Annotated in this window: 58 protein-coding genes and 4 pseudogenes (2 of these 62 running past the window's edge); 54 read left to right on the top strand and 8 right to left on the bottom strand. The window is 33.6% G+C overall.

The features are described 5' to 3' along the window. Positions 1-5,474, bottom strand: the 5' portion of a protein-coding gene (locus tag P5P89_RS06085; RefSeq protein ID WP_278011156.1) for an alpha-2-macroglobulin family protein. 1,003 nt of this gene lie to the left of the window's left edge; the window shows 5,474 of its 6,477 coding nt (coding positions 1-5,474); the start codon lies at positions 5,472-5,474; its stop codon lies off the left edge, out of view. 131 nt (positions 5,475-5,605) lie between these two features. Here P5P89_RS06085 and P5P89_RS06080 point away from each other — a divergent pair, with 131 nt between their 5' ends. Next, positions 5,606-6,295 carry a tetratricopeptide repeat protein gene (locus P5P89_RS06080; protein ID WP_278011155.1) on the top strand — a complete coding sequence of 230 codons (690 nt, stop codon included), beginning with the start codon at positions 5,606-5,608 and terminating at the stop codon, positions 6,293-6,295. A 65-nt stretch (positions 6,296-6,360) separates the two neighbouring features. Then, a pseudogene (locus P5P89_RS06075) lies at positions 6,361-7,715 on the top strand (UDP-N-acetylmuramate--L-alanine ligase). Between the two features lie 89 nt (positions 7,716-7,804). Here the strand turns inward: P5P89_RS06075 and P5P89_RS06070 are convergent. Beyond that, on the bottom strand, positions 7,805-8,434 hold the full coding sequence (locus P5P89_RS06070) for a DUF1287 domain-containing protein (RefSeq protein WP_278011154.1): 630 nt from the start codon (positions 8,432-8,434) through the stop codon (positions 7,805-7,807). Positions 8,435-8,690: 256 nt separating this feature from the next. On the opposite strand from P5P89_RS06070, the gene radC reads away from it, so the two are divergent. Genes radC through P5P89_RS06055 form a run of 3 tightly spaced genes read left to right on the top strand, consistent with a single transcriptional unit; the run spans position 8,691 to position 10,819 of the window. Further along, positions 8,691-9,380 (top strand): RadC family protein, encoded by a 690-nt coding sequence (gene radC, locus P5P89_RS06065; protein WP_278011153.1) that lies wholly within the window; start codon positions 8,691-8,693, stop codon positions 9,378-9,380. A gap of 3 nt (positions 9,381-9,383) precedes the next feature. Beyond that, entirely contained in the window at positions 9,384-10,070 is a 687-nt protein-coding gene (locus tag P5P89_RS06060; protein WP_278011152.1) for a YjjG family noncanonical pyrimidine nucleotidase, read from the top strand. A gap of 2 nt (positions 10,071-10,072) precedes the next feature. Beyond that, positions 10,073-10,819, top strand: a complete 747-nt coding sequence (locus P5P89_RS06055; protein ID WP_278011151.1) for a hypothetical protein — start codon at positions 10,073-10,075, stop codon at positions 10,817-10,819. Between the two features lie 13 nt (positions 10,820-10,832). Here the strand turns inward: P5P89_RS06055 and P5P89_RS06050 are convergent, their stop codons facing one another. Beyond that, positions 10,833-12,110: a replication-associated recombination protein A gene (locus P5P89_RS06050; protein ID WP_278011150.1), complete on the bottom strand. Its 1,278-nt coding sequence runs from the start codon at positions 12,108-12,110 to the stop codon at positions 10,833-10,835. 217 nt (positions 12,111-12,327) lie between these two features. Here P5P89_RS06050 and P5P89_RS06045 point away from each other — a divergent pair, with 217 nt between their 5' ends. Beyond that, complete coding sequence (locus tag P5P89_RS06045) at positions 12,328-13,089, top strand: rhomboid family intramembrane serine protease (protein ID WP_278011149.1); 762 nt, start codon at positions 12,328-12,330, stop codon at positions 13,087-13,089. Positions 13,090-13,159: 70 nt separating this feature from the next. Here the strand turns inward: P5P89_RS06045 and rlmB are convergent, their stop codons facing one another. The 4 genes from rlmB to P5P89_RS06025 form a co-directional block, all read right to left on the bottom strand. Beyond that, positions 13,160-13,894 (bottom strand): 23S rRNA (guanosine(2251)-2'-O)-methyltransferase RlmB, encoded by a 735-nt coding sequence (gene rlmB, locus P5P89_RS06040; protein WP_278011148.1) that lies wholly within the window; start codon positions 13,892-13,894, stop codon positions 13,160-13,162. A 90-nt stretch (positions 13,895-13,984) separates the two neighbouring features. Then, on the bottom strand, positions 13,985-15,394 hold the full coding sequence (locus P5P89_RS06035) for a SusD/RagB family nutrient-binding outer membrane lipoprotein (RefSeq protein WP_278011147.1): 1,410 nt from the start codon (positions 15,392-15,394) through the stop codon (positions 13,985-13,987). A gap of 16 nt (positions 15,395-15,410) precedes the next feature. Beyond that, positions 15,411-18,470: a SusC/RagA family TonB-linked outer membrane protein gene (locus P5P89_RS06030; RefSeq protein WP_278011146.1), complete on the bottom strand. Its 3,060-nt coding sequence runs from the start codon at positions 18,468-18,470 to the stop codon at positions 15,411-15,413. A gap of 82 nt (positions 18,471-18,552) precedes the next feature. Further along, on the bottom strand, positions 18,553-19,995 hold the full coding sequence (locus P5P89_RS06025; RefSeq protein WP_278011145.1) for a BamA/TamA family outer membrane protein: 1,443 nt from the start codon (positions 19,993-19,995) through the stop codon (positions 18,553-18,555). A gap of 441 nt (positions 19,996-20,436) precedes the next feature. Here P5P89_RS06025 and rpsL point away from each other — a divergent pair, with 441 nt between their 5' ends. The 37 genes and pseudogenes from rpsL to ctlX all read left to right on the top strand — a co-directional run bounded on the left by rpsL (position 20,437) and on the right by ctlX (position 44,032). Beyond that, a complete protein-coding gene (gene rpsL / locus P5P89_RS06020) occupies positions 20,437-20,895 on the top strand; it encodes a 30S ribosomal protein S12 (RefSeq protein WP_278011144.1) in 459 nt (152 codons plus the stop codon). After that, positions 20,843-21,236: pseudogene (locus tag P5P89_RS06015) on the top strand (uS7 family ribosomal protein); the annotation flags it as partial. The gene rpsL and the pseudogene P5P89_RS06015, both read left to right, overlap by 53 nt. 94 nt (positions 21,237-21,330) lie before the next feature. Continuing rightward, a complete protein-coding gene (gene fusA, locus P5P89_RS06010) occupies positions 21,331-23,487 on the top strand; it encodes an elongation factor G (RefSeq protein WP_113676540.1) in 2,157 nt (718 codons plus the stop codon). 10 nt (positions 23,488-23,497) lie between these two features. Beyond that, on the top strand, positions 23,498-23,803 hold the full coding sequence (rpsJ, locus tag P5P89_RS06005) for a 30S ribosomal protein S10 (protein WP_007803605.1): 306 nt from the start codon (positions 23,498-23,500) through the stop codon (positions 23,801-23,803). 402 nt (positions 23,804-24,205) lie between these two features. Continuing rightward, positions 24,206-24,823 (top strand): 50S ribosomal protein L3, encoded by a 618-nt coding sequence (gene rplC / locus P5P89_RS06000; protein WP_057124294.1) that lies wholly within the window; start codon positions 24,206-24,208, stop codon positions 24,821-24,823. Beyond that, positions 24,823-25,452 (top strand): 50S ribosomal protein L4, encoded by a 630-nt coding sequence (gene rplD, locus P5P89_RS05995; protein ID WP_163393987.1) that lies wholly within the window; start codon positions 24,823-24,825, stop codon positions 25,450-25,452. Before rplC ends, rplD begins: the two co-directional genes overlap by 1 nt. A 7-nt stretch (positions 25,453-25,459) precedes the next feature. Next, complete coding sequence (rplW, locus tag P5P89_RS05990) at positions 25,460-25,750, top strand: 50S ribosomal protein L23 (protein WP_012022489.1); 291 nt, start codon at positions 25,460-25,462, stop codon at positions 25,748-25,750. A gap of 9 nt (positions 25,751-25,759) precedes the next feature. Beyond that, positions 25,760-26,584: a 50S ribosomal protein L2 gene (rplB, locus tag P5P89_RS05985; protein ID WP_008464287.1), complete on the top strand. Its 825-nt coding sequence runs from the start codon at positions 25,760-25,762 to the stop codon at positions 26,582-26,584. 6 nt (positions 26,585-26,590) lie between these two features. Then, positions 26,591-26,869 (top strand): 30S ribosomal protein S19, encoded by a 279-nt coding sequence (gene rpsS, locus P5P89_RS05980; RefSeq protein WP_012022488.1) that lies wholly within the window; start codon positions 26,591-26,593, stop codon positions 26,867-26,869. 6 nt (positions 26,870-26,875) lie between these two features. Next, positions 26,876-27,289, top strand: a complete 414-nt coding sequence (rplV, locus tag P5P89_RS05975) for a 50S ribosomal protein L22 (protein WP_007803631.1) — start codon at positions 26,876-26,878, stop codon at positions 27,287-27,289. A gap of 5 nt (positions 27,290-27,294) precedes the next feature. Next, entirely contained in the window at positions 27,295-28,056 is a 762-nt protein-coding gene (gene rpsC, locus P5P89_RS05970) for a 30S ribosomal protein S3 (RefSeq protein ID WP_007803635.1), read from the top strand. A gap of 19 nt (positions 28,057-28,075) precedes the next feature. Further along, the gene (gene rplP / locus P5P89_RS05965; RefSeq protein WP_017495016.1) at positions 28,076-28,501 is read left to right on the top strand and encodes a 50S ribosomal protein L16; all 426 of its coding nucleotides are present in this window, start codon (positions 28,076-28,078) and stop codon (positions 28,499-28,501) included. Positions 28,502-28,513: 12 nt separating this feature from the next. Beyond that, complete coding sequence (gene rpmC / locus P5P89_RS05960; protein ID WP_008464297.1) at positions 28,514-28,705, top strand: 50S ribosomal protein L29; 192 nt, start codon at positions 28,514-28,516, stop codon at positions 28,703-28,705. A 17-nt stretch (positions 28,706-28,722) separates the two neighbouring features. After that, positions 28,723-28,983 carry a 30S ribosomal protein S17 gene (gene rpsQ, locus P5P89_RS05955; RefSeq protein ID WP_007803646.1) on the top strand — a complete coding sequence of 87 codons (261 nt, stop codon included), beginning with the start codon at positions 28,723-28,725 and terminating at the stop codon, positions 28,981-28,983. Between the two features lie 2 nt (positions 28,984-28,985). Continuing rightward, positions 28,986-29,354, top strand: coding sequence for a 50S ribosomal protein L14 (gene rplN / locus P5P89_RS05950; protein WP_007803649.1), 369 nt, complete (start codon positions 28,986-28,988; stop codon positions 29,352-29,354). Positions 29,355-29,365: 11 nt separating this feature from the next. Further along, on the top strand, positions 29,366-29,680 hold the full coding sequence (gene rplX, locus P5P89_RS05945; protein WP_007803650.1) for a 50S ribosomal protein L24: 315 nt from the start codon (positions 29,366-29,368) through the stop codon (positions 29,678-29,680). Positions 29,681-29,682: 2 nt separating this feature from the next. Then, positions 29,683-30,234, top strand: a complete 552-nt coding sequence (rplE, locus tag P5P89_RS05940) for a 50S ribosomal protein L5 (protein WP_007803652.1) — start codon at positions 29,683-29,685, stop codon at positions 30,232-30,234. 3 nt (positions 30,235-30,237) lie between these two features. Beyond that, a complete protein-coding gene (gene rpsN / locus P5P89_RS05935; protein ID WP_223680110.1) occupies positions 30,238-30,507 on the top strand; it encodes a 30S ribosomal protein S14 in 270 nt (89 codons plus the stop codon). A 104-nt stretch (positions 30,508-30,611) separates the two neighbouring features. Beyond that, on the top strand, positions 30,612-31,010 hold the full coding sequence (gene rpsH, locus P5P89_RS05930) for a 30S ribosomal protein S8 (protein ID WP_017495014.1): 399 nt from the start codon (positions 30,612-30,614) through the stop codon (positions 31,008-31,010). An 18-nt stretch (positions 31,011-31,028) separates the two neighbouring features. Further along, positions 31,029-31,571: a 50S ribosomal protein L6 gene (gene rplF / locus P5P89_RS05925; RefSeq protein ID WP_031456036.1), complete on the top strand. Its 543-nt coding sequence runs from the start codon at positions 31,029-31,031 to the stop codon at positions 31,569-31,571. Positions 31,572-31,582: 11 nt separating this feature from the next. Beyond that, positions 31,583-31,933, top strand: coding sequence for a 50S ribosomal protein L18 (gene rplR / locus P5P89_RS05920; protein ID WP_072960630.1), 351 nt, complete (start codon positions 31,583-31,585; stop codon positions 31,931-31,933). 3 nt (positions 31,934-31,936) lie between these two features. Further along, on the top strand, positions 31,937-32,461 hold the full coding sequence (gene rpsE, locus P5P89_RS05915) for a 30S ribosomal protein S5 (RefSeq protein ID WP_157486071.1): 525 nt from the start codon (positions 31,937-31,939) through the stop codon (positions 32,459-32,461). Between the two features lie 12 nt (positions 32,462-32,473). Further along, positions 32,474-32,656, top strand: a complete 183-nt coding sequence (rpmD, locus tag P5P89_RS05910; RefSeq protein ID WP_017495010.1) for a 50S ribosomal protein L30 — start codon at positions 32,474-32,476, stop codon at positions 32,654-32,656. An 11-nt stretch (positions 32,657-32,667) separates the two neighbouring features. Continuing rightward, positions 32,668-33,120, top strand: coding sequence for a 50S ribosomal protein L15 (gene rplO, locus P5P89_RS05905; protein ID WP_026982954.1), 453 nt, complete (start codon positions 32,668-32,670; stop codon positions 33,118-33,120). Positions 33,121-33,132: 12 nt separating this feature from the next. Further along, entirely contained in the window at positions 33,133-34,479 is a 1,347-nt protein-coding gene (gene secY, locus P5P89_RS05900) for a preprotein translocase subunit SecY (RefSeq protein WP_223680106.1), read from the top strand. 7 nt (positions 34,480-34,486) lie between these two features. Further along, the gene (infA, locus tag P5P89_RS05895) at positions 34,487-34,702 is read left to right on the top strand and encodes a translation initiation factor IF-1 (RefSeq protein WP_007136545.1); all 216 of its coding nucleotides are present in this window, start codon (positions 34,487-34,489) and stop codon (positions 34,700-34,702) included. A 12-nt stretch (positions 34,703-34,714) separates the two neighbouring features. After that, entirely contained in the window at positions 34,715-34,831 is a 117-nt protein-coding gene (ykgO, locus tag P5P89_RS05890; RefSeq protein ID WP_002987490.1) for a type B 50S ribosomal protein L36, read from the top strand. Positions 34,832-34,833: 2 nt separating this feature from the next. Next, positions 34,834-35,208: a 30S ribosomal protein S13 gene (gene rpsM / locus P5P89_RS05885; protein WP_012022478.1), complete on the top strand. Its 375-nt coding sequence runs from the start codon at positions 34,834-34,836 to the stop codon at positions 35,206-35,208. Between the two features lie 8 nt (positions 35,209-35,216). Further along, positions 35,217-35,600, top strand: coding sequence for a 30S ribosomal protein S11 (gene rpsK, locus P5P89_RS05880; RefSeq protein WP_007803677.1), 384 nt, complete (start codon positions 35,217-35,219; stop codon positions 35,598-35,600). Between the two features lie 90 nt (positions 35,601-35,690). Then, a pseudogene (gene rpsD, locus P5P89_RS05875) lies at positions 35,691-36,295 on the top strand (30S ribosomal protein S4). A gap of 21 nt (positions 36,296-36,316) precedes the next feature. After that, positions 36,317-37,309: a DNA-directed RNA polymerase subunit alpha gene (locus P5P89_RS05870; RefSeq protein ID WP_008464329.1), complete on the top strand. Its 993-nt coding sequence runs from the start codon at positions 36,317-36,319 to the stop codon at positions 37,307-37,309. 63 nt (positions 37,310-37,372) lie between these two features. After that, positions 37,373-37,864, top strand: a complete 492-nt coding sequence (gene rplQ / locus P5P89_RS05865; RefSeq protein WP_278011143.1) for a 50S ribosomal protein L17 — start codon at positions 37,373-37,375, stop codon at positions 37,862-37,864. 236 nt (positions 37,865-38,100) lie between these two features. Further along, positions 38,101-39,210: a glutamine-hydrolyzing carbamoyl-phosphate synthase small subunit gene (carA, locus tag P5P89_RS05860; RefSeq protein WP_278011142.1), complete on the top strand. Its 1,110-nt coding sequence runs from the start codon at positions 38,101-38,103 to the stop codon at positions 39,208-39,210. Between the two features lie 110 nt (positions 39,211-39,320). Beyond that, positions 39,321-40,613, top strand: a complete 1,293-nt coding sequence (gene eno, locus P5P89_RS05855) for a phosphopyruvate hydratase (protein WP_278011141.1) — start codon at positions 39,321-39,323, stop codon at positions 40,611-40,613. Between the two features lie 153 nt (positions 40,614-40,766). Beyond that, entirely contained in the window at positions 40,767-42,044 is a 1,278-nt protein-coding gene (locus P5P89_RS05850) for a citrate synthase (protein WP_278011140.1), read from the top strand. A gap of 63 nt (positions 42,045-42,107) precedes the next feature. Beyond that, positions 42,108-43,022 carry a dimethylarginine dimethylaminohydrolase family protein gene (locus P5P89_RS05845; protein ID WP_278011139.1) on the top strand — a complete coding sequence of 305 codons (915 nt, stop codon included), beginning with the start codon at positions 42,108-42,110 and terminating at the stop codon, positions 43,020-43,022. Positions 43,023-43,096: 74 nt separating this feature from the next. Beyond that, complete coding sequence (ctlX, locus tag P5P89_RS05840) at positions 43,097-44,032, top strand: citrulline utilization hydrolase CtlX (protein WP_278011138.1); 936 nt, start codon at positions 43,097-43,099, stop codon at positions 44,030-44,032. A gap of 89 nt (positions 44,033-44,121) precedes the next feature. Here ctlX and P5P89_RS05835 read toward each other — a convergent pair whose 3' ends face one another. Next, complete coding sequence (locus tag P5P89_RS05835) at positions 44,122-44,751, bottom strand: MarC family NAAT transporter (protein WP_278011137.1); 630 nt, start codon at positions 44,749-44,751, stop codon at positions 44,122-44,124. Positions 44,752-44,905: 154 nt separating this feature from the next. Between P5P89_RS05835 and P5P89_RS05830 the strand changes: the two genes are divergently transcribed. The 11 genes and pseudogenes from P5P89_RS05830 to P5P89_RS21770 form a co-directional block, all read left to right on the top strand. Further along, on the top strand, positions 44,906-45,271 hold the full coding sequence (locus tag P5P89_RS05830; protein WP_223680091.1) for a CoA-binding protein: 366 nt from the start codon (positions 44,906-44,908) through the stop codon (positions 45,269-45,271). 168 nt (positions 45,272-45,439) lie between these two features. Beyond that, positions 45,440-46,060 carry a recombination mediator RecR gene (recR, locus tag P5P89_RS05825; protein WP_278011136.1) on the top strand — a complete coding sequence of 207 codons (621 nt, stop codon included), beginning with the start codon at positions 45,440-45,442 and terminating at the stop codon, positions 46,058-46,060. A 70-nt stretch (positions 46,061-46,130) separates the two neighbouring features. Beyond that, positions 46,131-46,922, top strand: coding sequence for a polysaccharide biosynthesis/export family protein (locus P5P89_RS05820; protein ID WP_278011135.1), 792 nt, complete (start codon positions 46,131-46,133; stop codon positions 46,920-46,922). A 14-nt stretch (positions 46,923-46,936) separates the two neighbouring features. Continuing rightward, positions 46,937-49,387, top strand: a complete 2,451-nt coding sequence (locus P5P89_RS05815) for an exopolysaccharide transport family protein (RefSeq protein ID WP_278011134.1) — start codon at positions 46,937-46,939, stop codon at positions 49,385-49,387. 13 nt (positions 49,388-49,400) lie between these two features. Next, a complete protein-coding gene (locus P5P89_RS05810) occupies positions 49,401-50,384 on the top strand; it encodes an SDR family oxidoreductase (RefSeq protein WP_278011133.1) in 984 nt (327 codons plus the stop codon). Positions 50,385-50,404: 20 nt separating this feature from the next. Continuing rightward, complete coding sequence (locus P5P89_RS05805) at positions 50,405-51,796, top strand: UDP-glucose 6-dehydrogenase (RefSeq protein WP_278011132.1); 1,392 nt, start codon at positions 50,405-50,407, stop codon at positions 51,794-51,796. A 9-nt stretch (positions 51,797-51,805) separates the two neighbouring features. Next, positions 51,806-52,267 carry a UpxY family transcription antiterminator gene (locus P5P89_RS05800; RefSeq protein ID WP_278011131.1) on the top strand — a complete coding sequence of 154 codons (462 nt, stop codon included), beginning with the start codon at positions 51,806-51,808 and terminating at the stop codon, positions 52,265-52,267. A 315-nt stretch (positions 52,268-52,582) separates the two neighbouring features. Beyond that, entirely contained in the window at positions 52,583-53,866 is a 1,284-nt protein-coding gene (locus P5P89_RS05795; RefSeq protein WP_278011130.1) for a nucleotide sugar dehydrogenase, read from the top strand. Between the two features lie 30 nt (positions 53,867-53,896). Further along, on the top strand, positions 53,897-54,904 hold the full coding sequence (locus P5P89_RS05790) for a mannose-1-phosphate guanylyltransferase (RefSeq protein ID WP_278011129.1): 1,008 nt from the start codon (positions 53,897-53,899) through the stop codon (positions 54,902-54,904). Continuing rightward, complete coding sequence (gene rfbB, locus P5P89_RS05785; protein WP_278011128.1) at positions 54,905-55,951, top strand: dTDP-glucose 4,6-dehydratase; 1,047 nt, start codon at positions 54,905-54,907, stop codon at positions 55,949-55,951. A 47-nt stretch (positions 55,952-55,998) separates the two neighbouring features. Beyond that, positions 55,999-57,671: pseudogene (locus P5P89_RS21770) on the top strand (SLBB domain-containing protein) (it continues 752 nt past the right edge of the window).

Here is a 57,671-nt window from a genome sequence, read left to right as displayed (position 1 = left end):
AGCCAATTATTTTTGGCTGTTTCCAGATATAATTTTGACGCTTTTTTTAATGTGTCATAAAGCGGATATTTCTCCAGATAAAAACTTCTGGCATACAGATAATGCAAGTCAAAATGCGGATTGATCCAGATTATTTTATCGGCTTTTTTTAGATTTTTGGTTCTGGCCTTATAATATTCCAGAAATTTAGAATCTATATATGGAATTCCGGTTTTTGAAATTTCATCAATTTGTGAAGTATTGCCTTTGCTCAATTTAGACAAATGCCCCAAACCTGCCAAAATATGTCTGGTAATATATTCGTTTTCATCGCTCCCGTCAAACCACGAAAATCCTCCTGAAGCTTTTTGTTTTTGTTTTAATTTTTGAAAAGTTGCTTCCTGCGAAGTTTTCATCTTTTCCAAATCAAACAAAAGAGCCAGATTTTTTTTCTTTTCTTCTTCGCTCTGGGCATCTTTCAGCCATGGCGTTTCAGCCAGAATAATCGATTTTAATTCTTCGTTTTCTTCCAATTTAGAATTCAGTTTTCCGTTCTTTCTCCAGTCTTCAAAAACAGTAGCAATTTTAGGATTACTCGAAATAACTTCAGACGCCAGGGCATTCGCATAAAAACGGGCAAAAGTCTGTTCGGCACATTCGTGTTCATATTCCATCAAATAAGGTAATGACTGAATCGCAATCCATGTTGGATTTGAGGTGTATTCTAAAGTAAACTGATGGTTTCTTAAGGTTGTTGAGGTATTATTTTTTAAATTCTCAAACGTATATTCTTTTGTAGAATTCTCACGAACCCAAATCGGAATACTTTCTGTAACCAGCATATTGTTGGTTAAAACCGGAAGTATGTTTTCTTCGCCATCAGAGAAATTACCCGATTTTGCCAAAATTTTATATTGAACTCCTTGCAATCCTTCCGGAATTGTAATTTTCCAGTTTACCGTTGTATTTCCGTAGGCAGGAATTGTAAAGTTTTTTATATTGTCAGCATTCAGCATTTTGGCATCAATGGGCTGCATGGTAGTGGCGTCAAAGAATTGTAAAACTGAGATTCCGGTTTTGGCTTCAGCTGTAATGTTCGAAATTTTTGCACTAATAACGATTGTATCTTTTTCCCTAAAAAAACGTGGGAAATTAGGTAAAACCATCAACTCTTTTTGTGTAATGACGTTTTTCTCTAAATAACCGGAAACCGCATCTTTATTATGTGCCAATAAACGAAGTTTCCAAGCAGTCAGAGCTTCCGGTGAAGTAAAGTTGAAACTCACTTTTCCTTTAGAATCTGTTTTTAAATTTGGTAAAAAGAATGCTGTTTCGGACAGATTTTTTCTGGCTTTTACCTGAGTCAATTCTTCAAATGCTTTTTTGGTCGTAAGAATGATGACGCCGTTTGCAGCTCTGCTTCCGTAAATTGCTGTGGCGCTGGCATCTTTCAAAACATCCATAGAGGCAATATCTGCCGGATTTATGTTTTTGATATCATTCATAATTACACCATCAACAACGTATATTGGGGCAGAACCACTATCAATACTTCCTGCTCCTCTAATTTGAATTCCGGCTACTCTTCCCTCTAAAGCTTCACTAATACTATATACAGTGTTATCCTCTTCTATGTTTTCTGATTTAATGGTTGTCACAGCTCCGGTTAACATAGATTTTTTCTGTGTTCCATAACCCACAACAACGACTTCTTTTAAACTATTTTCGTCATCATCTAAAACCACATCGATGGTTTTTGAGTTTTTGATTATAACGGTTTTACTTTTAAAACCTATCATGCTAAAAACAAGCTCTTCCTTTTCAGCAGCTTCAATTTCGTAATAACCGTCAAAATCTGTAGCTGTACTTCTTTGTGTTCCTTTTACAGTCACAGAAACTCCTGGTAACGGTAAGTTTGCTTTATCAGTGATGTTTCCCGAAATCATTTTGGCATTTAGCGGTTTTTTTGCTTTTCTGTTAAGCTGCTTTTGATATTCTCTTTGTACGTAAAGGGAATTATTGGTGTTATTAAAATCAAACCCAAACCAAATCAGTTTTATGGTTTCGTTATTTAGCACAACCCCTTTTTTGGGGATGTTTAAATTTTGTAGATAACTGGAGGTTTTATCAAATCCTAAACTTGATTTAATATTATTTCCATTATAAGAGTAATCATAAAAACCAAGTCCATTCCAGTTTCTTGTTGCAAACTGATCCAGTGAACTGTCGTACATCGAAGCCAAAACTTCTGCTTCATTGGTGGTATTGGCTGATTTTAATTTGAACGACCAGTTTTCACTAATTCCGGGTTGCAGTTTGTTTCTAAAAGTTTCAACACTAAATTCCAATTTTGAAGCTTCTTGTTTTTTCAGCATTACATCTAAATCATCATTAAAAGTTGCATTTTCAAAAACACTCTGAAAACCAATTTTAAGATAATTTTCAAACTCTTTTTTCAATGGAATCATAATAATGTCTTCATTGTTTTCTAAATGTGAGGTTTTCTCAAAAAACACTTTACTGTTATAGCTTCCTGTAACAGCAATATAAAGTTCAGGAATCTCCGAAGTTATTTTTAAGGAAACAAAGCCATCTTTTTTCGGGTCTTCATTGAGCTGTTTAATAGTAAATAAAGTACTCGTATTGTATTTGTCTTTGCTTTGTGTAATTTGAAAATAGTCTTCCGATTCTATGTCATTTTCAAAACTGTCTTTTGCTGAAAAGACTACTTTATAATTGCCTGATTTGTAATTCGAAATAAAATCTAACAGAACTTTTTTGTCTTTTTCAGTATCAATTTTTTTAGAATAAACTAAAGTCGGAGTTACATCATCAGTTGTTTTTCCGCTTACTTCATAAGGAAAAAATCTTTTGAAATCTTCTTTGGGAATGTTTTCAAAATCCGGAACCGGCCAGACTCTCGGTTTGAATTTATCAGAAAAAGGAGTTGTATAATAAATTTTGATTTCACCTTTTATCGCTTTGAATTCACCGTTTAAATTGGTACTTGTTAGTGAAATTTCGTTTTTATTTTTCGTTTCAATTTTATCAGGAAGCGTGGCTCCAAGAGCCAGATCGTGATATCCCACTTTTACAATGGTTTCAGCATCATGGGTTTCGCCGTTAATGTCTGTTACGCTAATGTTTATTCGATAATTAAAAACAGGTAATTGTTCTTTTTTACCGTTTTTTGACGGAATTGCCGTGAAATCAACACTGAATTTTCCGGAAGCATCCGTTCTGGTTTCGCCGGTAGCAAGGGTTTCAGTTTGATCTTGCTGGTTGTAAAAATACCTGAAATAGCTCGTAAATCTTGTGACAGTATATTTTACAACAGCATCAGAAATGTTGCTTCCGGCAAAAGCTTTGGCGTTTCCTTTTACTTTAATGGTCTGATTGACCTGAAAAGTTTCTTTTTTAGGTTCAAAAGTAACTTCGAATTTAGGTCGTTTGTATTCTTCAACCCGGAAATCAATTTGAGAATTTTCTAAATCAACATGGTCCCAAAAAGGATGTTCATCTTCTTCTTTATCATAATTAATATCATTCTCATAGTTTTTAGGTTCTTCGGCCTCGATTCTAAAGTTGCCTGTTAACCCGTTTTTTGGCAGGACAAATTCTCCTGAAAAAGAACCAAATTCGTTTGTAACAACATCAAATTCTTTGAATTCATTGTCATTTGCATCCCGAATAATTATTTTGAATGATGTATTTTGCACAACAGAAGTTTCGTTTTTCTTTTTATGAACTGCGATTCCCTTATAAAAAACTGTTTGTCCCGGACGGTAAATAGCCCTGTCTAAATAAAAATTTATTTTCGCTTTTAGTTTAGTGTCATAATTGCTATTCGCCGAATAAGAATCGAAATATTGGAGATAGTTTTTTCTAATTGAAATAGAATCGTTTACAGTAGATAATTCAATTTCATTGTGGTAATAATTGTCTTTTTTTCGATTATAATTTGCTATGCCGTTTTTATTGGTTTTTAAATTAAAATCTTTCGATTTTATACGTACGTTTTCTAATGGTTTTCCAGTCTTTCTGTCTACAACCTGAAAAGTTTCTCCTGATACATTCTGTGAAGCTAAAACAGCCAGATTTGAAACGGTAATAGTTTCGTAAGCAAAAGCTTTCTCGTCTTTTTTCTCTGAATCACTTTCGAAATGAACAAAATAAGAGCCTGTTTTTAATATTGGTAAATGTACTTCTGTAGTATATTCAAAGAAATCATTTTTATTTATAATAGAAAAACTTTCTGCAGCTACAGGCTTTTTTTGAAGAAATGCTGTCGTAAGACTATCTCTTTTAGCATATAAATTAGTATAATTCCAAAGCTGTTTCTGACTAATTTTATAGAAAGAAACTTTTACCTGTGTTACGTTTTTGTATTTAATGTATGCTCTTGTATTTTCATCTGAGTAAATGTATTTCTGAAGCTGAATATTTAATGATTTAGACAGCAAATTGTCTTTGTGGTGTATGGCTAATTTGTAAGCATCGGATCTGTTTTTTACGGAAATAATACTGTCTAATAAAGAAACAGATTTTAAGTTATAATCAGGATGAGTTTCTTTTGATGCGTTTTTGGAATAATAAAGCGCTTTTTCTAATCGAATTTTTTGAACTAAAATAGTGTCTTTTGCTTCTTTTTGAAGCGTATTTAATGAAGGAAGAAAGGCCTCGTCTGATTCAAGTAAAGTGTTTTTTACATATTGCATTCGGTCCAGCTGATTGTCCTTAGAAGGATTGTAAGACTCCTGTTTTTGATATAGTGCCAATACATAATGCAAATTTTCAGTGGTAACGAAGTCAAAATTAATTTTAGTAAAATCGCCTGAATTTCCTAATAGTTGTTTCGTATAAGGCGTGAAATCACTTTTTACAACTTCCCATTGACGTACTTTTTGTTTGTAAAAAGTCAGGTTTTCCCGTAGCAAGTAATCAAACAAAGTTTCTTTTTTGATTTTTTCAGATGTAAAAAAATCAAAAATCATTTCATATTCTGCAAGATAAGTTTTGGTTAAAACAGATTCATTTTCTAAAGTCTTTTTTAATGTTGAATCTATTTGATTTTTGAAATTGGTTTCAGTCCATGTCAAAAAATCTTCATCAATGAAAGCCGTGTTGGTTCGCTGTCGGATTTTATAGTCATTTCGCATATAATAATCATTCAGACATTTTGCGTAAATAAAATTCAAAATCGCCTTTGACGGAACCGAGACACGGTTAATATCTGTTTTAAGATTGTTAAGGATTTTAGTCTGGGCATTTTCATCCACAACAAGGAGATATTTGGAATGATAAAAAAAGCATTTGATCATTTGAACTTCATCTTTTTCAGAAACTGCTTTCTTGTAAATTTGTGTCACGACTTCACTGGCCGATTTAACTTTGCCTTCGTTTTCAAAGGCAATAACTTTATTCCATTTTTTATCTGTTTGTTGTGCAAATAGGGTAGAAGTCAGCAACAAAAGAGCAAGTATGATTTTTTTCATAAAGTGAGTTTACTAATATAGAGAGTGGTTTTTGGTAAAAGGTTGGGAGAGTAGTAAAATAATTTTCGTACAAATTACTAATTTATATCTAAAAGCAAATAATGCATTTTATATTTCGTTATTTTTGATAAATGAGACAGCTAATAATTTTTTTCGTTTTGACACCACTTCTTTTATGTTCACAATCCAATTTTGAAAAAGGGGAGAAGTTATTTCATGCTAAAAAATATAAGGAAGCAGGAGCTCTTTTTGAAGAGAACTTAAAATATTATCCAAATGATATTAAGACTCTGGAGCGATTAGCCGATATTTCAGCAGAGGAAAAACATTGGGAAAAAACAGCATCATACTATAAAAAACTAAAACAGTTAAAGCCTACTGAGGCTGAATATTTTTATAAATATGGGGGCTGTCTTGGAATGCGTGCCTTAGAAGTGAATAAATTTAAGGCTTTTGGAATGGTAGATGACATTAAATCCTCATTTGAGAAAGCTATTGTTTTAAATCCTAAACATCTGCCAGCACGCTGGGCATTAATAGAACTGTATTTGCAATTGCCCGGAATAGTTGGAGGAAGCGAATCGAAAGCGCTGAAATATTCTAATGAGCTGACAAAATTATCACCTGTCGACGGATATTTGTCCAAAGGAAGAATTGATGAGTATTTCAAGAGATACGATTCGGCAGAAAAAAATTATATAAAAGCACATGAAATTGGCAATTCAAAAGTTACATTTCAAAAATTATATAATTTATATTTGAACAAATTAAAAGAGCCTAAAAAAGCTCAGGAATTAAAACGAAAATTTGACTCAAAATAATCAAATATCACATACTGAATTCCTAAAAATAATTGGAATTTAGAACTTAAAAATTAGAATTTTAAATGAAAACACATTTCATCGCCATTGGCGGAAGTGCCATGCACAACTTAGCATTAGCATTACATAATAAAGGATATCAGGTTACAGGAAGTGATGACGCTATTTTTGAACCATCAAAATCAAGACTGGAAAAAAAGGAATTCTTCCTGTAGAAATGGGTTGGTTTCCGGAAAAAATTACTTCAGACATTGAAGCAGTAATTTTAGGAATGCATGCAAAAGCAGATAATCCCGAATTGCTAAAAGCGCAGGAACTAGGATTGAAAATTTATTCCTATCCGGAATTTTTATACGAACAATCAAAAAATAAAACCCGTGTTGTTATTGGTGGATCTCATGGAAAAACAACCATTACTTCAATGATCCTGCATGTGATGCATTATCATAATATTGCAGTGGATTATATGGTAGGAGCACAGCTGGAGGGCTTTGATACGATGGTGCATCTTACAGAAGAAAATGATTTTATGGTTTTGGAAGGAGATGAGTACTTATCTTCTCCAATTGACCGTCGTCCTAAGTTTCATTTATATCAGCCCAATATTGCTTTGATTTCCGGAATTGCCTGGGATCATATAAATGTTTTTCCAACCTATGAAAATTATGTAGAACAGTTTGAAATTTTCATTTCTAAAATTACAAATGGTGGAATTTTGGTTTACAACGAAAATGATTCTGAAGTAAAACGCGTTTCTGAAGCAGCCACAAATCCAATTCGAAAATTACCTTACCACACGCCAAATTATACAGTAAATGATGGCGTGACACTTTTAGAAACTCCGGAAGGCGATATGCCAATCGAAGTCTTTGGCGCGCACAACCTGAATAATTTAGCCGGAGCCAAATGGATCTGCCAGAACATGGGGCTTGATGAAGCCGATTTCTATGAAGCAATTGCAAGTTTTAAAGGAGCCTCAAAACGATTGGAAAAAATTGCAGAAGGAAAAGGAAAAGTCGCTTACAAAGATTTTGCGCATTCACCAAGTAAAGTAGCTGCAACTACAAAAGCGGTAAAAGAACAATATCCGGAAAGAACTTTGGTAGCTTGTTTAGAATTGCATACCTATAGCAGTTTAAATGCCGAATTTTTAAAAGAATACGAGGGTGCATTAGAGTATGCTGATATTGCTGTTGTGTTTTACTCACCGGATGCGGTAAAAATTAAACAACTGGAAGAAGTAACTTATGAGCAGATCGCAAGTTCTTTCAATAGAGAAGATTTGATTATTTACACCAATCCAACTGAATTCAAAGAATATTTATTCAATTTAAATCTGGATAATTCTGCTTTATTATTAATGAGCTCAGGAAACTACGGTGGATTAAACTTTGATGAAGTAAAAGGATTGATTAATTAGATAATTAGTCAATTTGAAAATTAGATAATGCCAATTGCTATGCAGTTGGCATTTTTTTCTTTCAATTTTCTAATTGACACATTTTCTAATTACTTTTGGTATTTAAAATGTCCGACAATTTTATACTCAAACAAACAATCTTCCAAAACCTGTCCGCCTCCTACATTATGAACAATTAGGTTTCGTTTGCCATCAGCTGATTTTTTATTGGTAACAATTCCGATATGTGGGAGTTTGTTATTGATTATCCACGTCACGATTTCTCCCGTTTTATAATCTTTGCCATTTTCAGAAACAGGTAATTTTGTTCCTTTTCTTTCAAAAAAAACTTCAAGATTAGGAACTCTCCGATGATCGATATTCGTATCTGGTTTAGTCATTCCCCATTTTTCTAAATTTGGATATTTAGAAAAATTTTCAATCATATCTTCATGAACTTCTTTTTGTAAATCAATACCTAATTTTCGATAAGCACGAATAATAACATCTGTGCAAACACCTTTATTTACTGGTACATCTCCGTTTGGATATGTTATTGAGAAATAGGCCGGATCATAATCTATCGAAGGATCAATTATGGATATTGCTGCTTCTGAAAGTTTTTCTTCAAAAGTTTTTACGGCAGTTTTATTAGTGTTCCCGAAAGCTAAACTATTGTTTTCTTTTTGATTACAAGAAAAAAAGCAAAATAGGATTAAAACGATGGAGATAGTTTTCATTCTTTTTTGTTTTAAAATTAAGAATTATCAAAATAACAAATGACTTTTAATGAATGATTTTTCTTATTTTTAACAAATTTATTTTTTCGACTACTTATAAATAGGTTCTAGAAAAACAATTGAAAAACAGCCTTGATTCTTTACGCAATAACTTGAATTTTATTTTTTTAGAATAGAGACAGGAATTTAAAGATAGATATTGAGGGCATTATTATGAGATATCCGCCAGTAAAAATAATATTTAATATATACGCCAATGGAAGCAGTACATTTCCCTATTACAAACTGGTCAGAAGATGACCGCCCACGCGAAAAATTAATGCTGAAAGGCAAAAATGCTTTGAGCGATGCTGAATTAATTGCAATTTTAATTGGTTCAGGAAGCCGAAACGAGTCGGCAGTTGATTTGAGTAAAAGGATTTTAGCTAGTGTAGATACTTTGAATTCTCTAGGAAAAATGTCTTTGGGGCAACTAACCAATTTTAAAGGAATAGGAGAGGCTAAGGCCATTGCAATTATTGCAGCTCTTGAATTGGGCAGACGCCGAAGAGTGGAGGATGCTGTAGAATTAACAAAAATTACTTCCAGTAAAATTGTTTTTGAAATCATGCAGCCTATTATTGGTGAACTTCCACACGAAGAATTTTGGGTGCTTTTTCTGAATAATTCCAATAAGGTGATTTTAAAGTCTCAATTGAGCAAAGGTGGTATTTCAGGAACCATTGTAGATGTACGTTTAGTCTTTAAAGTGGCTTTAGAAAATGGAGCGACAGGCTTAATTTTGTGCCATAATCATCCTTCCGGAGGTTTAATTCCTAGTGATGCTGATAAGCAAATCACCAGGAAAATAAAGCAGGCTGGGGATAGTTTAGATGTTAAAGTTTTAGATCATCTTATCATAACTGAAACAAAATATTATAGTTTTGCAGATGAAGGAATTTTATGAGTTATGAGTAAAAATATTACCGATGTCTTTTTTGATTTAGACCACACACTTTGGGACTTTGACAGAAATTCAGAATTAGCTTTTAATCGAATTTTTGAGAGTAAATTTCCTGAAATCAATTGCCATGATTTTATTCAAAAGTATATTCCTGTAAATCAGGCTTGCTGGAAATTATATCAGAATGACAAAATTACACATCAGGAATTACGTTATAACAGACTGAAGTACTCGTTTGATGCTTTAGATTTTATTATTTCTGATGAAGACATTAATCAGATTGCAAATGATTATATTGAATTTTTAACAGATAACAATTATCTTTTTGAAGGGGCAATTGAAATTTTGGACTATCTGAAACCAAAATATAAGCTGCATATTATAACGAATGGTTTTGCCGGAGTTCAGGATAAAAAAATTAATAATGCTGCTATTTCAGGCTATTTTAATACAATTACAAATTCAGACCTGGCTGGTGTAAAAAAGCCAAATAGTATTATCTTTGATTATGCTGTGAAGCTGGCAAAGGCTTCAAAAGAAAATTGTATTATGATCGGTGATTGCCTGGATGCTGATGTTAATGGTGCTTTAAATGCTGGCCTGGATGCTATTTTTTTTAATGATAAAAAGGTTGCCGCTCCTGAAAATATAAAACAAATAAATAATTTATTAGAACTCAAAAAATATTTATAATTATGAAAATTAAATTTTTAGTATTTATTCTATTCACTTCATTCATTGGTTTTTCACAGTCAATTAATGATTATAAAGCTGTAATTGTGCCAATAAATTTTGATTTTGCCAAAGGAATTAATCCTTATCGATTATCAACTATGACAAAGGCAAATTTAATAAAAGCAGGATTTCAGGCTTTTTATGAGAATGATCAGCTCCCGGCAGAATTACTCAATAGATGTGATCTTTTATACGCAGATGTAAAAAGAGATAACGCTTTCCTCGTAACAAAACTTTTTGTAGAGTTTAAAGACTGTTATGGGAAAGTAGTTTATACATCTGAAACAGGAAGAAGCAAAGAGAAAGAATATGAGGTAGCATATAGGGAATCCCTCGATATGGCTTTCCTCTCTATATATGGCCTGCATTACAAATACAGTGGTAAAACAGCAATAACAGCTTCTGGTGTTGCATCAACAGCAGCGGTTACTGCTGCTCCTGCTGTAGCTGTAACTACAGTTTCTGCTCCTGTTGCAGATGTTTCAGATCCAAATTTACTTTATGCACAGCCAACAGAAAACGGGTATCAGTTAATTGATAAAACGCCAAAAGTGGTTATGAAGCTGCTTAAAACATCCCGCCCTGATTCTTTCATAGCCATAAAAGATGGTATTCAGGGAAGCTTGAATGCAAAAGACAATCAATGGTTTTTTGAATATTATCAAAATGACAAATTGATTTCTGAAAAAGTTTCAGTTAAATTCTAAAATATAATTTGGTTTAATAACCATATTTATCTTTCCAGCGGTTCTTTAAAAACTCTCGGTTGCTGTTCTCTCTTGAATTGCTCCCGGGATTATAAAGAACCGTTTCTTTTATAGCATCAGGTAAAAATTCCTGCTCGGCAAAGTTATTGGCATAATCATGTGAGTATTTGTAATCTTCACCATAACCCAGTTCTTTCATTAATTTTGTCGGCGCATTGCGTAAATGAATCGGAACAGGCAGGTCACCGGTCTGTTTAACTAATTGCTGGGCATTTCCAATAGCCAGATATGAAGCATTGCTTTTCGGCGATGTAGCAAGATAAATCGCACATTGGCTTAATATAATACGACTTTCAGGATAACCGATAGTCGAAACCGCCTGAAAAGTATTGTTTGCCATTATAAAGGCAGTAGGATTAGCATTTCCAATATCTTCACTGGATAAAATCAGCATTCTTCGGGCAATAAATTTAACATCTTCACCGCCTTCGATCATTCGGGCGAGCCAATAAACAGCGCCATTTGGATCGCTTCCTCTTATTGATTTTATAAAGGCAGAAACAATGTCATAGTGTTGTTCTCCCGTCTTGTCGTACAAAACCGTATTTTGCTGCACAAGTTCGAAAACCCTGTCGTTTGTTATGATAATTTCATTGCTGGCAGAAGCATTAACAACCAGCTCAAAAATATTTAATAATTTTCGTCCATCTCCACCAGATAATCTTAAAAGCGCTTCGGTTTCTTTTAGAATAATATTTTTGGCAGCCAATTCAGTATCCGTTTTCATGGCACGATGCAACAAGGCTTCAAGGTCGGTTTTTGTAAAAGCATTTAAAATATAAACCTGACAGCGCGATAATAATGCGGGAATAACCTCAAAACTTGGGTTCTCAGTAGTTGCTCCAATTAATGTTACCCATCCTTTTTCAACAGCAGCCAAAAGGGAATCCTGCTGTGATTTGCTAAAACGATGAATCTCATCAATAAACAAAATCGGATTTTTAGCTGTGAATAGCCCACCGCTTTGTTTTGCTTTTTCAATTACATCACGAATATCTTTCACACCAGAATTAATTGCGCTTAGTATATAAAAAGGGCGCTTGGATTCTTGTGCAATAATTTGAGCCAGCGTGGTCTTTCCTGTTCCAGGTGGTCCCCAGAAGATTAATGAAGGAATAATTCCTTTCGAAATTTGTTGCGTTAAAGATCCGTTTGGTCCAACCAGATGACTTTGACTAATGTAGTCTTCTAATTGCTGTGGTCGAATGCGTTCTGCTAAAGGTGCTTCCATTTTGTAAAATTACGAGTTTCAATTTTATTTCTCATTTTTTTGGAGCTAATTCCTGCTGTCCACTATATCTTTTCCCTGTTAAAGAAGCAGGGAAAAGGATGCCGTTTCCATCAGGGCTATGAATTGTAGATCGAGATATTTCTGTTTTGCTGACAAATTATCAGGAAATTGCAATTGGATAGTTTTTTGATGATCATTTATTAAACTCAATAAAAACATGAACGATAACCACTTTAAATTTTCTACCGCTGTTATTGGTCTTCCGGTATTTTTTGTTCTTTTACTTTGGATTATCTATTGGATCCAGATCCGGTTTGATTTTGACTTCTATCAAAACGGAATATTCCCCCGTGATTTCTCCGGCTTACAGGGTGTTTTATTTAGTCCGTTTATTCATGAAAATTTAAATCATCTTTATAATAACTCTATTCCGCTTATTGTATTATTGCCTGCCTTACAGTTTTTTTACCCGAAGCAATCTTTAGGTGTTATTGGTTACGGAATTTTATTTTCGGGTTTAATTACCTGGCTTATTGGCCGTGAAAATTATCACATTGGGGCTAGTGGACTGATTTATGTTCTGGTAAGCTTTATATTCTTTAAAGGCATCCAGACTAGGTATTATCGTTTAGTAGCATTGTCATTTGCTGTGATTTTATTATATGGCGGGATGATTTGGTATGTTTTTCCAGATGTTGATCAAAATATTTCATGGGAGGGGCATTTGGCAGGTTTTATAACAGGATTCGCTATGACATTATTCTATAAAACTCCTGAGTATGCAAAACCCATTGTCTATGATTGGCAAAGGCCTGATTTTGATCCCGATCAGGATCCCTTTATGAAACACTTTGATGAAAACGGAAATTTTGTCAATATAGACAGACCTGATGAAGAACCTGAAATTATTTCTACTTATTTCAATTCCGATGTTTCGGTAAATTATATCATAACTAAATCAGAAGATAAAACAAATTAGTAGATAGTTAAGCATAAAAAAAAACACTTCGATTAGAAGTGTTTTTTAGTCTTTATTATAGACTGTTATTTTAACTTCTTTGACGAACAGTTTCGTATAAAAATGCCCCACAGGCTACTGAAACATTAAGTGATCCAATAGAGCCGAACATTGGAAGTTTTGCTTTTTCATCCACAATTTTAAGAACAGAAGGATTTATTCCTCTGTCTTCAGATCCCATGATAATTGCAATAGCTTCATTTAGGTCAACATCATAAATATTTTGATCCGTTTTTTCAGTGGCAGCAACCGTTTTAATTCCTGATCCCTGAAGATAAAAAATAGCATCTTTGATATGTTCAACCTTACAGATAGGAACATTAAAAACAGCTCCAGCTGAAGTTTTTACTGTATCCCCGTTAACAGGAGCTGAACCTGCCTTTTGAACAATAATTCCATTTACACCAGTACACTCTGCTGTTCTTATGATGGCACCAAAATTTCTTGCATCAGAAATCTGGTCTAATATTAAAAACAAAGGTTTCGAACCTGATTCAATTGTAGATTCAACAAGATTCTCCAATTCTATAAATCCAATAGGGGATATAGTAGCAACAGCTCCCTGATGATTATTTGGTGTTAAGCGATTCAGTTTTTCAACAGGAACATAAGAGAAATTAATGTTAGCACGTTTCATCACTTTCATTAAATCTTTCATTAACTCACCAGAAATTTCTTTTTGGATGAATACTTTGTCTACTTCTTTTCCTGCCTGAATAGCTTCTATTATGGCTCTGATTCCAAATATTTGATGTTCTTTTTCCATAGGGCAAATGTAAGTATAATGTTTTATATAAAAAAAAACCACTCTGAATGGACAGAGTGGTTTTGTATTATTTTGTGTTTTAACTAATAATTAGTTAGCGTCCCACCAAACTTTAGTAGTTACATTACTAACCACAGTTGCATTAGGGTTGTATTGTCTCTCATCAGATGGAGTAGGCAGTCTTACAGGAATAACTTTAGTATCTGAATTTTGGTTTGGTACCAAAGCAGGAAAACCTGTTCTTCTGTAATCATTATAAGGCTCCATTGTTAAGAATAAAGCAATATATTTTTGTTGTATAATATTAGCAATGTCAAATGTAGCAGTTGCATTTGCTAAGAAGGTAGCTGATGGCGCATCACCAGTAATTTTGGTCACAGAAGCAGTTACAGCTTCTTGCAATGCAGTTTGTACACCCGGTTGTCCTAATCTGGCTTTCGCCTCAGCTTCAATAAATTTTGCTTCCGCATAAGTCACTATTCCAATTTGCCAATCTGGATTAGCGAAGCCCTTTTGTGTAATTGGGGCTGGTGGGGTAAAATAACCTCCTATGTAAGAGGTTGTTGTGGTATTGTCGTCTTCAGGAGCATTTCCTGAATAACCGCCAGATTTTTTTTCAACCATGAAAGGTAATCTCGGGTCATTATTTGTTACTAAATAATCCACAAAATATTTACCCATTTTCATATAGTTTCGACGTTGAACATTATAGGCATACCATTGATTAAATGAATTAGCACCCCCAAGGAATTTAGTATTTGCATCATCATCTGAAGATGTCATTCCTGATTGCGTAATATAGTCTAGAGCTTTTTGTGCTGCATTAGCATCAACTGCAGTTAACCTTAAAGCATATCTTGCTTTTAAGACATATGCAACTTTAGTCCATTTTTCAGTATCTCCTCCAAAAATTAAATCATCATCATCAGGTACTTCTTCGTTGCTTGCTTCAGGCTGAGATAAATTTACAATAGCTTTATCTAATAGAGTTTGAATTCTTTGATAGATTTCTTGTTGCGTATTGTATTTTGGTGTTTTGTTTCCTTCTGCAGCTAAGAAAGCTTCATCATAAGGAACATCTCCCCACATATCAGTTACGTAGCCTAAGTTTATTGCACTTAATATTTGACCAATTCCATTGTAGTATGGGTAATTAAGGGCGAAATCTCGGTTTAAAATATGTCCATTCATCAAAGTAGTTTGATAGATGGTATTCCACTCATTATTTACATCACCTTCTGTAACTGTATAAAGACCTACAGCTCCTAATTGTCCTATGTTTGTGCCTTGTAGGTGTTGTGTGAAAATACCAGCATTTCTCATTATCCCACTAGTGTGGGTTTGAAATGTACTTAATTCCATTGCAGCTACTAGCAACGAAGGGTTACTTGTGTCAGGATCGTTAGGATTATTGTTGAAATCATCTAACTCAGTCTGGCAACCAGTTAGCATACTAATGCTAAACGCTGCAAGAATTATATTTTTTATATATTTTTTCATTTTTATTATATTTAAATTAGAAGCTTGCACGTAGACCCATTATGAAAGATTTACTTCCTGGATTATTGAAATAATCTAAACCATTAATACGTGAACCAGCTCCTGTCAAACTTGTTTCAGGATCTACTCCTTTGTAGTTGGTGTCTAACCATAAGTTTCTTCCCGTGATTGATAATTGTGCAGAACTTAAAAATGGAAATTGTTTTACATTGAAATCATAAGTAAGGCTTACGTCACGTAATCTAACCCAATTAACGTCTGTTGTTGCTTCTTCAGCAGCAGCTAAACTACTATCTCCTTTGAAGTTTTGAAAATAACTTTTAGCAGATATTTCAATATTATTTGGAGTTCCGTCTTCTTTAACACCAGGGATGATGTATGTTCGTTCTCTATCAGCAGAACCTTCTGAAACACCAATTGTGTTTAATCTTGCTCCTGTACCATTGTAAACAACGCCACCATGTCTGATATCTAATAAGGCTGATAAGCTAACTCGTTTGTATGTGAATGTGTTTCTAATACCACCTGTCCAGTTTGGTGCTGAATTTCCTAAATTTCCAGTTTCTGGATCTAATTTAGCTAAACCATTTGTACCAACAATAATTTGACCATTCGCATCACGTAACCATCTTGTGCCATAAAAACTACCTAAAGGCTGTCCAGCAACAGCATAATATCCAATTGAAGAGAAAGCAGATTCTACAGAAATTTCACTTAAACCACCAGAGATGTCTGTAACTTCGTTTTCATTTTTAGCCCAGTTTAAGTTGATATTCCACTGAAATGGTTTGCTTTTTTCGAAAATATCATAGCCGATTTCAAGTTCAATACCTTTGTTAACTAATTCTGCAGCGTTTCTATATTGTGAAGAATAACCTGAAGATTGCGCTAATGGGACATCAATTAATAAATCTTTTGATGTTTTGTAATAAAAATTTAAATCTACAGCTAAACGATTATCGAAAAATTTTGTACTTAAGCCTAAATCATGACCTAATACTCTTTCTGGTTTTAAGTCTGGATTTCCTAAACGTCCTGCTAATGCCATACCGTTAACTCCGTCATAAGGAAAACTTAATCCATCAGTAAAACCATCTGTAAGACTTGGTTGTCCATAATAACTTTTTGTGCGATAAGGTGCTGGAGCAATACCTACTTCTCCGTAACCATAGCTTACTTTTACATAGTTAGCCCAGTCAAAAGTGTTTGAAAGAATCCATGCAGCAGTTCCTGAAGGAAATATGGCGCTTTTTATATTATCTCCATATGTGGATGACCATTCTTTTCTTACAGTACCCGTTATGAAAATTTGATCCTTAATATCAAAATCTACTTGAGCAAATAAAGCTCTTGAAATAGAATTTTCCTCGTAATTAGAAGCGTATAATTCAGTTGCATTAGCTAAATTATAAACATATCTTACAGATAATCCTTTACCTCTTGAGAAAACGTCTAAGTATTGCGTAGAACGCAAGTTAAGACCTGCAGTATAATTAATTTTTAACCAGTCTGATTTTAATGGTATCAAACCAGATGCAATTAAATCTCCATAATAGTCTTTGTTTGTAAGGCTGTTGAAAGCAACTTCACCAATTCCGCCTAAACTATCTCCATTTGATGAGACTGCATAAATTTGTTTACGGGCATCAGAATAAGTATCAATACCAGCTTTGGCAGTTAAAGATAACCATTCAGCATGATTATAAGTTAAGAAAATGTTACCTAATACACGATTAACATCGCTTGTAGCAGGGTTTTCATTTACAGTAAAGTATGGGTTGTCATATGCTGCAAAGTAGTTAGTATTGTTGCCAAATCCATCTTTGTAGTTTCTTAAATCATAGCTTATTGGAGAACGCATCAAACTTAACATAACACCAGAGGTGTTACTACCATTTTGTGCTAATGTGTTAGTGGTATGAGTGTATTGCATACTTGCTCCGGCTTTCCAGTTTTCACTTAATTTCAAGTCTCCTGCAAGTCTGATAGTGTTTCTTTTTAAGCCAGTTTCAGGAATCATACCTGTTTGTGTTACATTTCCATATGATGCTCTGAAAGTCGCTTTGTTATCTCCTCCATAGAAAGAAATATTATTTGTAAAGGTTATGCCATCCTGAAAGAAATTACCTATGTTATCATAAGTAGGTAGACCTAATGATGCAGCAGTAGGACCCCAGCTTTGTGGAGTATTTGGGTCTGGAGCAGTTATAGTTGGTACAGTGCCTTGTATATATTTATTTTGCCTTGCTGGAAGCTGACTCACTCTGTCAATTGCTAATGAGGTATTGAAATCAATTCCTAATCCTTTGCCGGCTTTTCCTTTCTTTGTTGTGTAGATAATAACACCATTTCCGGCTCTAGCTCCGTAAAGTGCAGCAGCGGCCGGTCCTTTAAGGATAGTAACACTTTCTACATCATTTGGATTGATATCTAAGGCTCTATTGGAGTTGTTGATACCGGATAAATTTGCATTAAAAGGATTGTCTCCAGCTGTAGTTTGTGTTGTAGTATTATCTATAGGAATACCGTCTACAACGATTAAAGGGTCTGTAGTACCGGTAATTGTATTAGCGCCTCTAATAATGATTTTACTAGAAGCACCCGGGGTTCCGCCTGATCCTATGATTTGAACACCAGCAGCTTTTCCAGCTAATGCCTGAAGCACGTTTTGCTCTCCAGATTTTGTAATTTCATCTGAAGTTACTTTAGATACTGCGTATCCAAGTTTTTTCTCTTCTTTTTTTATGCCCAATGCGGTTACAACCACACCTTCCAGTTCAACTGAGTCATCTTTTAATTTTACGTTAATAGATGTCGAACTAGCAGCTACTTCCTGGCTTTTCATCCCAATGTAGCTAAATACCAAAACCTGGCTTGGTGCTGCTTTGATAGTGAATTTACCATCAAAATCTGTTTGTGTTCCTGCTTTGGTTCCTTTAACTAATACACTCACACCCGGTAAAGGCATGCCTGAATTGTCAGAAACTGTTCCAGAAACAGCTCTCTCTTGTGCAAATGTGATTTGCGCAACTAGTGCCAGTAAAAGCACTAAAAATCCATTGAACTTTAGTTTCATTTTTAAATATTTTGAATTAGTATCGCAAAACTCTTAATAATTTGTTAACTATCCTAATAAATATTTTTTTTTTTAGTAAATATCAAAATTTAACATTATAACATATGTTTATGATAGTGTTATATAATTTTAAATTTTGATCATTTGAAATATTGTTTGTAAGGTTAATCTTTAGTAGTCCATTTGTAGTTTGAATAGATGTTCCGATTCCAATTCCGGTTAGTTTATCAATTTTGGTTTTGTCCTCACTTCTTGTTAAGTCTTGATATATCGCATAATCAAGAATTGAATTTACATATAAATTTTTTGAGACTAGGTATCTGTATTCTGTGAGAATCGAAGAGAATAAATTTGCCTGGAGACTATTTTCTAAAAAACCTCTAATTGAATTTATTCCACCAAATCGATAGAGTTCGTTTACTAAATAGTTTTTGCTTGAAAGATAAAAATTTTGTGAATTTATGTTAATGAAGTTCTTTTGATTGAGCTCAAAATTGTATGAGAAGTTTAAATTTGTGTAAAACTGCCTGCTGCTGACCACTGTTTCAAGTTGGTTATTTGTGTTTCTTTTTCCAAAACCAAAAATTAAGTTAACATTTGCTTTTTTTGATAACAAATTATTAAGAGGGTCTGTTTTTGTGTAATCGAAGGTTGAAGTTGTAAAAGAATTTTTGAAATCACTAACTATTGTGTTGTTTGTGTTTTGAATATCGCTGGATTCTGTAGATTGGTAACCAATGTAAAATTTTGAGTTATAATTTATATAATACCCTAAATCAATTCCTGTTTTTGTGTTTTGGAAAGTACTGTCTTGTTTGAATATGTTTAGCTGTGCTTTGATTCCAAGAGGCGATTTGAAAATGTATGGTATTTCTAATTTTGTATTGAATGTTTTTTGTTGGTTTCCATCGCTTTTCCAGTATAATGAAAATTTTTCACCGGCAAGAAGAGTGTTTTCTAAAGTAATATCTAGATATCCGTTTAGGTTTATTTTTTTGTTTTCATCATTTGAAAATCCAATATAACCATCAAATGTGTTTGCTTTTCTTTTTTCAAGATAAATGTAAACTTTGGTTGAATCTTTTGTGAATAATATTTCGGGATATTTTGATTGTTCTATAAAGCCAAAATTATTTATATCGTTATGAAGTTCTTTGATGGTGTTTTGATTAAAAGTTTTGTTGATGTATTTTTTGTTAAGTTGCTTGAGATGTCCTTTTGGAAAAAAATCCTTTCGATTGTTATTTATGTAATTTGTAATAATGGAATTTACATTGCGTTTTTTTTCCAAATTAAAATTTAAGTCGGCATAAATTATTGAATTCTTTCTTCGGATGTTTCTTAATTTTATCTTGCTTAAAGGAAATCCTTGTTTTTCTGCTTCAATAATTTTTTGATTTATATAGTTTTCGGTCTCTTCGTAAGGAATTATTACTGTATCATTTTTTGTTTCTGAAGGATTGAAAAATGAATTATTTATACCTATATATATATAGGTGTATTTTGTTTTCTTTCCAAGCGACAATTTATAGGTGTAAATTGAGTCATTTATTTTAGTGTTTTCAAGTGTTTTTATGTCTAAATAACCTTTTTTAGTAAGTTTTTCTACAACAATAATAGCTTCATTAGTAGCAGATTTTACATTTGGGTGTGTTTTGATATAGTTCAAGGAATCTATAATGGTGTTTTCTGCATCATTTGTGCCTTTGATTTTTAAGCTGAAATTTTGTGCATAATTGGAAAAGCTTATAAAGCAAAAAAGAAATATTTGGAATAACTGTTTCAAAAGCAATTAGTTCATTAGTTAAAGGTTTGCAAATATCTATAGATTGTTTTGAAAAACATAAGATTAAATAATGTTATTGAAAATTAATGATTTAACATTTGTATAGTGGAATTTATTTTATACATTTGCAACCCCGTAAAAAGCGGGAATTTAATATCATATTAATTTTTAGTATTAATTATGCCAACAATTCAACAATTAGTAAGAACAGGAAGAACTCAGATCACTAAGAAGAGTAAATCGGTTGCTTTAGATTCTTGTCCTCAAAGAAGAGGGGTTTGTACGCGTGTTTACACTACTACACCAAAAAAACCAAACTCTGCAATGCGTAAAGTTGCGCGTGTACGTTTGACAAATGGTAATGAGGTGAATGCTTACATCCCAGGAGAAGGACATAATCTACAAGAGCACTCGATAGTATTAGTGCGAGGTGGAAGGGTAAAAGATTTACCAGGTGTTAGATATCACATCGTTCGTGGAGCGCTTGATACGTCAGGTGTTGCAGGAAGAACGCAAAGAAGATCTAAGTACGGTGCTAAACGCCCAAAAGAAGCAAAAAGTAATTTAAAACTTTTAAGAAAAAGACATGAGAAAAAGAGCGGCAAAGAAAAGACCACTTTTACCGGATCCAAGGTTTAACGACCAATTAGTAACACGTTTTGTGAACAACTTAATGTGGGATGGTAAGAAATCTACAGCTTTTAAAGTATTTTATGATGCTATTGATATCATTGAAACTAAAAAGCAAAATGATGAGAAGACTTCATTAGAGATATGGAAAGATGCTTTAACAAACGTTATGCCTCACGTAGAAGTACGTAGCCGTAGAGTTGGTGGAGCTACATTCCAAATTCCAATGCAGATTCGTCCAGACAGAAAAATTTCTATGGCAATGAAGTGGTTAATACTTTATTCAAGAAGAAGAAATGAAAAAATCTATGGCACAACGTTTAGCGTCAGAATGTTTAGCTGCGGCTAAAGAAGAAGGTGCTGCGGTTAAGAAAAGAATGGATACTCACAAAATGGCAGAGGCTAATAAAGCATTCTCTCACTTTAGATTTTAATTCGTAAGAAATGGCTAGAGATTTAAAATATACAAGAAATATCGGAATCGCTGCTCACATTGATGCTGGTAAAACAACAACAACTGAGCGTATTCTTTTTTATACTGGAAAATCACACAAAATTGGTGAGGTGCATGATGGTGCTGCTACAATGGACTGGATGGCACAAGAGCAGGAAAGAGGTATTACAATTACTTCTGCTGCTACAACTTGTACTTGGAATTTTCCAACAGAGCAAGGTAAAGTTCTTCCAGAATCATTGCCTTACCATTTTAATATTATTGATACTCCTGGGCACGTTGACTTTACTGTAGAGGTAAACCGTTCTTTACGAGTACTTGATGGTTTGGTTTTCTTGTTTAGTGCTGTTGATGGTGTTGAGCCTCAGTCGGAAACTAACTGGAGACTTGCAGATCAGTATAGAGTTCCTCGTATGGGATTTGTAAACAAAATGGACCGTCAAGGTGCTAATTTTTTAGCTGTATGCGGACAGGTTAAAGATATGTTGAAATCGAATGCGGTTGCAATTACTTTACCTATTGGTGATGAAGCGGATTTTAAAGGTATTGTTGATTTAGTGAAAAATCAAGCTATTGTATGGCATGATGAGACACAAGGAGCTACTTTTGATATCGTTGATATCCCAGCTGATATGGTTGATGATGTTAAGCACTACCGTTCTATCCTTATCGAAGAGATCGCTACTTATGATGAGAATCTTTTAGATAAATACATGGAAGATGAGAACTCTATTACAGAGGAGGAAATCAACAATGCTTTAAGAGCTGCAACTATCGATATGGCAATCATTCCTATGCTTGCTGGTTCTTCTTTCAAAAACAAAGGAGTTCAGTTCATGTTAGATGCAGTTTGTAAATATTTACCATCTCCATTGGATAAAGAAGGTATCGAAGGAATTCATCCTGATGATGCTGAATTATTAGAAGAAGATCAAACTAAAATCTTGCGTAAGCCAGATGTGAAAGAGCCGTTCGCTGCTTTGGCATTTAAAATTGCTACTGATCCATTCGTAGGTCGTTTAGCTTTCTTCCGTGCTTACTCTGGACGTTTAGATGCTGGTTCTTATGTTTTAAATACTCGTTCTGGTAACAAAGAGAGAATCTCTCGTATTTACCAAATGCACGCTAACAAACAAAATCCAATCGAATATATTGAGGCTGGAGATATTGGAGCTGCTGTAGGATTTAAAGATATTAAAACTGGAGATACTCTATGTGATGAAAAGAATCCAATTATCTTGGAGTCTATGAAATTCCCAGAGCCAGTAATTGGTATCGCTATCGAGCCAAAAACTAAAGCTGACGTTGATAAGATGGGTATGGCTTTGGCTAAATTAGCTGAAGAGGATCCTACATTTACAGTTAGAACAGATGAGGCTTCAGGCCAGACTATTATTTCGGGTATGGGTGAGCTTCACTTAGATATCTTGGTTGACCGTATGAAACGTGAATTTAAAGTTGAAGTGAACCAAGGTGAGCCTCAAGTAGAATATAAAGAAGCGTTTACAAGATCTGCTCAACATAGAGAAACTTACAAAAAACAATCTGGAGGTCGTGGTAAATTCGGTGATATCGTATTTAGAATCGAGCCTGCTGATGAAGTTGATGGTAAAGTTCCTGTTGGATTGCAGTTTGTTAATGAAGTAAAAGGTGGTAACGTTCCTAAAGAATATATCCCTGCTGTTGAAAAAGGTTTCCGTGAAGCTATGAAAACAGGTCCATTAGCTGGATATGCTGTTGATAGTTTAAAAGTAACTTTATTAGACGGATCTTTCCACCCTGTGGATTCTGATGCTCTTTCTTTTGAATTAGCTGCTAGAATGGGTTATAAAGAATCTGGACGTGCTGCTGGAGCTGTTATTCTTGAGCCAATCATGAAAATCGAAGTTATTACTCCTGAAGAAAACATGGGTGATATCGTAGGTGACTTGAACCGTCGTAGAGGTCAGGTTAATGACATGGGTGATAGAAATGGTGCTAAAACTATTAAAGCTGATGTGCCTTTATCAGAAATGTTTGGTTATGTAACTACATTAAGAACATTATCTTCTGGTAGAGCAACTTCAACAATGGAGTTTTCTCACTATGCAGAAACACCTTCTAATATTTCAGAAGAGGTAATCAAAAAAGCAAAAGGTAACGCTTAATTTTAAGAAAATGAGTCAAAAAATCAGAATAAAACTAAAATCTTACGATCACATGTTGGTAGATAAATCTGCTGAAAAGATTGTAAAAACAGTAAAAACTACTGGAGCAGTTGTAACAGGTCCAATTCCGTTGCCAACTCACAAAAAACTTTTCACTGTATTGCGTTCTCCGCATGTTAACAAAAAAGCGAGAGAGCAATTTGAAGTAATGTCATACAAGAGATTGATTGATATTTATTCATCTTCATCTAAAACTATTGATGCTTTAATGAAACTTGAATTGCCAAGTGGTGTTGAAGTTGAGATAAAAGTATAATTTTTTTATATTTTTTTATATCAAAAGCGAGTCAGAAATGACTCGCTTTTTTTTATTTTTATTTAATGATTCTTTGTTGTATTTTGAGTGTTTTTTTTAATATTTTTTTCTGCGAATTTTTCTAACCCCCTTTGTTTTAAAGTGCTGCGGATGTTTTTTATTGCTGTTTGTTAATTAATTGTTGTGTGTTGGTTGGTTATGATGTGGGAAAAATGATTTAAGATTTAGGATGTGCAAGTGGGTTTTTGAGTTTAGTTTTGAGCTTGGATTTTGATTATGAGCGATTTAATTTTTGTAACTGTTTGGTATATTCAATTTTAATATCTACTTTTGCACTCCCTGTTTGGAAATTTCTGTTATTTTTAAATTGAAGGGAATTTTAGTAATTAATAATTAATATTTATGTCTGGGTTAATTGGTAAAAAAATCGGCATGACTAGTATTTTCGACGAAAACGGGAAAAACATTCCTTGTACAGTAATCGAGGCTGGGCCGTGTGTTGTTACCCAAGTCAGAACCAAAGGTGTTGACGGGTATGAAGCGTTGCAACTTGGTTTCGATGACAAAAACGAGAAACATTCTACTAAAGCTGCTTTAGGGCACTTTAAAAAAGCTGGAACTGTTGCTAAGAAAAAAGTCGTTGAATTCCAAGATTTCGCAACTGAACAAAAATTAGGAGATCTTATTGATGTTTCTATTTTTGAAGAAGGAGAATTTGTAGACGTGCAAGGTGTGTCTAAAGGTAAAGGTTTCCAAGGTGTTGTAAAACGTCACGGTTTTGGTGGGGTTGGACAGGCTACTCATGGTCAGCACAACCGTTTAAGAGCGCCAGGTTCTGTAGGAGCTTCTTCTTATCCATCTAGAGTATTCAAAGGAATGCGTATGGCTGGAAGAATGGGTGGAGATAATGTAAAAGTACAAAACCTTAGAGTTTTAAAAGTAGTTGCTGAAAAGAACCTACTTGTTGTTAAAGGATGTATTCCTGGGCACAAAAACTCTTACGTAATCATTCAGAAGTAATGGAAGTAAAAGTATTAGATTTCAACGGAAAAGATACTGGAAGAAAAGTTCAACTTTCTGATTCAGTATTCGCAATTGAACCAAACAATCATGCAGTATATCTTGATGTTAAGCAATATCTTGCTAATCAAAGACAAGGTACTCATAAAGCTAAAGAAAGAGCAGAGGTAACTGGTAGTACGCGTAAGATTAAAAAACAAAAAGGAACAGGTACTGCTCGTGCAGGAAGTGTTAAGAATCCTTTGTTTAAAGGTGGGGGAACAGTTTTTGGGCCAAGACCAAGAAGTTATTCATTTAAATTGAATAAAGGATTGAAAAGATTGGCAAGAAAATCTGCTTTCTCAATCAAAGCAAAAGAGTCAAATGTTATTGTTCTTGAGGACTTTAATTTTGATGTGCCAAACACTAAAAATTTCATTAACGTTTTGAAAGCTTTAGGGTTAGAAAATAAAAAATCTCTATTTGTATTGGGTGAGTCAAATAAAAATGTATATTTGTCGTCACGTAATTTGAAAGCTTCAAACGTCGTAACTAGCTCAGAATTAAGCACTTACGCAATATTAAACGCTAATAATTTAGTGCTTTTGGAAGGTTCTTTAGAGTTAATTGAAGAAAATTTAAGTAAATAATAGGAATATGAGCATCATTATCAGACCTATAGTGACGGAAAAAGTAACCAAAGAAAGTGAAGTTCTAAACCGCTTCGGATTCGTTGTTGACAAGAAAGCAAACAAAGTGCAAATTAAGAAAGCTGTAGAAGCTGCTTATGGTGTAACTATTGTTTCGGTTAACACAATGAATGTGAGACCGGACAGATCTACTAAATACACTAAAAGTGGTTTAATCAGTGGAAAGACAAATGCAATTAAAAAAGCTATTGTTCAAGTACAAGAAGGAGAAACAATTGATTTTTACAACAATATCTAAGATAGAAAAATGTCAGTAAGAAAATTAAAACCTATTACCCCAGGTCAGCGATTTAGAGTTGTGAATGGTTATGACGCCATTACAACTGATAAGCCGGAACGCTCTTTGATAGCGCCGATAAAAAACTCTGGAGGTAGAAATAGTCAAGGAAAGATGACCATGCGTTATACGGGTGGTGGTCACAAGCAGAGATATCGTATTATTGATTTCAAAAGAACTAAAGACGGAATTCCGGCTACTGTGAAATCAATCGAATACGATCCAAATCGTACTGCATTTATCGCTTTATTAGCTTATGCTGATGGAGAGAAAACTTATATTATCGCTCAGAATGGATTAAAAGTTGGTCAGAAATTAGTTTCTGGTCCAGAATCTCAACCTGAGATTGGTAATACTTTACCTTTAAGCAGAATTCCTCTTGGAACTGTTATATCTTGTATTGAGTTACGTCCAGGACAAGGAGCTGTTATTGCTCGTTCAGCTGGAACTTTTGCTCAGTTAATGGCAAGAGACGGGAAATATGCAACAATTAAAATGCCATCTGGGGAGACAAGATTAATCTTGTTGACTTGTTCGGCTACAATTGGAGCTGTTTCTAATTCTGATCACCAATTAGTTGTATCTGGAAAAGCAGGTAGAACAAGATGGTTAGGAAGAAGACCTAGAACTAGACCAGTAGCAATGAACCCTGTTGATCACCCTATGGGAGGTGGTGAAGGACGTTCATCTGGAGGGCATCCACGTTCAAGAAACGGATTGCCAGCTAAAGGTTACAGAACTCGTTCTAAGAAAAACCCGAGTAACAAGTATATCGTAGAACGTAGAAAGAAATAATAAGATATGGCACGTTCATTAAAAAAAGGACCTTTCGTTCATTATAAATTAGACAAAAAAGTTCAGGAAAACGTAGAAAGTGGTAAAAATAGTGTAGTTAAGACTTGGTCTAGAGCTTCTATGATTACTCCGGATTTCGTTGGCCAAACTATTGCAGTTCATAACGGTCGTCAATTTGTACCAGTTTACGTAACAGAAAACATGGTAGGTCACAAATTAGGAGAGTTTTCACCAACTAGATCTTTTAGAGGTCATGCTGGAGCAAAAAATAAAGGTAAAAAATAAGAAGCAATGGGAGTTCGTAAAAGAGAAACAGCAGATGCGAGAAAAGAGGCTAATAAGTCTATCGCTTTCGCAAAATTGAATAACTGCCCTACTTCACCTAGAAAAATGCGCTTAGTAGCGGACTTGGTAAGAGGTCAGAAGGTAGAAAGAGCACTTAACATTTTAAGATTCAGTTCTAAAGAAGCTTCAAGAAAATTAGAAAAACTATTATTATCTGCAATCAACAACTGGGAGCAAAAAAATAGTGAAGGTAATTTAGAAGAAGCTGGATTATTTGTTAAAGAGATCAGAGTAGATGGTGGAATGATGTTAAAAAGACTTCGTCCAGCTCCACAAGGTCGTGCACACAGAATAAGAAAACGTTCTAATCACGTAACAATCGTGCTTGGAGCTATCAATAACACACAAAGCAATTCTTAAGCAGCATGGGACAAAAGACAAATCCAATTGGAAATAGACTTGGTATCATCAGAGGATGGGACTCAAACTGGTATGGTGGAAATGATTACGGTGATAAACTTGCCGAAGATCACAAAATCAGAAAGTATATCCACGCTCGTTTATCAAAAGCTAGTGTATCTAAAGTAATCATCGAGAGAACTTTAAAGCTTGTAACCGTTACTATCACTACTGCTAGACCTGGTATTATTATCGGAAAAGGTGGGCAAGAGGTAGACAAGTTAAAAGAGGAACTTAAGAAAGTTACTGATAAAGAGGTTCAAATTAACATCTTTGAAATTAAAAGACCTGAGTTAGATGCTTATCTTGTGGCGACAAGCATCGCTCGTCAAATCGAAAGCCGTATTTCTTACAGACGTGCAATCAAAATGGCTATTGCTGCTTCTATGCGTATGAACGCTGAAGGTATTAAAGTTTTGATTTCTGGTCGTTTGAATGGTGCTGAGATGGCACGTTCTGAAGGTTTCAAAGAAGGTAGAATTCCTCTATCAACTTTCAGAGCTGATATTGATTATGCTTTGGCTGAAGCTCACACTACTTACGGTAGGATGGGTATCAAAGTATGGATCATGAAAGGTGAAGTTTATGGAAAGAGAGATCTTTCTCCACTTGCAGGAATGGATAAAAAGCAATCTGGAACTGGTGGTGGTAAAGGTGGTGATTCTCCAAGAGGAGACAGAAAACCCTTTAATAAAGGTGGTAAACCAGACGCTCGTAAAAGAAAGTAAATTTTTAAACTAAAGAAAAATGTTACAGCCTAAAAGAACAAAATACCGTAAGGTACAAAAAGGTAAGATGAAAGGTAACTCTCAAAGAGGGCATGAACTTTCTAATGGAATGTTTGGTATTAAATCTGTACATGAAGATGGAATGTTCTTAACTTCTCGTCAAATAGAAGCTGCGCGTATCGCTGCAACTCGTTATATGAAGAGAGAGGGACAATTATGGATTAAAATATTTCCAGACAAACCTATCACTAAGAAGCCTCTTGAAGTACGTATGGGTAAAGGTAAAGGAGCAGTTGAGTATTGGGCTGCTGTTGTTAAACCAGGAAGAATTATGTTTGAAGTTGGAGGAGTTCCATTATCAGTTGCAAAAGAGGCTTTACGTCTTGCAGCTCAGAAACTTCCAGTAAAAACTAAATTCGTCGTTGCTAGAGATTTCGAAGCATAATTTATATTTATTATGAAACAATCAGAAATAAAAGATCTTTCTGCAGCGGAGTTGCAAGAAAAGCTTAGTCAAACTAAGAAAGTATATGCTGACCTAAAAATGGCTCATGCTATTTCTCCAATTGCAAACCCACTTCAAATCAGAAGTGTAAGAAGAACGGTTGCTAGATTAGCTACTGAGTTAACTAAAAGAGAGTTACAATAATTGTATTCTGCTGAAAGATGGAAGAAAAAAGAAATTTAAGAAAAGAAAGAATTGGTGTTGTTACTTCAAATAAAATGGACAAGTCTATTGTTATTGCAGAAGTAAGAAAAGTAAAACACCCATTATACGGTAAGTTCGTGTTGAAAACTAAAAAATATGTTGCACACGACGAAACAAACGACTGTAACATTGGAGATACTGTAAGAATTAGCGAAACGCGTCCTTTAAGTAAAACAAAATGTTGGAGATTAGTTGAAATCTTAGAAAGAGCTAAATAATTATGGTACAACAGGAATCAAGACTAAAAGTAGCAGATAATACGGGTGCAAAAGAAGTTTTAACTATCCGTGTTTTAGGAGGTACCAAAAGAAGGTATGCCTCTGTTGGTGACAAGATTGTAGTATCTATTAAAGATGCAACTCCTAACGGTAACGTTAAAAAAGGAGCTGTTTCAACTGCAGTTGTTGTACGTACCAAAAAAGAAGTGAGAAGAGCTGATGGTTCTTATATCCGTTTCGATGATAATGCATGTGTTCTTTTGAATGCTGCAGGTGAAATGAGAGGAACTCGTGTTTTTGGTCCGGTAGCAAGAGAACTTCGTGAAAAACAATTCATGAAAATTGTATCATTAGCACCAGAAGTGCTTTAATTCGTTTTAAGATGATAAAGCTAAAAATTAAATCAGGAGATATCGTAAGAGTTATTGCAGGAGACCATAAAGGTGCTGAAGGTAAAGTTTTGCGTGTTTACCGTGAGAAAAATAAAGCGATAGTTGAAGGTGTAAACATGGTTTCGAAACATACAAAACCAAGTGCTAAAAACCCTCAAGGTGGTATCGTTAAGAAAGAGGCTTCTATTCAAATTTCTAACATTTCTCTAATTGATCCTAAAACTAAGGAAACAACTAGAGTAGGTATTAGAGTAGAAGGAGATAAGAAAGTAAGATTTTCAAAAAAATCTAATCAAGTACTATAGTAATGGCATATACACCTAGACTAAAAGAAGAATATAAGAGTAGAGTAATCTCTGCTCTTAAAGAAGAGTTCGGATATACAAACGTAATGCAAGTTCCTAAACTTGAAAAAATCGTTTTGAGCCGTGGAGTTGGTGCAGCTGTATCTGATAAAAAACTTATTGACTATGCAGTTGATGAGTTAACTAAGATCACTGGACAAAAAGCAGTATCTACAATTTCAAAGAAAGACGTTGCGTCATTCAAATTGAGAAAAGGGATGCCTATTGGAGCAAAAGTTACTTTGCGTGGAGAAAGAATGTATGAGTTTTTAGACAGACTTGTTACTTCTGCTTTGCCACGTGTTAGAGATTTTAGTGGTATTAAAGCTACTGGTTTCGACGGAAGAGGTAATTACAATCTTGGAGTTTTAGAGCAAATCATTTTCCCTGAAATTGATATTGATAAAGTAAACAAAATTTCAGGAATGGATATCACTTTTGTTACTACTGCAAAAACTGACAAAGAAGCAAAGTCATTATTGGCTGAATTAGGTTTACCTTTTAAAAAGAATTAAGACATGGCTAAAGAATCAATGAAAGCCCGTGAGGTGAAAAGAGAGAAAACGGTAGCTAAGTACGCTGAGAAGAGAAAAGCTTTGAAAGAAGCTGGGGATTTTGAAGCTTTACAGAAATTACCTAAAAATGCTTCACCAGTTCGTTTGCACAATCGTTGTAAATTAACAGGTAGACCAAGAGGTTATATTCGTCAATTTGGTATTTCTCGTGTAACTTTTCGTGAGATGGCTAATAATGGCTTAATTCCTGGAGTTAAAAAAGCGTCTTGGTAATCTCGCAATAAGTTATTACTTTTGCAAACCAAAAAATAATTTTAATTGATTAAAGGTTCGGGAGACGGGTGTCTCCCGAAAACCATAATCGCAATCAAATACATATGTATACAGATCCTATTGCAGATTATTTGACTAGAGTTCGTAACGCTGTGGCTGCAAACCACAAAGTTGTTGAGATTCCGGCTTCTAATCTAAAAAAAGAAATAACTAAGATCTTATTTGATCAAGGTTATATCTTAAGTTACAAATTTGAAGACAACTCTGTTCAGGGTTCAATCAAAATTGCTTTGAAGTATGATAAAGATACTAAAGAGCCTGTAATTAAAGATATCCAAAGAATTAGTAAACCTGGTTTACGTAAATACGCAGGTGCTGCCAAATTACCAAGAATCCTTAACGGATTAGGAATTGCAATTGTTTCAACTTCAAAAGGTCTTATGACTGGAAAACAAGCGAAACAATTAAATGTAGGTGGTGAAGTAATTTGTTACGTATACTAATTTTAAAGACTAAATAAGATGTCAAGAATAGGTAAAAGCCCAATTGTAATCCCTGCTGGCGTAACTGTAGAAGTTAAAGACGGTATTATTACAGTAAAAGGAAAAAAAGGTCAACTAACTCAGGAGTTTTCGGACGTAACTGTAACAGTTGAAGGCGATCAAGCATTAGTTGAAAGATCGTCTGATCATAAAGACCAAAGAGCAAAACACGGATTGTACAGATCATTAATCAGTAACATGATTGTTGGAGTATCTGAAGGTTTTACAAAAGAACTTGAATTAGTTGGAGTTGGTTACAGAGCCTCAAATCAAGGTCAGAAGTTAGATTTAGCTCTTGGATATTCTCACAATATTGTTTTGGAAGTTGCTCCTGAAGTAGTAGTAGAAACAATATCTGAAAAAGGAAAAAACCCTATCGTAAAATTAACATCATTTGATAAACAACTTTTAGGACAGGTTGCTGCGAAAATCAGAGGTTTCCGTAAGCCTGAACCATACAAAGGAAAAGGTGTTAAATTTGTGGGTGAAGTATTAAGAAGAAAAGCAGGTAAATCAGCTTAAAAAATAAGATTATGTCATTAACAAAATCTGATAGAAGACAGAGAATTAGATTCAGAATTAGAAAATCGATTAGTGGTACAGCAACTAATCCTAGATTATCTGTATTTAGAAGTAATAAGGAAATTTACGCTCAACTTATTGATGATGTAAATGGAGTTACTTTATTAGCTGCATCTTCAAGAGAAAAAGAAATAGGAAAAGGTACTAACGTTGAAGTAGCGGCTGCAGTTGGAAAACTAGTTGCTGAAAAAGCGTTAAAAGCCGGGATTGATACCATCACTTTTGACAGAGGTGGTTATTTATATCACGGTCGTATTAAATCATTAGCAGAAGGCGCAAGAGCCGCTGGACTTAAATTCTAATATATTATGTCTAAATACAAAAATGTAGAATTGGTAAAACCTAGTGGTCTTGAACTTAAAGATCGTCTAGTTAGTGTTAATCGTGTTACTAAGGTTACAAAAGGAGGTAGAGCTTTCGGTTTTTCTGCTATTGTAGTTGTAGGTGATGAAAACGGAGTAGTTGGTCATGGATTAGGAAAATCTAAAGATGTTTCTGAAGCAATTGCGAAAGCAGTAGAAGATGCTAAGAAAAATTTAGTGAAAATTCCTTTAAATGGTCAATCTGTTCCTCACGAACAAAAAGGAAAATTTGGTGGTGCACGTGTGTTTTTAATTCCTGCTTCTCATGGTACAGGAGTTATTGCTGGTGGAGCTGTTCGTTCGGTTCTTGAATCAGTAGGTATTCACGATGTATTATCTAAATCTCAGGGATCATCAAACCCTCATAACGTAGTTAAAGCAACTTTTGATGCTTTATTGCAAATGAGAAGCGCTCATACTGTTGCAAGACAGAGAGGTGTTTCTTTAGAAAAAGTTTTTAAAGGTTAATTCAAGGAAATTATGGCTAAATTATTAGTAAAACAAGTAAGAAGCAAAATCAACTGTCCTCTTTCTCAAAAGAGAGGTTTGGAAGCTTTGGGTCTACGTAAAATGGGACAAGTTGTAGAGCATGATTCAAATCCTGCTATCCTTGGGATGATAAACAAAGTTAAACACTTAGTTTCTGTTGAAGAAGCTAAATAACAAATACTGTTATGAATTTAAGTAACTTACAACCAGCTGAAGGGTCAACACACAATCAAAATAAAAGATTAGGTAGAGGAGAGGGTTCTGGTAAAGGTGGCACTGCAGCAAGAGGTCACAAAGGAGCAAAATCTCGTTCTGGTTATTCTAAAAAGATTGGTTTTGAAGGAGGGCAAATGCCACTTCAAAGACGTGTGCCTAAGTTTGGTTTCACAAACATCAATCGTAAAGAATACGAAGGTGTTAATTTAGATACACTTCAATTGCTAGTAGATAATGGTGTAATTACGGATTCTGTTTCTATGACAGACTTTGTTGCAAACCGTTTGGCTACCAAAAACGAAATTGTTAAGATTTTAGGTAGAGGAGAATTGAAAGCAAAATTAAAAGTAACTGCTCACAAATTTACTGCTACTGCTAAAGCTGCTATAGAAGCTGCTGGTGGAGAGGCTGTAACAATATAATTTTTCTATTGTATGAAGAAATTTATTGAATCAATAAGTAATGTTTGGAAAATCGAAGAACTTAAAAACAGAATCTTAATTACATTAGGATTGCTTTTAGTATATCGTTTTGGAGCACATGTTACGCTTCCGGGAATTGATGCAACTCAACTAACTGGTTTAGCGGGACAAACTAAAAATGGTTTAGGATCTATCTTAGACATGTTCACCGGAGGTGCTTTCTCTAAAGCTTCAGTTTTTGCTTTAGGGATTATGCCTTACATTTCTGCTTCTATTGTTGTCCAGTTAATGGGAATTGCGATTCCATATTTGCAAAAACTTCAAAATGATGGAGAAAGCGGTAGAAAAAAGATTAATCAAATTACCCGTTGGTTAACTATTGCTATTACTTTGGTTCAAGGTCCAACTTATATCTATAATTTATACAGAACACTACCTGGCAATGCATTTTTGTTAGGGTTTAACTCACCTGAGTTTTTGTTTTCTTCTGTTATTATCTTGGTTACAGGCACTATTTTTGCTATGTGGCTTGGGGAAAAAATTACAGATAAAGGGATTGGAAATGGAATTTCATTATTGATTATGGTTGGTATCTTAGCTCGTTTACCGCAAGCTTTTATACAAGAATTCACAACCAGAGTTACTAACAACAATGGAGGTCCAATGTTATTAGTTATTGAAATTATAGTTTGGTTATTGGTTATCATTTCTTGTGTGTTATTAACGATGGCAGTACGTAGAATTCCGGTTCAATATGCTCGTCGTACAACAACTGGGGATTATGAACAGGATTTGGCTGGTGGTAACAGGCAATGGATTCCGCTTAAGCTTAATGCTTCTGGGGTTATGCCAATCATTTTTGCTCAGGCAATTATGTTTATTCCTGCTGCTGTAGCCGGATTGTCTAAATCAGATACATCACAATCTATTGTTGGAACATTTAGTAATATGTTTGGGTTTTGGTATAATTTTGTTTTTGCAACTTTAATTATTGTATTCACATTCTTCTATACTGCAATCACAGTACCTACTAACAAAATGGCCGATGATTTAAAAAGAAGTGGTGGTTTTATTCCGGGTGTAAGGCCAGGTGCTGAAACTTCAGACTTTCTTGATAAAGTGATGTCTTTAATAACTTTCCCAGGATCTTTATTTCTTGCTCTAATTGCTGTGTTCCCGGCTATTGTTGTAAGTGTTATGGATGTACAACAATCTTGGGCAATGTTTTTTGGAGGTACCTCTTTAATAATTATGGTTGGTGTTGCAATAGATACTATTCAGCAAATCAATTCATACTTGTTAAACAAGCATTATGATGGTTTAATGAAGACTGGTAAAAATAGAAAAGCAGTAGCTTAATATATTTATGGCAAAACAATCAGCAATAGAACAAGACGGATCAATCATTGAAGCATTATCAAATGCGATGTTCCGTGTAGAGTTAGAAAATGGACATATTGTAATTGCTCATATTTCTGGTAAAATGCGTATGCATTACATCAAATTATTACCTGGTGATAAAGTGAAACTAGAAATGAGTCCTTATGATTTGTCAAAAGCAAGAATTACTTATCGATATTAAAGGATAATTACTATGAAAGTTAGAGCATCAGTAAAAAAGAGAAGTGCCGAGTGCATTATCGTGCGTAGAAAAGGGAGACTGTACGTAATAAACAAAAAGAATCCTAGATTTAAACAAAGACAAGGATAATTATGGCAAGAATAGCAGGGGTAGATATCCCAAAAAACAAAAGAGGTGTTATTGCACTTACCTATATTTTCGGATTAGGAAAAAGTAGAGCTATTGAGATTTTAGAAAAAGCTCAGGTTAGCCAGGATAAAAAAGTTCAAGATTGGAATGACGACGAGATCGGAGCAATTCGTGATGCAGTTTCGTTTTACAAGATTGAAGGAGAATTGCGTTCTGAAGTTTCTTTAAACATCAAACGTTTAATGGATATTGGTTGTTACAGAGGTATCCGTCATAGATCTGGTCTTCCATTAAGAGGACAAAGAACTAAAAATAACTCTAGAACAAGAAAAGGTAAAAGAAAAACTGTTGCTAACAAGAAAAAAGCAACTAAATAATAAGTAATATGGCTAAGGCAACTGCAAAAAAACGTAAAGTTATCGTTGAATCAACGGGTGAGGCTCATATTTCTGCCACTTTCAACAATATTATTATTTCTTTGACAAATAAGAAAGGCGAAGTTATTTCTTGGTCTTCAGCTGGTAAAATGGGATTCAGAGGTTCTAAAAAGAATACTCCGTATGCAGCTCAAATGGCAGCAGAAGATTGTAGTAAAGTAGCTCTAGAGGCTGGACTGAAAAAAGTTAAGGTTTATGTAAAAGGACCGGGTAACGGACGTGAGTCTGCTATTCGTTCTATTCATAATGGTGGAATTGAAGTTACTGAGATTATCGATGTTACTCCAATGCCTCACAACGGATGTCGTCCTCCAAAAAGACGTAGAGTTTAATAATATTATTTAAGTATAACAAGGTAGAATGACGATTATCGAAGGATATGACCTGAATTCATAATCTCTACCTTAAATTAATTTTTAGAAATGGCAAGATATACTGGTCCTAAAACTAGAATTGCTCGTAAATTTGGCGAAGCAATCTTCGGAGATGATAAATCTTTCGAAAAAGAAATTACCCACCTGGACAACACGGGATGGCTAAAAAAAGAGGTAAAAAATCTGAGTATGCTGTTCAGTTAATGGAAAAGCAAAAAGCTAAATATTCTTATGGGATTTTAGAAAAACAATTCAGAGGTTTATTTAAAAAAGCATCAGCTACTAAAGGTGTTACTGGTGAAGTTCTTTTACAATTATGTGAAGCGAGATTAGATAATGTTGTTTTTAGAATGGGAATTGCTCCATCTCGTAGAGGTGCAAGACAATTAGTTTCTCATAGACACATTACTGTTAATGGTGAAGTTGTAAATATCCCTTCTTACCACCTTAAGCCTGGTGATAAAGTTGCAGTTCGTGAAAAATCTAAATCGTTAGAAGCTATCGAACGTTCTTTATCAAATTCAAGTCATGTTTATGAATGGATTACCTGGAATAATGATCTTAAAGAAGGAACTTTCGTTTCTGTTCCTGCAAGACTTCAAATTCCAGAAAACATTAAAGAACAATTAATCGTAGAGTTGTACAACAAATAATAATTGACTTAGTCGAAATTTATGGCAATATTTAATTTTCAAAAGCCCGATAAAGTTATCATGATCGATTCAACCGATTTTGAAGGTAAATTCGAATTTAGACCTTTAGAACCTGGTTATGGATTGACTGTTGGTAATGCACTTAGAAGAGTTTTGCTTTCAGCGTTAGAAGGTTATGCAATTACATCTGTTCGTATCGAAGGTGTAGATCATGAGTTTTCTACTATTTCAGGTGTTGTTGAGGACGTTACAGAAATTATCCTTAATCTTAAGCAAGTACGTTTCAAACGTCAGATTGAAGATATCGATAATGAATCAGTTACTATTTCTGTTTCTGGTAAAGACCAATTGACAGCAGGTGATTTTCAAAAATTTATCTCAGGTTTCCAAGTTCTGAATCCAGACCTTGTTATCTGTAATTTAGATTCTAAAATCAAATTGAACTTCGATTTAACAATCGAAAAAGGTAGAGGATACGTTCCTGCTGAAGAGAACAAAAAACAGAATGCTGCAATTGGAACAATTTTTACAGATTCTATTTTTACTCCGGTAAAAAATGTAAAATATGCAATCGAAAATTTCCGTGTAGAGCAAAAAACAGATTACGAAAAATTAGTTTTTGAAATCAAAACTGATGGATCTATCAATCCAAAAGATGCTCTTACTGAAGCTGCTAAAGTTTTAATTCACCATTTTATGTTGTTTTCTGATGAAAGAATTACACTTGAGGCTGACGAAATTGCACAAACAGAATCGTATGATGAAGAGTCATTGCATATGAGACAATTGCTTAAAACTAAGCTTGTTGATATGGATTTATCTGTGAGAGCATTAAATTGCTTGAAAGCGGCTGAAGTTGATACACTTGGTGATTTAGTATCGTTCAATAAAAATGACCTAATGAAATTCCGTAATTTTGGTAAAAAATCTTTAACTGAGCTTGACGAACTTGTTGCAGTTAAAAATTTAACTTTCGGAATGGACTTAGCTAAATACAAATTAGATAAAGAATAAACCACTTCGTATTTTGCTCTCCAAAGAGGATAGAAGCAAGATGAAGGTTTTAAAAAACACGTCATGAGACACGGAAAAAAATTCAATCACTTAAGCAGACAGACTGGACATAGAAAAGCTATGTTGGCTAATATGGCTTGTTCTCTTATCGAGCACAAACGTATTAACACTACTGTTGCAAAAGCTAAAGCGCTTAAACAATTTGTTGAGCCTTTAATCACAAAATCAAAAGAAGATACGACTCACAACCGTCGTATTGTTTTTGCTTACCTACGTAGTAAATATGCTGTAACTGACTTGTTCAGAGATGTGGCTGCTAAAGTTGGTGACCGTCCAGGTGGATACACTCGTATCATTAAAGTTGGAAATCGTTTAGGAGATAACGCTGATATGGCGATGATCGAACTTGTAGATTTCAATGAACTTTACAACGGTGGTAAAAAAGAAGTTAAAAAAGCAAAAAGCCGTCGTGGTGGTAAAGCTAAAAAAGCTGAAGAGGTAACTCCGGAAGCTCCAGCTGCTGAATCAGAAACGACTACTGAAGCTTCTGAATAATTATGAAAATAATGATTCTATAGAAATCAAGGATAAGCTAATTTTTAGTTTATCCTTTTTTTTTGATTTTTTTTAAGAACAAAATTTAACTTTTTTAAATGACTGGGTTTTATTTTTATGAATGAAATTTTTAAAAAATCTTGTCAGCGGTCTTTTAAAAAAGTAAATTTGCAAAATATCTAATTACGCTGAGTTTTTAAATTCAGTATTAAGATTATAATAATAGAAATTAAACAATGAAATACACAACTCGACAAAGCGCCATTTTATTACTAAGTGACGGAACTATTTTTCATGGTAAATCTATCGGTATTAGCGGTAAAACTTTTGGTGAAGTTTGTTTTAATACAGGAATGACAGGATATCAGGAGATTTTTACAGATCCTTCATATTTTGGGCAAATCATGGTGACTACTAATCCGCATATCGGTAATTACGGTGTAAATGATTTAGAAGTTGAATCTGAAAGCGTTAAAATAGCAGGATTAGTTTGTAAAAACTTTAGTTTTAACTATTCCAGAACAGGTGCTTCAGGAAGCCTTGAGGATTATTTTACAAAACAAAACCTGATTTGTATTTCGGATGTTGATACTCGTGCCCTGGTGAGTTACATTCGTGACAATGGGGCTATGAATGCAGTTATTTGTACAGATGGAACTTCTATTGAAGAGTTAAAGAAGGAATTGGCTAATGTTCCTGATATGGAAGGTTTGGAGCTGGCTTCTAAAGTGTCAACTAAAGAACCTTACTTTATTGGTGATGAAAATGCTACATACAAAATTTCTGCATTAGACTTGGGTATAAAAAAGAATATATTAAGAAATCTTGCTAAGAGAGATTGTTACATCAAAGTTTTTCCATACGATTCAACTTATGAAGATTTGACAGCATTTAATCCTGATGGTTATTTCTTGTCAAATGGCCCTGGAGATCCGGATCCTCTTTTTAGAGCGATTGAAGTTGCTAAGAAAATTATTGCTGAAGACAAACCTTTGTTTGGGATTTGTTTAGGGCATCAGGTAATTGCTCTTGCAAATGGCGTTAAAACGTACAAAATGTTTGGTGGACATAGAGGAATTAATCACCCAGTAAAAAATCTTATTACTGGTAAAGGTGAAATTACTTCTCAAAATCATGGTTTCGCTGTGAAAAGAGAAGCTTTGGAAGGTCATCCGGAATTAGAGCTCACACATATTCATCTAAATGATGATACTGTGGCTGGTATGAGGATGAAGAATAAGAATTGTTTTTCAGTTCAATATCATCCTGAAGCTAGTCCTGGACCACATGATTCTTCTTATTTATTTGATCAATTTGTTGAGAATATCAAAACTAGCAAAGTCTAAAACGATGTAGTTAATAAATAAAGGTACTTAATGACTAAAATGAGTTTTTAGTATTAAATATTTTTATACTTTCGAAAAAATATATAATTTATTAATAAAAAACAAAAATAATGAGTATTATAATTAAAGTTCACGCAAGACAAATTCTTGATTCCAGAGGGAATCCTACTATAGAGGTAGATGTAGTTACAGAAAATGGAGTTTTAGGTAGAGCGGCGGTTCCATCTGGAGCTTCAACTGGAGAGCATGAAGCTGTTGAATTACGTGATGGTGGAAAAGCTTATTTAGGTAAAGGAGTTTTAAATGCAGTGAATAATGTAAATACTGTTATTGCTGAAGAATTAGTTGGGACTTCTGTTTTTGAACAAAATACTATTGATCAATTAATGATTGATTTGGATGGAACTCCAAACAAATCTAAATTAGGAGCTAATGCGATTTTAGGTGTTTCTTTAGCTGCTGCAAAAGCTGCTGCTAATGAACTTGGTTTGCCATTGTACAGATATGTAGGTGGAGTTTCTGCTAATACACTACCTGTTCCGATGATGAACATCATCAACGGTGGTTCTCACTCTGATGCACCTATTGCATTTCAGGAGTTTATGATTTTTCCTGTAAAAGCAACTTCTTTTACACATGCTATGCAAATGGGAACTGAAATTTTCCACAGTTTAAAAAAAGTATTACACGATAGAGGTTTAAGTACTGCTGTAGGTGATGAAGGAGGTTTTGCTCCAAATTTAGCTGGTGGAACTGAAGATGCTTTAGATACTATTAAATTAGCAGTTGAAAAAGCAGGATATACTTTCGGTGACGAAATTATGATTGCTCTTGACTGCGCTGCTTCTGAGTTTTATGTAAACGGAAAATATGATTATACTAAATTTGAAGGAGAAACTGGGAAAATCAGAACATCTGAAGAGCAGGCTGAGTATTTAGCTGAACTTGCTGCTAAATATCCAATTATTTCTATCGAGGATGGTATGTACGAAGATGACTGGGATGGATGGAAAGCTCTAACTGAAAAAATTGGAAATAAAGTACAATTAGTAGGTGATGATTTGTTCGTTACTAATGTTGCCCGTTTGTCAACAGGTATCGAAAAAGGAATTGCTAACTCTATCTTAGTAAAAGTAAACCAAATTGGTACTTTAACAGAAACAATTGCTGCGGTAAACATGGCAAAAAATGCTGGTTATACTTCAGTAATGTCACACCGCTCAGGAGAAACTGAAGACAATACTATTGCAGATTTAGCTGTAGCTTTAAACTGTGGTCAAATTAAAACTGGTTCTGCTTCTCGTTCAGATCGTATGGCAAAATACAATCAGTTATTAAGAATTGAAGAGGAATTAGGAAGTACCGCTTATTTCCCTGGGTTAAATGCTTTTAAGATCAAATAATTGTAAGACTTATATTGTAGAATTAAACCATTCGTGAAAACGAGTGGTTTTTTTTGGGTTTTAACAAATTCATAGCATTATTCCTTTTTTAATTAGTCTTAAATTCCTTAGATTTGATAAATTATTATTTAAAAGAATTATTTCCGATATATTATGTCAAAAATAGCTACATTAGAAGTAGATGGTAAGAAAATTGAACTTCCGGTAATAACAGGAAGCGAAAATGAATCCGCTATCGATATTAACAAATTACGTGATTTAACTGGTATTATTACTATTGATCCTGGTTATAAAAATTCTGGTTCATGCAAAAGTGAAATTACTTTTCTGGATGGAGAATTAGGAATTTTACGTTACAGAGGGTATTCAATCGAAGATCTTGCTGAAAAAGCAAGCTTCTTAGAGGTTTCTTATCTTTTGATTTTCGGAGAGCTGCCAACAGCTAAAGAATTAGAGCAATTCGAAAATGACATTAAAAAACATTCTTTGGTGAACGAAGAAATGAAAAACATCATCGATGGTTTTCCAAAAACAGCTCACCCAATGGGAGTTTTATCTGCATTAACGAGCGCGCTAACAGCATTCAATCCTAAAGCGGTTAATGTTGATAATGAAAAAGAAATGTATGAAGCTATTTGTAAAACAATGGCTAAATTTCTTGTAATTGCTACTTGGACTTATAGAAAATCAATGGGGTATCCATTAAATTACTACGACAATACAAAAGGATATGTGGAAAGTTTTATGCAATTAATGTTTAAATTGCCTACAGGTCCTTATGAAGCAAATCCGGTAATTGTTAATGCTTTAGATAAACTATTTATTCTTCATGCAGATCATGAGCAAAACTGCTCAACTTCAACAGTTAGAATGGTAGGTTCATCACATGCAGGTTTGTTTGCGTCTGTTTCAGCAGGAGTTTCTGCTCTTTGGGGACCTCTTCACGGAGGTGCGAATCAGGCAGTTCTTGAAATGTTGGAAGATATTAATAAAGATGGTGGTGATACAGATAAGTTTTTGGCGAAAGCGAAAGATAAAAACGATCCATTCCGCTTAATGGGATTTGGGCACAGGGTTTACAAAAATTTCGATCCAAGAGCTAAAATCATCAAAAAAGCGGCTAAGGAAGTTTTAGAAACTTTAGGTGTTGAAGATCCTATTTTAGATATTGCAAGGAAATTAGAAACAGCTGCTCTTGAAGATGAATACTTCAAATCAAGAAATTTATATCCAAATGTTGATTTCTACTCTGGAATTATTTACAGAGCATTAGGGATTCCAACTGATATGTTTACAGTTATGTTTGCAATTGGAAGGTTACCAGGATGGATAGCGCAATGGAAAGAGATGCGTGAAAACAAAGAACCAATTGGAAGACCAAGACAAATTTATACAGGTCATCCATTGAGAGAATTCAAATCTAATAAATAAACATATTGAAAGCTTCACTTAACTGTGGAGCTTTTTTTATATTTGCAACAAAATATAATAATTATGTTGCAATTAAATATTAAGAACGAAACTTCAAGATTGCGTGCTGTGGTTTTGGGTTCTGCCGTTCATAATGGGCCAACTCCTTCAGTCGAGGAAGCTTATGATCCCAAATCATTGGAACATATTAAAGCAGGTACTTATCCTCTTGAAAAAGATATGGTTGTTGAAATGGAAGCTTTTAATGCTGTTTTTCAAAAATATGGAGTAAAAGTTTATCGTCCGCAAATTATTGAGAGTTATAATCAAATTTTTACTCGCGATATAGGTTTTGTAATTGATGATATCTTTATTAAATCAAATATTTTGCCTGATAGAGAGCGTGAACTTGACGCAATTCAGTATGTAATTGACCAGATTAATCCGCTAAAAGTGGTGCGTCCACCGGAAGATGTTCATATAGAAGGAGGCGATGTCATGCTTTGGAACGATTATATCTTTATAGGTACTTATAAAGGAAGTGATTATAAAGATTATATAACCGCCAGGACCAATATGCGAGGCGTTAATTTTATCAAAGAATTATTTCCAAACAAAATTGTGAAAGAATTCGATTTGGTTAAATCCAAAATTGAAGCAAGGGATAATGCTTTACACTTGGATTGTTGTTTTCAGCCTGTTGGAAAAGATAAAGGGATCATTTATAAGAGAGGTTTTCGTGAAGAAGCTGACTATATGTATTTGGTAAAGCTTTTTGGGAAAGAAAACTTATTTCATATCGAAAGAGAAGAAATGTATAACATGTTTTCAAATGTATTTTCGATTGATAAAGATGTTGTGGTTTCTGAAAAAAATTTTACCCGATTAAACAATTGGCTTCGTGCAAAAGGTTTTACTGTAGAAGAAATTCCGTATTCCGAAATTGCAAAGCAAGAAGGATTGTTGAGATGTTCAACTTTACCATTAATTAGAGATTAAAGAAATTGTTTCAAGTTTCAGGTTTCAAGTTTTTAACGTGAAGCCTGAAACTCGAGACTTGAAACATATAAAATATGAAACAAACGACAAATGCAATCGTAATGATTCGGCCTGTTGCTTTCAGAATGAATGAGCAAACGGCTGTGAATAATTATTATCAAAAAGTATTAGACGGACTTCTGCCAAGTACAGTAAATGCAAAAGCACAACAGGAGTTTGATGCTTTTGTAGAAAAACTCAGATCTGTAGGTGTAGATGTGACTGTTATCGAAGATACATTAGAAACAGATACGCCTGATAGTGTTTTTCCAAACAATTGGGTTTCTTTTCATGAAAATGGAGAAGTAGTACTGTATCCCATGTTTGCTGAAAATCGTCGTCAGGAACGCCGGGAAGATATTTTGGACGTTTTAGAAGAAAAAGGTTTCGAGATTACAGATATCATGGACTATACATCTGCTGAAGAAGATGCTGTTTTTCTGGAAGGAACTGGAAGTTTAATATTGGACAGAGCTAACGGAAAAGCATATTGTGCCTTGTCACCACGTGCAGATGAAGAATTGTTTATTGAATTTTGTGAAGATTTTGATTATGCTCCGGTGATTTTTGAAGCTTTTCAAACAGTAAATGGAGAACGAAAACTTATCTATCATACCAATGTAATGATGTGTATAGGTGAAACTTTTGCAGTCATTTGTGCTGATAGTATTGATGATAAAAAAGAGCGCAAAATGGTTTTGGAGAATTTAAAGGCTGATAAAAAAGACATCATTTTAATTACCGAAGCGCAAGTGAATAACTTTGCTGGTAATATGCTGGAAGTACTAGGAACGAATGACAAAAAATATATCGTTATGAGTACATCTGCATACCAGAGTCTGTCGGAAAAACAAATTGCACAATTAGAAAGTCATGCCGAAATTTTAAGTTCAGGTTTAGATGCTATTGAAGCTTGTGGAGGAGGGAGTGCAAGGTGTATGATGGCTGAAGTTTTTTTGCCAAGAAGTTAATTTAAACTTTTCAATAAATAAATTCCAAATTCCAAACTTGTCATAAAGTATGGGATTTGGAATTTTTTATTTAGATGTATCATGAACATCTACATGAGATTTCCTTTTATGATATTAATTATAGAACTAACGATGTATTGAATTCCTATAGCAATTACAATAAAACCAATTATTCTGGAAATAGCGACAATACCTGAAGCTCCTAAAATACGCGCCAAATAGTGTGCACTCTTCAGGATAATAAAAATTGCAATTGAAATTGCCAAAATTGCTAAACTTGAAATAATTATTTCTTCAATTTCGTGATGTTCCTGATAAAAAGCAATTAACAACGAAATAGATCCTGGTCCTGCCAACATCGGAATTGCTAATGGCGTCAACGCAATATCATTTCTCTTTTGAGCATCGTTTTCAATCTTTTTATTAATCCCTCTTTTCTTGCTGATTTTTCCAGATAACAATGAAAATCCTGAATTTAAAATCACTAGCCCGCCGGCAATACGAAGAGCGTCAATACTGATTCCGAAAAAAGTCAGTACATATTGTCCAATAAAGAATGATACGATTAAAATGATGAAAACATTAATAGCGGTCCATAACGAAATTCTAGATCGTTCATTGTTGGTGTCATCATGAGTAAGACCTACAAAAATAGGAACAGTACCAATTGGATTCAAAACAGAGAAAAGGGCAGCGAATAAATAAATGAATAAATCCATAATGTGTTTAGTTGGGAGAGTAAAAGTAATTAAATTTTAAGATTTTACTCTAAAATGATGTTAGGATGTTGTTTTATTCTTCTTTGTGTCTCTAAATGAATAACAAGCGGGAAATTCGGCCTTTTTGATTACTTTTGTACTATATTCAGAAATAATGAAAAATAAAAAAACTTTGGTTCTCGGTGCTACAACAAAACCGGAACGTTATGCTTTTAGAGCAATAAATATGCTTACTCAAAAAGGACATACTGTTTTGGCAATAGGTCAAAATGCCGGAGAAGTTGCGGGAGTAAAGATCCATACTAAAGCCATTCCTGTTACAAATATAGATACAGTCACTTTGTATTTAAATCCGGTTCGTCAGCGTGATTATTATAATTATATTGTGGAGGCACAGCCTAAACGGGTAATTTTTAATCCTGGTACTGAAAATCCTGAGTTATATCAGTTACTTGAGCTTAACAATATCAAAGTCGAAGTTGCCTGTACATTAGTATTATTAGCGACAAATCAATATTAGTTTTTAGAAGCTGTTTCCTGCTGTACACTATATCTTTTGCGCCGAACGCCGGCACAAAAGGATGTCGTTTCCATCAGGGCTAGAAATATTGTCAACCACAACTTTTGGCTTTTACGAGTATTAAAGTTTTAAAAACACTTAATCGTTTAAAGCATTACCTTTGTTTTCATGGAATTTTCATCAAAATTAATAGAAAAAGCAGTCAGCGAAATGTCCCAGTTGCCAGGAATAGGTAAGCGTACGGCCTTGCGTTTGGTTCTTCATCTGTTAAAACAGCCAAAAGAGCAAACAGTTTTTTTGTCTCAGGCATTATTAAATATGCGAGAGGATATTAAATTTTGCGAAAATTGTCATAATATTTCTGATACAAAAGTTTGTGAAATTTGTGCTAATTCAGCAAGAAATCGTCAGACTATTTGTGTTGTTGAAGATATAAGGGATGTAATGGCTATTGAAAATACAGGGCAATATAAAGGGATTTATCATGTTTTAGGAGGTAAGATTTCTCCAATTGAAGGAGTTGGGCCGAGCCAGTTAAATGTAACAACCCTTGTTGAAAAGGTAAAATTGGGTAAAGTTGTTGAGATTATTTTTGCCTTAAGTTCGACTATGGAAGGAGATACTACAAATTTTTATATCTATAAACAAATCGCTGATTCTGATATTATAATTTCTACAATAGCAAGGGGGATTTCAGTAGGAGATGAATTAGAATATGCGGATGAAGTTACGCTTGGAAGAAGTATTTTACAACGTATACCTTTCGAAAAAACATTCAAAAACAATTAGATAAATACAACTTAAGTAAGATTTCCTGATGATTACAGGAATAGTTATATTTGCTTATAAAATTTTAAAAATGACAAAAAACTGTTTTTATTTATTACTAATTAGTGCGCTTTTTACATCATGTATTCCCATAAAAGATTTAGTGTATTTGCAGGATAAAGGGACTGCCGGAAATGAGAATACAGTTTCTGCAGTTGAAGCAAAGCCTTACAGATTACAGGTTAACGATGTTTTAAATGTGGATATTAAAGCTATTGATCCTAAATTAGTTGCTATTTTTAAAGCTTCTGAAAATGAAAATAGTAGCGGAGGTAAATCCGAGTCACAATTATATTTTAACGGTTTTACTGTTGATGATCATGGAAATATAAGAATGCCAATTTTAGGAGAAATAAACGTAATTGGATATACGCTTGAAGAAGTACGCATCAAAATTGAAAAAAAACTACTTGAGGAATATTTCAAAACAGAAGCAAATATATTTGTTACCGTAAAATTATCAGGTTTCAGGTATACTATAAACGGCGAAGTAGGGAGCACAGGAACTAAAATAATATTTAAAGAAAATGTAAATATTATGGAAGCCATTGCAAATGCTGGTGATATTACTACTGTTGGTAATAGAAAAGCGGTTACTATAATACGACAAACGCCTACAGGTGTACAGATGAATGATATTGATCTGACAGATGTAAATGTGATGAAATCTCCTTACTATTATTTGCAGCCTAATGATTATGTTTATGTAAAGCCATTAAGGCAAAAAACTTGGGGAACGGGACAAACCGGTATTCAGTCAATAGGTACTATAATAACTTTATTGTCATTGGCAACAACGGTATATTTGATTATCAAAAATTAAACGGGACTCAAAAGATGTTAGATATAAAAGATTTTTCCATTTTTGAAAATCATACAGGTTTCGATTTTAAAGGCTTTCTTCTCAAAATTTTCGGCTATTGGAAATTGTTTTTAGTAAGCTTAATTATTGCGTTTACCATAGCGTATCAGGTTAATATTCGAAAAGAAAAGATTTACAGTATGAAAACTTTAATTTCGATTAAAGAAGAAAGTAATCCTTTTTTTACTTCCAATACAAGTTTGGTTTTTAACTGGGGAGGTATTTCAGATCAGGTAAGCGGTATTTCTACTATTCTACAATCAAGATCGCACAACGAATTGGTAGTAGATAAATTGCAGTATTATATAGATTATCTTCAAAAAGGGGATTATAACATGGTTGATGTATATGGTTCTGTTCCTTTTTATGTTAATATTGATAAAACAAAACCGCAGTTAGCAGGAACCTTAATTAGCATCAAATTTTTAAGTCCAAATGAATATGAAATCAGAATTCCGTTTGAGAATAATTCGGTTTCACTTTTTACATATGCTGATAACAGTTACAGCAGTACAACTGTTCAACCTATTGAATTTATTAAAAAATATAAAGTTGGAGAACGGGTTGGGTTGCCATTTTTAAACTGGAAACTGGAAATAAATGATAATCCTGGTTTTTATACAGGAAAAGAATATTTTATAAAGTTTAATAATTTTGACGCTACAGTTTCGAACTATAGAGGAATCGGTGTTGAAGCAGATGAAAAGGCTGGTTCAATTTTGACGCTATCGTTACAGGGAACAAATAAAGCAAGAATGGTGGAATATTTAAATTCGACTGTTAAAATGCTGATAAAAAACCAGTTAGATACTAAGAATCTATTTGCTACAAATACCATAAGCTTTATTGATAGTACTCTCGTTGCCATGGAATCTCAATTAAAAGAAACTGGAAATGAGCTTAAATCTTTCAGAAAGGATAAAAATATATATGAGATAGAAGAAGGAGGAGAAAAGGTTTCGGAGAAGATTCTTAATTTTGATGTTGAAAGAGATGCAGTAACCCGTAAAATTGCCTACTACAATTCTTTAAAAGCATATTTGAAAAACAGTAATGATTATTCAAAGTTGCCTGCGCCTTCTGTTGCAGGAATTGAAGATCCTAATATTGTTACAAACGTTTCCAAACTTATTGCATTGTCTGCACAGAGATCTGAAATGTCTTACGCTGTAAAGAGTGATAAAATTTTTAAAGATTTCGATAATCAAATGATTGCGGTGAAAAATGTTTTACTTGAAAACATAGCAACAGCAAAGTCATCTTTACAATATGATTTATCGTTGGTCAACAATAAAATTAGCGAAGCGGAGAGTACTATTAAAAAACTCCCGGAAGAACAGCAAGAATTATTGAAAATCAAAAGAAAATATGATTTAAGTGATAATATTTACGCTACGTTTCTCCAAAAAAGAAATGAAGCCGAGATTGTAAAAGCATCTAATTTATCCGACATACATTTTATAGATAGTGCAAAAGATATTGGTGGAGGTTTGATTGGTCCGAAAACTTCTGTGAATTACGTTTTAGCTTTGTTTTTAGGTATCCTTATACCCTTAATTATTGTTTTTCTGCTTTTTTTTATTAATAATACAATTCAAAATACCGATGATATTAGTACTCAAACACATATTCCATTAATTGGAGTTGTTGGTATCAATAAAGAAAATACCAGTTTAGCAGTTTTTCAGAAACCTAAATCAGCATTATCAGAAGCTTTTAGAGGCATTCGTTCGTCTTTGCAGTTTATGTATAAAAAAAGGCAATTAGACGGAGCAAAAACATTAATGCTTACTTCATCAATCAGTGGGGAAGGAAAGACATTCTGTTCAATTAATATTGCAACTGTTTTTGCACTTAGTGAGAAAAAAACAGTGATTATAGGAATGGATTTAAGAAAGCCCAGATTGGCAGACGAATTCAATTTGGTAAATCAATATGGTGTTGTTAATTATTTGATAAAGCAAAAAACGCTCAATGAAATAGTAAATAAAACTCAGATTCCATATCTTGATGTTATTCTTTCAGGACCAATTCCCCCTAATCCTTCAGAATTAATTATAAGTGAAGTAATGGGCGAATTAATCGATGAGCTTAAAAAAACATATGATTACATAATACTTGATACACCTCCTGTTGGACTTGTTTCTGATTCATTAGAATTGATGCAGTATAGTGATGTGACGCTGTATGTTGTCAGGCAAAATTATTCGAAAAAAGAAATGATCACATTATTAAATAACCGAGTTAAAAGAGGTGAATTAAGTAATGTTAGTATTATTTTGAATGGTTTTGAAAATAAGGCTAAGTATGGATCAGCTTATGGTTATGGATATTATGGTAGTTATGGAACATATTCAAATGGATATCATGAAGAGGAAAAGGAAACAGGTTTTCTTAAAAATATTTTTAAAATATTTAAAAAATAATGATTTAAAGTAGATGGAAACAAACATTCAAAACACTATTTTAATAACGGGTGGGGCTGGTTTTATTGGTTCTAACCTATGTGAACATTTTTTAAATTTAGGACAAAATGTAATCTGCCTAGATAACTTTTCAACAGGACATCGTCATAATTTAAGTAATTTTATGACAAATCCGAGTTTTAAATTAATTGAAGGCGATATAAGAAATATATCTGATTGTAATTTAGCAGTTCAGGGAATAGATTACGTATTGCATCAGGCAGCATTGGGTTCTGTACCAAGGTCTATAAACGATCCTATTACTACTAATGAAGTAAATGTTTCGGGTTTTTTGAATATGTTGGTTGCTGCACGTGATGCTAAAGTAAAACGATTTGTCTATGCAGCAAGTTCTTCTACTTATGGAGACTCTAAAGAAATGCCTAAAGTAGAAGATGTAATCGGGAAGCCATTGTCTCCTTATGCAATCACTAAATATGTAAATGAACTATATGCCGAAATTTTTAGTAAAACATACGGATTAGAAACAATTGGTTTGCGTTATTTTAATGTTTTTGGAAGAAGACAAGATCCAAAAGGTGCGTACGCAGCAGTGATTCCTAAATTTGTAATGCAATTAATGAATTATGAAAGTCCTGTAATTAATGGTGATGGGAATTATTCAAGAGATTTTACGTATATTGATAATGTAATTCAGATGAATGCTCTTGCAATTTTTTCTAATAACGTAGAAGCAGTTAATACGGTTTATAATACGGCATTTGGAGAAAGAAATACTTTGAACGATTTAGTTGGATACTTGAAAAAATATTTAGGAGAATTTGATTCAAAAATTGTAGATGTGCCAATTATTTATGGTGAAAACCGAGTTGGAGACATTCCACATTCGTTAGCAAGTATAGAAAAAGCAAAAATGATTTTAGGATATAATCCTGAATATTCACTTGAAGAGGGATTAAAAGAAGCAGTTAGTTGGTATTGGAATAATTTAAAATAGAAGTTTAATAATAGTAAAATATGAAAATAACAAAAATTTGTTGTATCGGAGCAGGTTACGTGGGGGGGCCAACTATGGCAGTAATTGCCCAAAAATGCCCACATATTAAAGTAACTGTAGTAGATTTGAATGAACAAAGGATCAAAGACTGGAATGATCCAAATACTGACAATATTCCAATTTATGAACCGGGTCTTTCTGAAGTTGTAGCTGAAGCGAGAGGTAGAAATCTCTTCTTTTCTACCGATGTAGATATGGCTATAGATGAAGCAGAAGTTGTTTTTATATCAGTGAATACGCCAACCAAAACTTATGGAAAAGGTAAAGGGATGGCTGCTGATCTGAAATATATAGAATTATGTGCAAGGCAAATAGCTAGAGTTTCTAAAAATAATAAAATAGTAGTAGAAAAATCAACTTTGCCTGTTCGTACTGCAGAAGCTATAAAAAGTATTTTGGATAATACTGGAAATGGTGTGCAATTTCAGATTCTTTCTAATCCCGAATTTTTAGCAGAAGGTACTGCTGTTACTGATTTGTTAAGTCCGGATAGAATTCTAATAGGAGGAGATTCAACTCCTGGGGGAGATGTTGCTATTAATGCTTTAGTTGATGTTTATGCTAATTGGGTAAGCCGGGATAAAATTTTAACAACTAATGTTTGGTCATCTGAATTGTCTAAACTTACAGCAAATGCTTTTTTAGCTCAGCGTATTTCATCAATCAATGCAATGTCTGAAGTTTGTGAAAAGACAGGTGCAGATGTAAATGAAGTGGCTCGTGCTATTGGTATGGATAGCCGTATTGGTGCTAAATTTTTAAAGGCTTCAGTAGGATTTGGAGGTTCTTGTTTTCAAAAAGATATTCTGAATTTGGTTTATATCGCAAAATCTTATGGATTAAACGAAGTTGCTGATTACTGGGAACAGGTTATTATTATGAATGATTATCAAAAAAGAAGATTTTCAAATAAAATTGTTCAGACTTTATACAATACTGTAGCTGATAAAAAGATAACTTTTTTAGGCTGGGCATTTAAAAAAGACACAAATGACACTCGCGAATCTGCTGCAATATATGTTGCCGATGATTTGATTAATGAACAGGCTAAAATCTCAGTTTATGATCCAAAGGTACCGAAGAATAAAATTTTAAGTGATTTAGATTATTTAGGCACAAGAAACTCTTCAGAAAATATAGATGCTATTCTTACATTTGAAGATCCTTATGAAGCATGCAGTGAAGCGCATGCAATTGCAATTCTTACCGAATGGGATGAGTTTACTAAATATGATTGGCAAAGAATATATGATTCGATGAAAAAACCAGCTTTTGTTTTTGACGGAAGAAATATTTTAAATGCAAAAGAATTAAAGTCAATAGGGTTTATTTACAATGCGATAGGCTCTTAAAAAAATAATATGAATTGGTATGTTGTTTATACGAAACCTAAATGGGAGAAAAAAGTAGCAGAAAAATTAAATGAGATAGATATTGAATGCTATTGTCCATTGATTACTCAAATAAAACAATGGTCTGATAGAAAAAAAATTGAAGTTCCTCTTTTTAATTCGTATGTTTTTGTTAAATTGACAGACTTAGATCGAAATTCTGTTTTTCAGGTTGCAGGAGTTGTTCGTTATTTATTTTGGTTGGGTAAACCTGCGATTGTTCGAAATGAAGAAATTTTAACGATTAAACAAAGTCTTTCAAATAACAATATTTCCAATATTTCTGTCGTGCCTTACAAAAAGGGAGATAAAGTGAAATTAGAAACAGGTGTTTTTAGTAGTCAAAATGCAATTGTTCAAGAGGTGACAAATACATATTGTATTGTTGTATTGGAATCTTTAGGATGCATTTTAAAAATTAAATATACATGAAACGTTGTCTATTTTAGAAATTCATTTTTGTTTACAGATTTTTATTATTTAGAAAATAAAGAAAAATTAAAAAAGTAAAAAAACACTAAACTTAGTGATTTTTTACTTTTTTTTCGTAAGAATTTTTTTTATTTGTTGGGTAATAGACTTTTAGCATTTATTTTATTATTAGCTTGAGTATAAGATTTTTTGAGGGTTGATAAAATTGACTTATTGTACTATATTTGCTGAAATTTGAATTCTCCATATTCATATCACATATGTGACTTTGAAATGCGAAGCTGTGCAATGTGATAAACGAAATCAAGGAAAAATATGAATAATAACGTAAAAATAGCCGTTATTGGATTAGGTTATGTAGGTTTGCCTTTGGCTCGTTTATTTGCTACTCAATATCCAGTAGTTGGCTTTGATATTAATGAATCAAGAATTGTAAGTTTAAAACAAGGAGTTGATACGACATTGGAAGTTGAAGATGCTGTTTTACAAAATGTATTAATTAGCACGCCAAATGATAAAAAAGGACTATATTGTACTTCAGATATAGCTAATATCGTTGATTGTAACTATTTTATAATAACAGTTCCAACACCAGTTGATAAGAATAATCGCCCAGATTTAACTCCACTGTATAAAGCGAGTGAGGCAGTAGGTAAGGTATTAAAGGCTGGAGATATAGTAATTTATGAATCTACTGTTTATCCTGGCGTAACAGAGGAGCAATGTGTGCCTGTTTTGGAAAAAACATCTGGGTTAAAATTTAATATAGATTTTTTTGCCGGATATTCTCCTGAAAGGATTAATCCAGGGGATAAAGAACATACGGTAGAGAAAATTCTGAAAATTACATCAGGATCTACTGCCGAAACAGGTTTGAAAGTTGATAAGCTTTATAAATCGGTTATTACTGCAGGTACTTACCTTGCTCCAACAATAAAAGTGGCAGAAGCTGCTAAGGTTATTGAAAATTCTCAGCGTGATATTAATATTGCCTTTGTTAATGAACTTGCCAAAATATTTAATCTAATGAATATTGACACACAAGAGGTATTAGCAGCTGCAGCAACTAAGTGGAATTTTCTTCCTTTTAAACCCGGTTTAGTTGGTGGGCATTGCATAGGTGTTGACCCTTATTATTTGGCTCAGCGAGCACAAGAATTTGGATATCATCCTGAAATAATTTTAGCAGGACGCCGTTTAAATGACAGTATGGGTGAATACATAGCATCTCAGGTAGTAAAATTAATGATAAAAAAAGGTATTTCAGTAAATCATGCCGAGCTGTTAATGTTAGGAGTAACTTTTAAAGAGAACTGTCCTGATGTTCGAAATACTAAAATTGTTGACGTTATAAGAGCATTAAAAGAATATGGAATTTCCGTTACAATATATGATCCCTTAGCAAATACTGAAGAGGTTGAAAAAGAATACAGACTAAAGACTACCAATGTTTTGCCAAAAGACAAATTTGATGCTATAGTTTTAGGAGTTGCACATTCAGAATTTTTAAAGATAAATTTTCTGGAAATTCAAAAAGCAAACAGTTTAATATATGATGTAAAAGGAGTTTTAGGAACTATAGCAGATAATAGATTATAGTTTTGAACTCTTTTTTTATTTAGATAAATTATGGACGAAAATAATTTAATTACACATGTTATTCTAACCGGAGGTGTAGGTAGCAGATTATGGCCTCTTTCCCGTAAAAGCCAGCCTAAACAATATTTGGAAATATTTGAAGGAAAATCTTTATTTGAAATGACTGTTGAACGAAACAGTTACTTAGCAAATAAGGTAATGGTGATTGGGAATGTTGATAATCATCATTTAAGCGGTAATGTAATGGAGAAATCTAAAACTTCATATATCAATATCGTTGAAGCTACTCCCAGAAATACTGCTGCAGCAATTGCATTTGCAGCTTTTGCCTCTAATCCGGATGATATATTAATAGTCACTCCGTCCGATCATATTATTGATAAAATGGAGGATTATACTAATGCCATAAATCAGGCGATTTTAAAAGCTAAGGAAGGTTTTATTGTAACCTTTGGTATCATTCCAACCAAACCAGAAACGGGTTACGGATATATTGAGTCAAAAGGGGATAAAGTGATTTCATTTAGAGAAAAACCAAATGAAACAACTGCTAAAGATTTTATTGCAAAAGGTAATTTTTTATGGAATAGTGGAATGTTTTGCTTTAAAGCTAGTGTACTTTTGGATGAATTAAAACAATTTCAGCCTGAGGTCTTTGAAAAATCCAAAGTAGTTTGGGAATCAAGTAAAGAAGGGTTTTTAGATTTAGATGCATCTTTGGAAATCCCATCAATTAGTATAGATTATGCTGTCATGGAGCGCAGTAAAAAAATTAAAGTTGTTCCGGCATCTTTCTCCTGGTCAGATTTAGGTTCTTTTGAATCAGTTTATGACTATCTGGTTTCAAAAGGACATTCTGTTGATAAAAATGGTAACATGGTTATTGGATGTGATAAACATACAACTTTTCTGGGATTAAAGAATACGATTTTTGTTTATACAGAAACAGCTAATTTGATTCTGCAAAAAGAAAATTCTCAGGATGTAAAAGATATATATAGTGCGCTAGAAAAGCAAAACTCAGAATTATTAAATTAAATGAAAAAAATTCTTATAACGGGCGGTGCTGGTTTTATTGGTTCACACGTGGTCAGACGTTTTGTAAATAAATATCCAGAATATCAAATTTACAATTTAGATGCTTTAACTTATGCTGGGAATCTGGAAAACATTAAAGATATAGAAAACAAACCTAATTATAATTTTATAAAAGGAGATATTGTTGATGAAGTTTTTATTAATGAACTTTTTTCAATTCATAATTTTGAAGGCGTACTTCACTTGGCGGCAGAATCTCATGTTGACAGATCAATCGAAGACCCATTGGCATTTGTGAAGACAAATGTTATTGGAACTATGAATCTGCTTAACGCTGCTAAAAAGCAATGGAAAGATAATTTTGATGGGAAGAGATTTTATCATATCAGTACAGATGAAGTTTATGGTTCTCTAGGGAATGAAGGGCTTTTTACAGAAACTACTGCGTATGACCCTAATTCTCCATATTCAGCATCAAAAGCAAGTTCAGACCATTTTGTAAGGGCTTATGGGGAAACATACGGCTTGCCTTATGTTTTAACAAACTGTTCAAATAATTATGGGTCCTATCACTTCCCTGAAAAACTAATTCCGCTTTTTATTAATAATATTATTAATAATAAACCATTGCCTGTTTATGGAGATGGAAATTATACTCGTGACTGGCTCTTTGTTGAGGATCATGCTATTGCAATTGATTTAGTTTTTCATGAAGGAAAAAATCATGAAACTTATAATATCGGAGGTTTTAATGAATGGAAAAATATTGATTTGGTTAAATTATTATGCCAGATTATGGATGAAAAATTAGGAAGGGAAAAAGGTAAATCTGAAGAATTAATTACTTATGTAAAAGATAGGCCGGGTCATGATCTCCGTTATGCAATTGACGCCTCTAAAATTAATAAAGAACTTGGATGGAAGCCCTCTGTGACTTTTGAAGAAGGCTTAGAAAGAACTATTAATTGGTATTTGAATAATGAAGAATGGTTAAAAAACGTTACTTCTGGTTCCTATAAAGATTATTATAAAAAACAATATTCATAAAACAATTGCTGATTGAATTTTTATCAAAATCAAAACATTATTAAAATATGAAAAATGTAACTGTTCTTCTTTTATTGTTTTTTACTTTTTTTCTTTTCAGTTAAACGCTCAGGACTTAATGAAATCAAGTGATTTGAGTACTGTAAAAGTAGATTATTTGTCTGATAGTGATATTGCTAAAATACGAACTCAACTGAAAAGTAACAATATGACAATTGAAGAGGCTGAACCGATGATACTATCAAAAGGTATGAGTGCAGCTGAATTTTCTAAGTTAAAAGTAAGGGTAAATGAAGGTATGGTTACAAGTACTTTGAATAAAAAAGAGGAAGAAAAAAAGAGTACTACAAATAAAAAAGATTCAGGACGTACTCAGGAAAAAATTGTAAATAATAAAGTTAAAGATTCTGTTAATGCTTTAATTTTTGGTTCTGAATTATTTGATAATCCCACTTTAAATTTTGAGCCAGATTCTAATCTCGCTACTCCGATGAATTATGTTTTAGGTCCAGGAGATGAGCTTCAGGTAAGTGTTTACGGTGTGCAGGAATATAATGCCAGCATACCGGTAAGTGTTGAAGGAAAAATTACTATTCAGTATGTTGGTCAAATTTCTGTGGCCGGAATATCAATTGAAGCCGCAACACAAAAAATCAAAGCCGCAATAGCAAGGGTTTATAGCACAGTAAGATCTGGTCAGTCTCAGGTAAGTGTAAGTTTAAGCAGAATCAGAACTATCAAAATAACTATTGTAGGAGGTAAGCAACCTGGAAATTATTCGATCTCATCTCTGGCAACAGTTTACAATGCATTACATTTAGCAGGAGGTCCAGGGAAAAATGGCAGTTACAGAAATATCGAATTAATAAGAAATAATAAAGTTTATAAAAACATTGATATTTATCGTTTTTTAGTCAAAGGAGATCAGTCTGATAATGTTTCTTTAAAAGAAAACGACGTAATACGAATTCCGGTTTATACTCAAAGGGTGACTGTAGAAGGTGAAGTTAAAAGACCTGGGATTTTTGAGATGAAAAAAGGGGAAAAATTCTCTGATTTATTAAATTTTGCTTCAGGATTTAATGAATTTGCATATACGGCATCAGTAAATGTTTTACAGAAGACAGGAAAAGAATTTAAGGTTCATGATATTAATCAAAGCGAATTTTCTACATACATACCTCAATCAGGAGACGTATTCAGAATTACTAAAATTCTAAACAGGTTCGAAAATCGTATAAAAATAGAAGGAGCCGTCTTTAGACCGGATTATTATTCTTATAATGCAGGAATGAGAGTTTCGGATATAATAGCCAGGGCAGAAGGGCTTAAAGAAGATGCTTATACTAAAAGAGCTAGAATTATTCGTTTAAAGTCTGACTTAACAACCGAAATAGTAAATGTAAATTTAGAAAATGCTTTAGCCGGAGATCTGAATGCCAATATCGAATTAAAAGAGAAGACGAAGTAACAGTATATTCAATTTTAGATTTTAGAGAAGAATATAAAGTTACAATTGATGGCGAAGTTAAAAATCCGGGCGAATATCCATTTTATGATAATCTGACATTAAATGATTTAGTAGCTCAGGTTGGAGGTTTAACAGGTTCTGCTTCAAAAAGAGTAGAAATAGCCAGAATGATTAAATCTGACGAAATTGACGATGCTAATCCAAAACGCATAGAATTGGTAGAATTAGAAATTACTGCGGATAATAATG

Origin of the sequence: Flavobacterium gyeonganense (genome assembly GCF_029625295.1) — a bacterium.
Taxonomy (GTDB): domain Bacteria; phylum Bacteroidota; class Bacteroidia; order Flavobacteriales; family Flavobacteriaceae; genus Flavobacterium; species Flavobacterium gyeonganense.
Note: the sequence above shows the minus strand (reverse complement) of the source record. Positions and strands in the feature narration are given on the sequence as shown.

What these genes read in the sequence shown, in the direction of transcription:
- P5P89_RS06080 (WP_278011155.1), top strand. Translation starts at nt 5,606, where the DNA reads ATGAGACAGCTAATAATTTTTTTCGTTTTGACACCACTTCTTTTATGT.
- P5P89_RS06070 (WP_278011154.1), bottom strand. Translation starts at nt 8,434, where the DNA reads ATGAAAACTATCTCCATCGTTTTAATCCTATTTTGCTTTTTTTCTTGT.
- radC (WP_278011153.1), top strand. Translation starts at nt 8,691, where the DNA reads ATGGAAGCAGTACATTTCCCTATTACAAACTGGTCAGAAGATGACCGC.
- P5P89_RS06060 (WP_278011152.1), top strand. Translation starts at nt 9,384, where the DNA reads ATGAGTAAAAATATTACCGATGTCTTTTTTGATTTAGACCACACACTT.
- P5P89_RS06055 (WP_278011151.1), top strand. Translation starts at nt 10,073, where the DNA reads ATGAAAATTAAATTTTTAGTATTTATTCTATTCACTTCATTCATTGGT.
- P5P89_RS06050 (WP_278011150.1), bottom strand. Translation starts at nt 12,110, where the DNA reads ATGGAAGCACCTTTAGCAGAACGCATTCGACCACAGCAATTAGAAGAC.
- P5P89_RS06045 (WP_278011149.1), top strand. Translation starts at nt 12,328, where the DNA reads ATGAACGATAACCACTTTAAATTTTCTACCGCTGTTATTGGTCTTCCG.
- rlmB (WP_278011148.1), bottom strand. Translation starts at nt 13,894, where the DNA reads ATGGAAAAAGAACATCAAATATTTGGAATCAGAGCCATAATAGAAGCT.
- P5P89_RS06035 (WP_278011147.1), bottom strand. Translation starts at nt 15,394, where the DNA reads ATGAAAAAATATATAAAAAATATAATTCTTGCAGCGTTTAGCATTAGT.
- P5P89_RS06030 (WP_278011146.1), bottom strand. Translation starts at nt 18,470, where the DNA reads ATGAAACTAAAGTTCAATGGATTTTTAGTGCTTTTACTGGCACTAGTT.
- rpsL (WP_278011144.1), top strand. Translation starts at nt 20,437, where the DNA reads ATGCCAACAATTCAACAATTAGTAAGAACAGGAAGAACTCAGATCACT.
- fusA (WP_113676540.1), top strand. Translation starts at nt 21,331, where the DNA reads ATGGCTAGAGATTTAAAATATACAAGAAATATCGGAATCGCTGCTCAC.
- rpsJ (WP_007803605.1), top strand. Translation starts at nt 23,498, where the DNA reads ATGAGTCAAAAAATCAGAATAAAACTAAAATCTTACGATCACATGTTG.
- rplC (WP_057124294.1), top strand. Translation starts at nt 24,206, where the DNA reads ATGTCTGGGTTAATTGGTAAAAAAATCGGCATGACTAGTATTTTCGAC.
- rplD (WP_163393987.1), top strand. Translation starts at nt 24,823, where the DNA reads ATGGAAGTAAAAGTATTAGATTTCAACGGAAAAGATACTGGAAGAAAA.
- rplW (WP_012022489.1), top strand. Translation starts at nt 25,460, where the DNA reads ATGAGCATCATTATCAGACCTATAGTGACGGAAAAAGTAACCAAAGAA.
- rplB (WP_008464287.1), top strand. Translation starts at nt 25,760, where the DNA reads ATGTCAGTAAGAAAATTAAAACCTATTACCCCAGGTCAGCGATTTAGA.
- rpsS (WP_012022488.1), top strand. Translation starts at nt 26,591, where the DNA reads ATGGCACGTTCATTAAAAAAAGGACCTTTCGTTCATTATAAATTAGAC.
- rplV (WP_007803631.1), top strand. Translation starts at nt 26,876, where the DNA reads ATGGGAGTTCGTAAAAGAGAAACAGCAGATGCGAGAAAAGAGGCTAAT.
- rpsC (WP_007803635.1), top strand. Translation starts at nt 27,295, where the DNA reads ATGGGACAAAAGACAAATCCAATTGGAAATAGACTTGGTATCATCAGA.
- rplP (WP_017495016.1), top strand. Translation starts at nt 28,076, where the DNA reads ATGTTACAGCCTAAAAGAACAAAATACCGTAAGGTACAAAAAGGTAAG.
- rpmC (WP_008464297.1), top strand. Translation starts at nt 28,514, where the DNA reads ATGAAACAATCAGAAATAAAAGATCTTTCTGCAGCGGAGTTGCAAGAA.
- rpsQ (WP_007803646.1), top strand. Translation starts at nt 28,723, where the DNA reads ATGGAAGAAAAAAGAAATTTAAGAAAAGAAAGAATTGGTGTTGTTACT.
- rplN (WP_007803649.1), top strand. Translation starts at nt 28,986, where the DNA reads ATGGTACAACAGGAATCAAGACTAAAAGTAGCAGATAATACGGGTGCA.
- rplX (WP_007803650.1), top strand. Translation starts at nt 29,366, where the DNA reads ATGATAAAGCTAAAAATTAAATCAGGAGATATCGTAAGAGTTATTGCA.
- rplE (WP_007803652.1), top strand. Translation starts at nt 29,683, where the DNA reads ATGGCATATACACCTAGACTAAAAGAAGAATATAAGAGTAGAGTAATC.
- rpsN (WP_223680110.1), top strand. Translation starts at nt 30,238, where the DNA reads ATGGCTAAAGAATCAATGAAAGCCCGTGAGGTGAAAAGAGAGAAAACG.
- rpsH (WP_017495014.1), top strand. Translation starts at nt 30,612, where the DNA reads ATGTATACAGATCCTATTGCAGATTATTTGACTAGAGTTCGTAACGCT.
- rplF (WP_031456036.1), top strand. Translation starts at nt 31,029, where the DNA reads ATGTCAAGAATAGGTAAAAGCCCAATTGTAATCCCTGCTGGCGTAACT.
- rplR (WP_072960630.1), top strand. Translation starts at nt 31,583, where the DNA reads ATGTCATTAACAAAATCTGATAGAAGACAGAGAATTAGATTCAGAATT.
- rpmD (WP_017495010.1), top strand. Translation starts at nt 32,474, where the DNA reads ATGGCTAAATTATTAGTAAAACAAGTAAGAAGCAAAATCAACTGTCCT.
- rplO (WP_026982954.1), top strand. Translation starts at nt 32,668, where the DNA reads ATGAATTTAAGTAACTTACAACCAGCTGAAGGGTCAACACACAATCAA.
- secY (WP_223680106.1), top strand. Translation starts at nt 33,133, where the DNA reads ATGAAGAAATTTATTGAATCAATAAGTAATGTTTGGAAAATCGAAGAA.
- infA (WP_007136545.1), top strand. Translation starts at nt 34,487, where the DNA reads ATGGCAAAACAATCAGCAATAGAACAAGACGGATCAATCATTGAAGCA.
- ykgO (WP_002987490.1), top strand. Translation starts at nt 34,715, where the DNA reads ATGAAAGTTAGAGCATCAGTAAAAAAGAGAAGTGCCGAGTGCATTATC.
- rpsM (WP_012022478.1), top strand. Translation starts at nt 34,834, where the DNA reads ATGGCAAGAATAGCAGGGGTAGATATCCCAAAAAACAAAAGAGGTGTT.
- rpsK (WP_007803677.1), top strand. Translation starts at nt 35,217, where the DNA reads ATGGCTAAGGCAACTGCAAAAAAACGTAAAGTTATCGTTGAATCAACG.
- P5P89_RS05870 (WP_008464329.1), top strand. Translation starts at nt 36,317, where the DNA reads ATGGCAATATTTAATTTTCAAAAGCCCGATAAAGTTATCATGATCGAT.
- rplQ (WP_278011143.1), top strand. Translation starts at nt 37,373, where the DNA reads ATGAGACACGGAAAAAAATTCAATCACTTAAGCAGACAGACTGGACAT.
- carA (WP_278011142.1), top strand. Translation starts at nt 38,101, where the DNA reads ATGAAATACACAACTCGACAAAGCGCCATTTTATTACTAAGTGACGGA.
- eno (WP_278011141.1), top strand. Translation starts at nt 39,321, where the DNA reads ATGAGTATTATAATTAAAGTTCACGCAAGACAAATTCTTGATTCCAGA.
- P5P89_RS05850 (WP_278011140.1), top strand. Translation starts at nt 40,767, where the DNA reads ATGTCAAAAATAGCTACATTAGAAGTAGATGGTAAGAAAATTGAACTT.
- P5P89_RS05845 (WP_278011139.1), top strand. Translation starts at nt 42,108, where the DNA reads ATGTTGCAATTAAATATTAAGAACGAAACTTCAAGATTGCGTGCTGTG.
- ctlX (WP_278011138.1), top strand. Translation starts at nt 43,097, where the DNA reads ATGAAACAAACGACAAATGCAATCGTAATGATTCGGCCTGTTGCTTTC.
- P5P89_RS05835 (WP_278011137.1), bottom strand. Translation starts at nt 44,751, where the DNA reads ATGGATTTATTCATTTATTTATTCGCTGCCCTTTTCTCTGTTTTGAAT.
- P5P89_RS05830 (WP_223680091.1), top strand. Translation starts at nt 44,906, where the DNA reads ATGAAAAATAAAAAAACTTTGGTTCTCGGTGCTACAACAAAACCGGAA.
- recR (WP_278011136.1), top strand. Translation starts at nt 45,440, where the DNA reads ATGGAATTTTCATCAAAATTAATAGAAAAAGCAGTCAGCGAAATGTCC.
- P5P89_RS05820 (WP_278011135.1), top strand. Translation starts at nt 46,131, where the DNA reads ATGACAAAAAACTGTTTTTATTTATTACTAATTAGTGCGCTTTTTACA.
- P5P89_RS05815 (WP_278011134.1), top strand. Translation starts at nt 46,937, where the DNA reads ATGTTAGATATAAAAGATTTTTCCATTTTTGAAAATCATACAGGTTTC.
- P5P89_RS05810 (WP_278011133.1), top strand. Translation starts at nt 49,401, where the DNA reads ATGGAAACAAACATTCAAAACACTATTTTAATAACGGGTGGGGCTGGT.
- P5P89_RS05805 (WP_278011132.1), top strand. Translation starts at nt 50,405, where the DNA reads ATGAAAATAACAAAAATTTGTTGTATCGGAGCAGGTTACGTGGGGGGG.
- P5P89_RS05800 (WP_278011131.1), top strand. Translation starts at nt 51,806, where the DNA reads ATGAATTGGTATGTTGTTTATACGAAACCTAAATGGGAGAAAAAAGTA.
- P5P89_RS05795 (WP_278011130.1), top strand. Translation starts at nt 52,583, where the DNA reads ATGAATAATAACGTAAAAATAGCCGTTATTGGATTAGGTTATGTAGGT.
- P5P89_RS05790 (WP_278011129.1), top strand. Translation starts at nt 53,897, where the DNA reads ATGGACGAAAATAATTTAATTACACATGTTATTCTAACCGGAGGTGTA.
- rfbB (WP_278011128.1), top strand. Translation starts at nt 54,905, where the DNA reads ATGAAAAAAATTCTTATAACGGGCGGTGCTGGTTTTATTGGTTCACAC.